This window comes from Nocardia sp. Tas62D01, assembly GCF_055232035.1.
This window is the reverse complement of sequence record NZ_JBUYUZ010000001.1, coordinates 3876309-3933097: the sequence shown is the minus strand read 5'-3', so window position 1 is coordinate 3933097 and position 56789 is coordinate 3876309. Positions and strand designations below refer to the sequence as shown.

At 66.8% G+C, this 56789-nt stretch carries 56 protein-coding genes, 2 pseudogenes and 1 riboswitch (2 of these 59 cut by a window edge); of the genes and pseudogenes, 23 read left to right on the top strand and 35 right to left on the bottom strand.

The window, feature by feature from the left end; all coding sequences use genetic code 11:
• A protein-coding gene (locus ACV7NQ_RS19115; RefSeq protein ID WP_463360898.1) for a hypothetical protein crosses the window boundary here: on the bottom strand, positions 1–290 show its 5' portion. Its footprint begins 388 nt before the window's first position; the window shows 290 of its 678 coding nt (coding positions 1–290); its start codon is at positions 288–290; the stop codon falls past the left edge of the window.
• A 122-nt stretch (positions 291–412) separates the two neighbouring features.
• Entirely contained in the window at positions 413–1036 is a 624-nt protein-coding gene (locus tag ACV7NQ_RS19110; RefSeq protein ID WP_463360897.1) for a carbonic anhydrase, read from the bottom strand.
• Positions 1037–1171: 135 nt separating this feature from the next.
• Between ACV7NQ_RS19110 and ACV7NQ_RS19105 the strand changes: the two genes are divergently transcribed.
• Entirely contained in the window at positions 1172–2080 is a 909-nt protein-coding gene (locus ACV7NQ_RS19105; protein WP_463365740.1) for an HhH-GPD family protein, read from the top strand.
• Positions 2081–2087: 7 nt separating this feature from the next.
• Here ACV7NQ_RS19105 and ACV7NQ_RS19100 read toward each other — a convergent pair whose 3' ends face one another.
• Positions 2088–2834, bottom strand: a complete 747-nt coding sequence (locus ACV7NQ_RS19100) for an alpha/beta fold hydrolase (RefSeq protein WP_463360896.1) — start codon at positions 2832–2834, stop codon at positions 2088–2090.
• 77 nt (positions 2835–2911) lie between these two features.
• Here ACV7NQ_RS19100 and mhuD point away from each other — a divergent pair, with 77 nt between their 5' ends.
• The 5 genes from mhuD (at position 2912) to ACV7NQ_RS19075 (ending at position 5310) form a co-directional block, all read left to right on the top strand.
• A complete protein-coding gene (gene mhuD, locus ACV7NQ_RS19095; RefSeq protein WP_463360895.1) occupies positions 2912–3226 on the top strand; it encodes a mycobilin-forming heme oxygenase MhuD in 315 nt (104 codons plus the stop codon).
• A gap of 10 nt (positions 3227–3236) precedes the next feature.
• Positions 3237–3602 (top strand): DUF2834 domain-containing protein, encoded by a 366-nt coding sequence (locus ACV7NQ_RS19090; protein ID WP_463360894.1) that lies wholly within the window; start codon positions 3237–3239, stop codon positions 3600–3602.
• A 236-nt stretch (positions 3603–3838) separates the two neighbouring features.
• Entirely contained in the window at positions 3839–4033 is a 195-nt protein-coding gene (locus ACV7NQ_RS19085; protein ID WP_463360893.1) for a CbtB domain-containing protein, read from the top strand.
• On the top strand, positions 4024–4779 hold the full coding sequence (locus ACV7NQ_RS19080) for a CbtA family protein (RefSeq protein ID WP_463360892.1): 756 nt from the start codon (positions 4024–4026) through the stop codon (positions 4777–4779). Before ACV7NQ_RS19085 ends, ACV7NQ_RS19080 begins: the two co-directional genes overlap by 10 nt.
• 36 nt (positions 4780–4815) lie before the next feature.
• Complete coding sequence (locus tag ACV7NQ_RS19075; protein ID WP_463360891.1) at positions 4816–5310, top strand: hypothetical protein; 495 nt, start codon at positions 4816–4818, stop codon at positions 5308–5310.
• 78 nt (positions 5311–5388) lie between these two features.
• Here ACV7NQ_RS19075 and ACV7NQ_RS19070 read toward each other — a convergent pair whose 3' ends face one another.
• The 3 genes from ACV7NQ_RS19070 to ACV7NQ_RS19060 all read right to left on the bottom strand — a co-directional run bounded on the left by ACV7NQ_RS19070 (position 5389) and on the right by ACV7NQ_RS19060 (position 8009).
• The gene (locus ACV7NQ_RS19070; RefSeq protein WP_463360890.1) at positions 5389–5829 is read right to left on the bottom strand and encodes an OsmC family peroxiredoxin; all 441 of its coding nucleotides are present in this window, start codon (positions 5827–5829) and stop codon (positions 5389–5391) included.
• A 417-nt stretch (positions 5830–6246) separates the two neighbouring features.
• Complete coding sequence (locus ACV7NQ_RS19065; protein ID WP_463360889.1) at positions 6247–7095, bottom strand: ABC-2 transporter permease; 849 nt, start codon at positions 7093–7095, stop codon at positions 6247–6249.
• 11 nt (positions 7096–7106) lie between these two features.
• Positions 7107–8009, bottom strand: a complete 903-nt coding sequence (locus tag ACV7NQ_RS19060; RefSeq protein ID WP_463360888.1) for an ABC transporter ATP-binding protein — start codon at positions 8007–8009, stop codon at positions 7107–7109.
• A gap of 296 nt (positions 8010–8305) precedes the next feature.
• Here ACV7NQ_RS19060 and ACV7NQ_RS19055 point away from each other — a divergent pair, with 296 nt between their 5' ends.
• Both ACV7NQ_RS19055 and ACV7NQ_RS19050 read left to right on the top strand, forming a co-directional pair.
• Complete coding sequence (locus tag ACV7NQ_RS19055) at positions 8306–9694, top strand: histidine kinase (RefSeq protein WP_463360887.1); 1389 nt, start codon at positions 8306–8308, stop codon at positions 9692–9694.
• Positions 9691–10353, top strand: coding sequence for a response regulator transcription factor (locus tag ACV7NQ_RS19050; protein WP_463360886.1), 663 nt, complete (start codon positions 9691–9693; stop codon positions 10351–10353). Before ACV7NQ_RS19055 ends, ACV7NQ_RS19050 begins: the two co-directional genes overlap by 4 nt.
• Before the next feature lie 415 nt (positions 10354–10768).
• Here ACV7NQ_RS19050 and ACV7NQ_RS19045 read toward each other — a convergent pair whose 3' ends face one another.
• The 19 genes from ACV7NQ_RS19045 to ftsH form a co-directional block, all read right to left on the bottom strand.
• A complete protein-coding gene (locus ACV7NQ_RS19045; protein ID WP_463360885.1) occupies positions 10769–13330 on the bottom strand; it encodes an ATP-dependent Clp protease ATP-binding subunit in 2562 nt (853 codons plus the stop codon).
• Between the two features lie 171 nt (positions 13331–13501).
• On the bottom strand, positions 13502–13852 hold the full coding sequence (locus ACV7NQ_RS19040) for a hypothetical protein (RefSeq protein WP_463360884.1): 351 nt from the start codon (positions 13850–13852) through the stop codon (positions 13502–13504).
• Positions 13853–13945: 93 nt separating this feature from the next.
• Complete coding sequence (locus ACV7NQ_RS19035; RefSeq protein ID WP_463360883.1) at positions 13946–14581, bottom strand: anthrone oxygenase family protein; 636 nt, start codon at positions 14579–14581, stop codon at positions 13946–13948.
• A 154-nt stretch (positions 14582–14735) separates the two neighbouring features.
• A complete protein-coding gene (locus tag ACV7NQ_RS19030; RefSeq protein WP_463360882.1) occupies positions 14736–15296 on the bottom strand; it encodes an FHA domain-containing protein in 561 nt (186 codons plus the stop codon).
• A 231-nt stretch (positions 15297–15527) separates the two neighbouring features.
• Positions 15528–15887 (bottom strand): histone-like nucleoid-structuring protein Lsr2, encoded by a 360-nt coding sequence (locus tag ACV7NQ_RS19025; protein WP_463360881.1) that lies wholly within the window; start codon positions 15885–15887, stop codon positions 15528–15530.
• 116 nt (positions 15888–16003) lie between these two features.
• Positions 16004–17515: a lysine--tRNA ligase gene (lysS, locus tag ACV7NQ_RS19020; RefSeq protein WP_463360880.1), complete on the bottom strand. Its 1512-nt coding sequence runs from the start codon at positions 17513–17515 to the stop codon at positions 16004–16006.
• Positions 17516–17710: 195 nt separating this feature from the next.
• Positions 17711–18133, bottom strand: coding sequence for a rhodanese-like domain-containing protein (locus ACV7NQ_RS19015; protein ID WP_463365739.1), 423 nt, complete (start codon positions 18131–18133; stop codon positions 17711–17713).
• Positions 18134–18141: 8 nt separating this feature from the next.
• Entirely contained in the window at positions 18142–18762 is a 621-nt protein-coding gene (locus ACV7NQ_RS19010) for a cysteine dioxygenase (protein ID WP_463360879.1), read from the bottom strand.
• A 177-nt stretch (positions 18763–18939) separates the two neighbouring features.
• Positions 18940–19737: a type III pantothenate kinase gene (locus ACV7NQ_RS19005; RefSeq protein WP_463365738.1), complete on the bottom strand. Its 798-nt coding sequence runs from the start codon at positions 19735–19737 to the stop codon at positions 18940–18942.
• A 5-nt stretch (positions 19738–19742) separates the two neighbouring features.
• Positions 19743–20162, bottom strand: a complete 420-nt coding sequence (gene panD, locus ACV7NQ_RS19000) for an aspartate 1-decarboxylase (RefSeq protein ID WP_463360878.1) — start codon at positions 20160–20162, stop codon at positions 19743–19745.
• Between the two features lie 14 nt (positions 20163–20176).
• Positions 20177–21130 carry a pantoate--beta-alanine ligase gene (panC, locus tag ACV7NQ_RS18995; protein ID WP_463360877.1) on the bottom strand — a complete coding sequence of 318 codons (954 nt, stop codon included), beginning with the start codon at positions 21128–21130 and terminating at the stop codon, positions 20177–20179.
• Positions 21130–22110 (bottom strand): Rossmann-like and DUF2520 domain-containing protein, encoded by a 981-nt coding sequence (locus ACV7NQ_RS18990; RefSeq protein ID WP_463360876.1) that lies wholly within the window; start codon positions 22108–22110, stop codon positions 21130–21132. The genes panC and ACV7NQ_RS18990 overlap by 1 nt, the downstream gene beginning before the upstream one ends.
• A 177-nt stretch (positions 22111–22287) precedes the next feature.
• The gene (locus ACV7NQ_RS18985; RefSeq protein WP_463360875.1) at positions 22288–23277 is read right to left on the bottom strand and encodes a DUF6779 domain-containing protein; all 990 of its coding nucleotides are present in this window, start codon (positions 23275–23277) and stop codon (positions 22288–22290) included.
• A gap of 127 nt (positions 23278–23404) precedes the next feature.
• Positions 23405–23875 carry a DUF3180 domain-containing protein gene (locus ACV7NQ_RS18980; RefSeq protein WP_463365737.1) on the bottom strand — a complete coding sequence of 157 codons (471 nt, stop codon included), beginning with the start codon at positions 23873–23875 and terminating at the stop codon, positions 23405–23407.
• A 2-nt stretch (positions 23876–23877) separates the two neighbouring features.
• Positions 23878–24429 carry a 2-amino-4-hydroxy-6-hydroxymethyldihydropteridine diphosphokinase gene (gene folK / locus ACV7NQ_RS18975; RefSeq protein ID WP_463360874.1) on the bottom strand — a complete coding sequence of 184 codons (552 nt, stop codon included), beginning with the start codon at positions 24427–24429 and terminating at the stop codon, positions 23878–23880.
• A 40-nt stretch (positions 24430–24469) separates the two neighbouring features.
• The gene (gene folB, locus ACV7NQ_RS18970; protein WP_463360873.1) at positions 24470–24841 is read right to left on the bottom strand and encodes a dihydroneopterin aldolase; all 372 of its coding nucleotides are present in this window, start codon (positions 24839–24841) and stop codon (positions 24470–24472) included.
• On the bottom strand, positions 24838–25665 hold the full coding sequence (gene folP / locus ACV7NQ_RS18965) for a dihydropteroate synthase (RefSeq protein WP_463365736.1): 828 nt from the start codon (positions 25663–25665) through the stop codon (positions 24838–24840). Before folP ends, folB begins: the two co-directional genes overlap by 4 nt.
• 53 nt (positions 25666–25718) lie before the next feature.
• Entirely contained in the window at positions 25719–26324 is a 606-nt protein-coding gene (gene folE / locus ACV7NQ_RS18960) for a GTP cyclohydrolase I FolE (RefSeq protein WP_463365735.1), read from the bottom strand.
• Between the two features lie 210 nt (positions 26325–26534).
• On the bottom strand, positions 26535–28931 hold the full coding sequence (gene ftsH / locus ACV7NQ_RS18955) for an ATP-dependent zinc metalloprotease FtsH (protein ID WP_463360872.1): 2397 nt from the start codon (positions 28929–28931) through the stop codon (positions 26535–26537).
• A 286-nt stretch (positions 28932–29217) separates the two neighbouring features.
• On the opposite strand from ftsH, the gene ACV7NQ_RS18950 reads away from it, so the two are divergent.
• Positions 29218–30165, top strand: coding sequence for a hypothetical protein (locus tag ACV7NQ_RS18950; protein ID WP_463360871.1), 948 nt, complete (start codon positions 29218–29220; stop codon positions 30163–30165).
• Here ACV7NQ_RS18950 and ACV7NQ_RS18945 read toward each other — a convergent pair.
• Positions 30145–30978 (bottom strand): DUF1266 domain-containing protein, encoded by an 834-nt coding sequence (locus ACV7NQ_RS18945; RefSeq protein WP_463360870.1) that lies wholly within the window; start codon positions 30976–30978, stop codon positions 30145–30147. The two genes, ACV7NQ_RS18950 and ACV7NQ_RS18945, sit on opposite strands and share 21 nt — an antisense overlap.
• Positions 30979–31088: 110 nt before the next feature.
• Between ACV7NQ_RS18945 and ACV7NQ_RS18940 the strand changes: the two genes are divergently transcribed.
• On the top strand, positions 31089–31349 hold the full coding sequence (locus ACV7NQ_RS18940) for a DUF2277 domain-containing protein (RefSeq protein WP_463360869.1): 261 nt from the start codon (positions 31089–31091) through the stop codon (positions 31347–31349).
• A 34-nt stretch (positions 31350–31383) separates the two neighbouring features.
• Here ACV7NQ_RS18940 and ACV7NQ_RS18935 read toward each other — a convergent pair whose 3' ends face one another.
• Complete coding sequence (locus ACV7NQ_RS18935; RefSeq protein ID WP_463360868.1) at positions 31384–32676, bottom strand: PucR family transcriptional regulator; 1293 nt, start codon at positions 32674–32676, stop codon at positions 31384–31386.
• A gap of 151 nt (positions 32677–32827) precedes the next feature.
• Between ACV7NQ_RS18935 and ACV7NQ_RS18930 the strand changes: the two genes are divergently transcribed.
• The 3 genes and pseudogenes from ACV7NQ_RS18930 (at position 32828) to ACV7NQ_RS18920 (ending at position 35830) form a co-directional block, all read left to right on the top strand.
• Positions 32828–34456: an aldehyde dehydrogenase family protein gene (locus ACV7NQ_RS18930; protein ID WP_463360867.1), complete on the top strand. Its 1629-nt coding sequence runs from the start codon at positions 32828–32830 to the stop codon at positions 34454–34456.
• Positions 34453–34578, top strand: a pseudogene (locus ACV7NQ_RS18925) (short-chain dehydrogenase); the annotation flags it as partial. The gene ACV7NQ_RS18930 and the pseudogene ACV7NQ_RS18925, both read left to right, overlap by 4 nt.
• A gap of 364 nt (positions 34579–34942) precedes the next feature.
• A complete protein-coding gene (locus ACV7NQ_RS18920; RefSeq protein WP_463360866.1) occupies positions 34943–35830 on the top strand; it encodes a LysR family transcriptional regulator in 888 nt (295 codons plus the stop codon).
• Here the strand turns inward: ACV7NQ_RS18920 and ACV7NQ_RS18915 are convergent.
• Positions 35827–37179, bottom strand: coding sequence for an amidase (locus tag ACV7NQ_RS18915; protein WP_463365734.1), 1353 nt, complete (start codon positions 37177–37179; stop codon positions 35827–35829). The two genes, ACV7NQ_RS18920 and ACV7NQ_RS18915, sit on opposite strands and share 4 nt — an antisense overlap.
• 281 nt (positions 37180–37460) lie before the next feature.
• On the opposite strand from ACV7NQ_RS18915, the gene ACV7NQ_RS18910 reads away from it, so the two are divergent.
• The 4 genes and pseudogenes from ACV7NQ_RS18910 to ACV7NQ_RS18895 form a co-directional block, all read left to right on the top strand.
• Positions 37461–39998 carry a serine/threonine-protein kinase gene (locus tag ACV7NQ_RS18910; protein WP_463360865.1) on the top strand — a complete coding sequence of 846 codons (2538 nt, stop codon included), beginning with the start codon at positions 37461–37463 and terminating at the stop codon, positions 39996–39998.
• Positions 39995–41146 carry a protein kinase domain-containing protein gene (locus tag ACV7NQ_RS18905; RefSeq protein WP_463360864.1) on the top strand — a complete coding sequence of 384 codons (1152 nt, stop codon included), beginning with the start codon at positions 39995–39997 and terminating at the stop codon, positions 41144–41146. The genes ACV7NQ_RS18910 and ACV7NQ_RS18905 overlap by 4 nt, the downstream gene beginning before the upstream one ends.
• A gap of 246 nt (positions 41147–41392) precedes the next feature.
• The gene (locus tag ACV7NQ_RS18900; RefSeq protein WP_463360863.1) at positions 41393–41734 is read left to right on the top strand and encodes a hypothetical protein; all 342 of its coding nucleotides are present in this window, start codon (positions 41393–41395) and stop codon (positions 41732–41734) included.
• A gap of 47 nt (positions 41735–41781) precedes the next feature.
• Positions 41782–41928, top strand: a pseudogene (locus ACV7NQ_RS18895) (cyclase family protein); the annotation flags it as partial.
• An 11-nt stretch (positions 41929–41939) separates the two neighbouring features.
• Here the strand turns inward: ACV7NQ_RS18895 and hpt are convergent.
• The 4 genes from hpt to dacB all read right to left on the bottom strand — a co-directional run bounded on the left by hpt (position 41940) and on the right by dacB (position 46160).
• Entirely contained in the window at positions 41940–42497 is a 558-nt protein-coding gene (gene hpt / locus ACV7NQ_RS18890; protein ID WP_463360862.1) for a hypoxanthine phosphoribosyltransferase, read from the bottom strand.
• 78 nt (positions 42498–42575) lie between these two features.
• Entirely contained in the window at positions 42576–43595 is a 1020-nt protein-coding gene (tilS, locus tag ACV7NQ_RS18885; RefSeq protein ID WP_463360861.1) for a tRNA lysidine(34) synthetase TilS, read from the bottom strand.
• Positions 43595–44740: a zinc-dependent metalloprotease gene (locus ACV7NQ_RS18880; RefSeq protein ID WP_463360860.1), complete on the bottom strand. Its 1146-nt coding sequence runs from the start codon at positions 44738–44740 to the stop codon at positions 43595–43597. Before ACV7NQ_RS18880 ends, tilS begins: the two co-directional genes overlap by 1 nt.
• 13 nt (positions 44741–44753) lie before the next feature.
• Positions 44754–46160: a D-alanyl-D-alanine carboxypeptidase/D-alanyl-D-alanine endopeptidase gene (gene dacB, locus ACV7NQ_RS18875; RefSeq protein ID WP_463365733.1), complete on the bottom strand. Its 1407-nt coding sequence runs from the start codon at positions 46158–46160 to the stop codon at positions 44754–44756.
• A gap of 208 nt (positions 46161–46368) precedes the next feature.
• On the opposite strand from dacB, the gene ACV7NQ_RS18870 reads away from it, so the two are divergent.
• The gene (locus ACV7NQ_RS18870; RefSeq protein ID WP_463360859.1) at positions 46369–46860 is read left to right on the top strand and encodes an inorganic diphosphatase; all 492 of its coding nucleotides are present in this window, start codon (positions 46369–46371) and stop codon (positions 46858–46860) included.
• A gap of 389 nt (positions 46861–47249) precedes the next feature.
• Here the strand turns inward: ACV7NQ_RS18870 and ACV7NQ_RS18865 are convergent, their stop codons facing one another.
• Entirely contained in the window at positions 47250–47663 is a 414-nt protein-coding gene (locus tag ACV7NQ_RS18865) for a DUF302 domain-containing protein (protein WP_463360858.1), read from the bottom strand.
• Positions 47664–47862: 199 nt separating this feature from the next.
• The gene (locus ACV7NQ_RS18860) at positions 47863–48684 is read right to left on the bottom strand and encodes a crotonase/enoyl-CoA hydratase family protein (protein WP_463360857.1); all 822 of its coding nucleotides are present in this window, start codon (positions 48682–48684) and stop codon (positions 47863–47865) included.
• Positions 48685–48881: 197 nt separating this feature from the next.
• Here ACV7NQ_RS18860 and ACV7NQ_RS18855 point away from each other — a divergent pair, with 197 nt between their 5' ends.
• From ACV7NQ_RS18855 to ACV7NQ_RS18845, 3 genes are all read left to right on the top strand, one after another.
• Positions 48882–49196, top strand: coding sequence for a 2-oxo-4-hydroxy-4-carboxy-5-ureidoimidazoline decarboxylase (locus ACV7NQ_RS18855; protein ID WP_463365732.1), 315 nt, complete (start codon positions 48882–48884; stop codon positions 49194–49196).
• Between the two features lie 49 nt (positions 49197–49245).
• A complete protein-coding gene (locus tag ACV7NQ_RS18850) occupies positions 49246–49719 on the top strand; it encodes a YbaK/EbsC family protein (protein ID WP_463360856.1) in 474 nt (157 codons plus the stop codon).
• 107 nt (positions 49720–49826) lie between these two features.
• Entirely contained in the window at positions 49827–50378 is a 552-nt protein-coding gene (locus ACV7NQ_RS18845; RefSeq protein WP_463360855.1) for a flavin reductase family protein, read from the top strand.
• A 283-nt stretch (positions 50379–50661) separates the two neighbouring features.
• On the opposite strand, the gene ACV7NQ_RS18840 is transcribed toward ACV7NQ_RS18845, so the two are convergent.
• Positions 50662–51984 carry an aminotransferase class V-fold PLP-dependent enzyme gene (locus ACV7NQ_RS18840; protein WP_463360854.1) on the bottom strand — a complete coding sequence of 441 codons (1323 nt, stop codon included), beginning with the start codon at positions 51982–51984 and terminating at the stop codon, positions 50662–50664.
• 45 nt (positions 51985–52029) lie between these two features.
• Positions 52030–52143: riboswitch (SAM riboswitch) on the bottom strand.
• A gap of 368 nt (positions 52144–52511) precedes the next feature.
• Here ACV7NQ_RS18840 and ACV7NQ_RS18835 point away from each other — a divergent pair.
• On the top strand, positions 52512–56468 hold the full coding sequence (locus ACV7NQ_RS18835; RefSeq protein WP_463365731.1) for a Pls/PosA family non-ribosomal peptide synthetase: 3957 nt from the start codon (positions 52512–52514) through the stop codon (positions 56466–56468).
• A protein-coding gene (locus ACV7NQ_RS18830) for a M1 family metallopeptidase (protein WP_463365730.1) crosses the window boundary here: on the top strand, positions 56468–56789 show its 5' end (the start). It continues 1028 nt past the right edge of the window; the window shows 322 of its 1350 coding nt (coding positions 1–322); its start codon is at positions 56468–56470; the stop codon falls past the right edge of the window. Before ACV7NQ_RS18835 ends, ACV7NQ_RS18830 begins: the two co-directional genes overlap by 1 nt.

Here is a 56789-nt window from a genome sequence, read left to right as displayed (position 1 = left end):
TGTCCCTGCGCGACCGGGGTGCCGCTGGGGGTGGCCGCCGCGCTACCGGGGGGCTTGGGCGCACTCGATTCCGCACTGATCGACGGCTTGGCCGAGGACGCATCGACAGGCTTGGGCGCCGACGACGACGAACTCGCCGCCGCGGTGGTATCTCCGGGGGAATTGCCACCGCGCGCGATCATCACCACCAACCAGATCACCAGCGCGAGCGCGAGGACCAGGATTCCGATGGCGAGAACGCGGCGACGCCAATAGATCTCCGGAGGCAGCGGTCCATTCGGTTCCAGCACGACTCAACGGTAAGGGCACGATCGAGCGCAGCGACTCAGGACCCCGGCGTGTCGGGCAGGAAAACGCGATTGTGGCGGCCCGATTTTGCCCCGCACGCTGGGGAAACACCCCTCCGATGTGGTCAGGCGAGCTCGCCGATGTTGCCGACGACACGGTGCAACTTCACCTGGCCGTCCGCGAGCTTGTATGTGACACAGGCGATTGCGCACTCGCCCGTCGCGACCCGCTGAGAGATGATCATCGACCGCTGCATCAGCAGCCTGCTGGTCTCCACCACGTGCCTGGCCTCCATCTCGTCGACGGTGGACAGGCCCTCGCGGCGGCCGATCAGGATCGACGGCGTGACTCGCTCGACGACGCTGCGGATGAATCCGCCGGGCACCTCCCCGCCGTCCAGCGCTTCGATGGTGGCCTTCACCGCGCCGCAGCTGTCGTGCCCGAGCACCACGATCAGCGGCACTTTAAGGACCTGCACCCCGTACTCGATCGAGCCGAGCACCGAGCTGTCGACCACGTGGCCCGCGGTGCGCACCACGAACATGTCACCGAGGCCCCGGTCGAAGATCAGTTCGGCGGCGACGCGAGAGTCACCGCAGCCGAACAGGATTGCAGACGGGTGCTGGCCGCTGACAAGTTTGGCTCGGTCGACGGCGCCCTGGCTAGGATGCAGCAGGGTGCCGTTGACGAAGCGTTCGTTGCCCTCGCGAAGAGATTTCCAGGCACTGATTGGATTGGAATCAGGCATACCGACCATTGTGCACAAAATATTGGTTACCAGCGAGTTCGTTTCGTTACAGCGGCAATATCGACTGGCCGAAACACACTAGGAACGGTGACGGCGGTGCAAAAGCGCAGCGCAGCGCACAGGGGCGCGAGCGCGGTGAGCAAGGTCGAAGCGGCGCGGTACAGCATCGATGCTGAGACGTTGCTGGCTTGGTACCAAGAGACCGCACGGGATCTGCCGTGGCGGCGAGCCGACGTGACGGCCTGGCAGATCCTGATGAGCGAAATCATGCTGCAGCAGACGCCGGTGGCGCGGGTCGAGCCGATCTGGCGGGAATGGGTGGCCCGCTGGCCGGTGCCCTCGGCGATGGCCGCCTCGTCACAGGCCGAGGTGCTGCGTGCGTGGGGCAAGCTCGGATATCCGCGTCGCGCGCTGCGGCTGCACGAATGCGCGCGGGTGCTGGCCGAACAACACGGCGACGAGGTGCCCGGCGATGTCGAACTGCTACTCGGCCTGCCCGGAATCGGCGCGTACACGGCGCGCGCGGTTGCCTGCTTCGCCTACGGTCAGCGAGTTCCGGTGGTGGACACCAACGTTCGCCGGGTGGTGGCCCGCGCGGTACACGGCCGTGCCGAGGCGGGCAGCCCGTCCTCGCGCGATCTGCCGGAAACCGAGGCCCTGCTGCCCGAGCAAATCGACCGCGCCGCAACCTTTTCCGCCGCGCTGATGGAACTCGGCGCTACGGTGTGCACTGCCCGCACGCCCGATTGCGCCCGCTGCCCGCTGCCGCAATGCGCGTGGGTCACCGCGGGCAGGCCGGTCTCCGAGGCGGTTCGGCGCACGCAGAAGTACGAGGGCACCGATCGGCAGGCGCGCGGCAGGCTGCTGGACGTGTTGCGCGACGCGACCGGACCTGTCGAGCGGATCCGGCTGGACCTGGCCTGGACACGAGACCCGGGCCAGCGTGACCGTGCCCTGGATTCGCTGCTCGTCGACGGACTGATCGAGCAGACACCGGACGGCCTCTTCGCCCTGGCGGGCGAGGGCGGGCAGGCCGTCGGCTGACGACGGACTACCGGTCGAGCACTTTATGCAGAAACCGCTCGACCTCGGCGCGATAGCGCTGCGGCTGGTCGTCGTGCACCAGGTGACCGGAGTTCGGGATGCGCACATAGTCGGCATCGGGATGGGCGACGGCCATCTGCCACATCTGCCCCTCAGGGGTGATGGTGAATTCGCCCTCGATCAGCAGCACCGGCGCCTCGACCGCACGCCACTGCGTCCAGAAGTCGCGGGTGCCCCACTCCTCGGAGATATCGCGGAACGTGACGACCGAACCGTGCAGCCGGTAACCGTCGAGACCGTGCTCGAAGGAGTTCAGGAAGTAGCGTCCGGCCACCGGTCCGAAGAAGTCCAGCACCGCGTGCTCATCCGGAAAGGATTGTGGCCAGGCTTCGATCATGGCCGCCCAGTGCTCGGCGGTGCGGCCGGTGAAATCCGGGGCGATGTCCTCGACCACCAGCGCGCGCACCCGCTCCGGGAACTGCGCGGCGAAGACCCAGCCGTGCAGGCCACCCATGGAATGCCCGATCACCACCATCGGTTCGGTGATCTCCGTGATCGCCGCGGCCAGATCGTCGATGAATGCCTCGGTAGTCAGTTTCTCTGGCGCCGGGCGACCGTGCCCGGCGGCATCGAAGGTGTAGACGTGCCCGTACCCCCGCAGCCACTCCAGCTGATCACGCCAGGTGCGGGCGCTACCCATCAATCCGTGCAGCAGCAGGATCGGCACCCCTGCCCCGCCTTCGTCATGCAACATCGGATTCGACAATACGTAGGCGTGCGAACACCAAGCTCTCAACCACGCACTCCGCGGCAGCCACTAGCGTGGTTCTTATGGCAGTCGTGAAGATCAACGCAATCGAGGTTCCCGAGGGCGCGGGCCCCGAGCTGGAGAAGCGGTTCGCCCACCGCGCGCACGCGGTCGAGGGCTCGCCAGGGTTCCTCGGCTTCCAGTTGCTCCGCCCGGTCGCCGGGGACAACCGGTACTTCGTTGTCACCCAGTGGGATTCGGAGGAGTCCTTCGCGCAGTGGCGGGACGGACCCGCGCGCGAGGCGCATTCGGGCGAGCGGGCCAAGCCGGTCGCGACCGGGGCCTCGCTGCTGGAATTCGAGGTCGTGCTAGACGTCGCCGCGAAGCCCGCCTCCTGACGATTCCGCGATGGACTACCTGACCCGGGCCGATCGCCTGCTCTGTGCGGCGTACGGCGGCTGTGCGGTGGTCGCGCTCGTGCTCACCTGGTCGAACAACCTCGCGTTCTTCGCCGACGGGAGCATGAGCATCGTCGACTTCGTCAAGGGCGGCTACGTGAACGGTGCTGCGGCCTCGCTCACCAATGATTTGCTGCTGCTCGGCCTCGCGGTGTTCATCCTGATGTTCGTCGAGGCGCGCAGGCTCGGAATCCGGTTCGTCTGGGTCTACGTGATCCTGAGCTTTCTCGTCGCGATGAGCGTCGCGTTCCCGTTGTTCCTGATCGCCCGGCAGATTCGGATCGCCCAGACGCGGCGCGCCCGAACCGACGGGTAAAGGCTCGGCCGTATTGACGGCGGGTGCCAACGGGTGTCACAGTGCGAAGGATAAAACGCGATGGTGACGCGGTAATTCCGGTGTGATTCCGGAGCGGTCGCGCCACTGTGTTCCACGCACCAGGGGTGAGTTCTTCTAGACCCCGAGGGGCTCGTTCGAGTCCCGGTGCCGGAAAGCCAGACACCGGCACCGTCGCACCGACACTCGACGGGACGCGCATCCCTAGGAGGATTCGAATGGCCATCGCGCAGTCACCGAGCCGGGCAACCGATTCACTGGCAACCGTCCTCATCGCAGTAGGCGTCGTTCTTCTCGCATTGCTCACGCTGTACCTGGTCGGCTTCGACCAGGGCGTCATCTCCCGTGGCGGGATGTACCTGCATGAGCTGATGCACGATGGACGCCACCTGCTGGGTGTTCCGTGCCACTGATCGGATCACTGAAGACCCTGCTGCTACGCGGCCTGCTGGCCGGCCTCATCGCCGGTCTGCTGGCCGGTACAGTGGGTTTCTTCGTCGGCGAGCCGAAAGTGGAAGCCGCCATTGCCATCGAAGAGGCCCATTCCGCGCAGGGACATTCGCACGGCGACGCGGAAGAACCGTTGGTGAGCCGGTCCGGGCAGAAAGCGGGCCAGTTCCTCGCGCTCGGTCTCGCCGGTCTCGCGTTCGGCGCCATCTTCGCTTCGGTCGCGCACTTCGCGCGCCGGTACATCAACCTGACCGGACCGAAACTGGCGCTCGCGCTGGCGATCGGCGGCTGGGCCGCGATCGTGGCGGTGCCGTTCTTCAAGTACCCGGCAAATCCGCCCGCGGTAGGTGATCCGGACACCATCAACCAGCGCACCCTGCTGTGGGTCGCGGCGGTGCTGCTCGGCCTCGCGGCCGTCGGCATCGGCGCGTTCGTCTACAAAATGCTTGCCGCACAGCTCGATACCTTCCGATTGATCGCGGGTGTCGCGGCGTTCGTGCTGGTCACAGCGGTCGGTTACATCCTGCTGCCCGGCGTGAACGAGGTGAAGGCGGACTTCCCCGCCACCCTGCTGTGGCAGTTCCGGGCCGCGTCGCTGGCCGAATCGGCCACGCTGTGGGCCTGCTTGGGGCTCGGATTCGCGGCCCTCACCGAATTCGCGATGCGCACTAGCACTCCGGTACGAGACCGGGTCGCTACTGCGGGCTGATCCGGAGTTCGGCACCTCGAAGGCAGTGTCGTTCCTATGACCGGCACTGCCTTTTTCGTGTGGCCAGCACCGCTGCGCACCGACCATCCCCAACGGCCACCCCGCTCCGTATCGGTGGCATTCACCGGCCTCGTTGTCGCGCTGCTGTGCGGTGTCGGCGAGGCGCTCACCTATGTCACGGTGCGGCTCGACAGTCCGAACGCCGACGTCGGTTCCCTCGCGACCGGCCTGGCCGTCCGTGGCGCGATCTATCTGGTGGTCCTCGCGGTCGCCATCCGGATGGCTCACGGCGCCCGCTGGGCCCGCGTCGTCCTCACCTTCGGCATCGGCGTGGTTGGCTTGGCCTCACTGATCATCGAACCGTTGGCGGCCCTGTTGTCCGCCAAGGCAATCGGAGACCTCTTCCACAATCTCACGCCGACCGCTGTCATCACCGGGGCCTTCCGGATCGGACATGTCCTCGCCGTCCTGATCGCGATCCCCGCGATGTACTTCCCCGGCACCCGACGCTACTTTCGCGCGGCGGCATAGGGAGGCACGCAAGATCGCAAAACCACGTGGTTCCTCGCACACAGTCCGCGGACAGGTGTGCGAGGAACCTGGGTATTGCTAGGCGAGCGCTGCGTCGAGGCTGATGTGGTCGACCCCAGTCAGCGCCTTGCTGACCGGGCAGCCCGCCTTCGCGGCGGCGGCGGCCGCGGCGAAACCGTCGGCGTCCAGGCCGGAGACCTTGCCACGGACGGTCAGCTTGATGCCGCTGATCCGGAACCCGCCGTCCGGGTCCGGGCCGAGAGTCACATCGGCGGTGACATCCAGGCTCTCCGGGGTGCCGCCCGCGTTGGCGATCTGTGCCGAGAGAGCCATCGCGAAGCACGAGGAGTGCGCCGCCGCGATCAGCTCCTCCGGGCTGGTCGTGCCATCGGCATCCTCGGCGGCACGCTTGGGGAACGACACGTCGTACTTGCCGACTTCGGAGCTGGCCAGCTCGACCTGCCCGGAACCCTCCTGCAGGGTCCCGGTCCAAGCGGTGCGCGCGGTACGTGTGGGCATCACAGTCCTTTCAAATGATGTTCGAACTAGATCAGCTCGAACCTACCGCTCACTCGCCTCTCGGCGCATTCAGGCCATACAAGTCGGGTGCCGCGGCACTTGCGCTCAGGTCCTGCGTCGAGTGACTTGCTGCGTTTTGGGGTTCCCGGTGAGTTACCCATGTGCTCACGAAATCAGTTGTTGCGTGGGCTGCGCCTGACGCGGATGGGGCTTCGACCGAGCGCACGGACGCGGCCCGCAACCGCGCCAAGGTGCTCGCCGCGGCAGTCGAACTGTTCGCCACCCGCGACCCGTTACGACGGCACTGAGCAAACTGGCTCACTTCGCCATCCGTTCGACCGAGCATTGAGCGCTTTTTCGGAAACCCGGCAACATGCCCCGAACACCGAAACCGCTGACGAACTATTGTCGGCCAATTCAGGCCATATCCCGCCGGCGCACCAGCCACAGCGTGCCGCCGACGAAAATCGCCACATACACCACCAGCACGATCAACGATTCGGTCCGAGACAAGACATCGAGCACCCCTGGCGTCGCCGGACCCTGCACCGTCCGCATCGCCCCGGCCATCGAGCCGGCGGCCGTGCCAGGCAGGTGATCGGTGATCACCTTGATCGGCTCGAAAATGCCTGCCACGCCACGCAACAGATTCTCCACAACCAGCACCCAGACCAGACCGAGTCCGACGGCAAGCGCAGGTCCGCGGGCAATCGCGCCGATCAATACGCCCGCAAGCGTCCACATGCCGAGAATCGCTATCCCGGTGACGATTCCCCGCATCGCCTGACCGAAGCCGGGCAATGCCAGCGACTGCGATTGCGACGCCGCGATAATCGAGGCCACTCCGGTGTCCACCAGGAACGCGACGGACACGAGCGCGACCACCACAAATGCCAGACTCACCACCGCGCCACCGACCGCGGTAACCCGCGACGGACCCTGCGTGAGCACGGTTTTCCAAGTGCCCCAGCCATATCCGCTGCCGATGTTCAGCGCGCCGAGAATGAGCATCAGCGCCCCACCGAACATTGCCATGCCCTGGGTGAAGATTTCCGGTACAGCGCCAGGCAACATCTGGTGCAGCAGCGCATCTTTGGGCAATCCGTTCGACATCCGCGTGGATTCACCCGAGCTGTAGGCGAGGTAGTTGAACAGGTAGGAGAACGTGAGATTCAACAGAATCCAGGTGCCGAGAATGATCCAGAATGCCGGCCACTTACGCAGTCGCAGCATTTCCGCTTTGGTGCTTGCCACCAGGTCTTTCATTGCCTGACCGTTCATTTCGCCGCCTCCAGCTGCGTCATTTCGAAGAACACTTCCTCCAGGGACTTTTCGTCGACCCGCAGTTCCAGCAGATCCGCGCCCGCCTCGACCACCGCGCGGGCGACAGCGGGGGCGGCACCGACGCCGGACTCGATCCTGATGCCGCCCGCCGTCAGCATCGCGGCGTGCTCGCCGACCACCCGGCAGACCGCGGGGAAGGCCGCATCCAGCGGCTCGGCCCGCAGCAATAGCGAAGAGGCGCCGCGTAATTCGGCGACGGTGGACTGCACGAGCAGCTTGCCGCCGGAGATCACGCCGACCCGATCGCAGACCTCCTGTACCTCGCTGAGCATGTGGCTCGACAGCAGCACCGTGTGCCCATCACCGGCGAGAGCGGTGATCAGCTCCCGCATTTCGGCCATGCCCTGTGGGTCGAGCCCATTGGTCGGCTCGTCCAGGATCAGCAGATCGGGACGGCCGAGCAGCGCCGCACCGACGCCGAGCCGCTGCTTCATGCCGAGGGAGTAGGTGCGGAATTTGTCATCGGCCCGGCTGGAGAGACCGACCCGGTCCAGCGCGTCCTCGACGTCGGTCCGGTCGAGACCGCGGTATTTCGCGAGTACCCGCAGGTTGTCGCGGCCGGAGAGATAGGGGTAGAAGCCGGGGCCCTCGATGAGGACGCCGATCCGACGGACCGCCTCGGGATCGCCGGGTGCGTGCCCGAGCACGGTGGCGGTGCCGCCGCTGGGACGGATCAGCCCGACCAGCATTCGCAGCGTGGTCGTCTTGCCCGCCCCGTTCGGGCCGAGAAATCCGTAGATCTCGCCGGGCACGACGTTCATGTTCACGCCGTCGACGGCGGTGTGGGCGCCGTAGCGTTTGGTCAGCCCTGCGGTGACCACGATGGAATCTGTCATGCCTCGAGAATCTGCCTCCGACCAGGTCCGACACATCCGTCGCGCGGCGTCGTTCGACGTACGTAGCGCGGCATACGCGGACCCCGCCCGCGCCGCTGACCTGCGGTAACTGGCGGCTCCGACACGAAAACGCGGGCACACGCACGCCAGATCCGCCGGCAGACAGCTGGACGACGCAGGGGAACTTGCTGGTAGATCCCCCTTTCGTGGTGTCGTGCGACAGCCGCACACGCCGTAATCAGCAAATACGTAGCGCGGCGGACGTCTCGCGGCGTCCGGCCGAATAGGCTGCAAGGGTGAGCGCGCCAGGGGAATCGAAACATGGCTCCGTCGTTCGAGACTGGGGCCTTGCGTTCGTCGTCGCGGTGATCCAGCTCGTCGGAGGGCGCAATGCCAACGTGCGCCAGACCGGCGTGCATTCGCTGGACGTGCTCGGCTACGCGCTGCTGCTGGTCGGCCCCGCGGCGCTGATCCTGCGGCGGTCGCAGCCGCTACCGGTGCTGCTGGTGGCTATCGCCTCCTGCGTGATATACCTGCTGCGCGGCTACGGTTACGGCCCGATCTTCATTTCGCTGGTGATCGCCTTCATCACCGCGGCGGTCGCCGGATCACGCTGGTGGACTTACCCTCTCGTGCCGATCGGCTATATCGCGCTGGTCTGGCCGCTGCCCGCATTGATCGGGCATCCCGCCAATCCGTGGTTGGCGTTCGGGATGATCGCCTGGCTCGGTGTGCTGATCGCGGTGGCCGAGGGCATTCGGCAGCGGAAAGCAGTGCAGGTGGCGCGCAGACAGCGGGCCGAGGCCGCGCGTCGCGACGAGGAGGCGCAGCGGGAACGCCGTGCCAGCGAGCAGCGTCTCGCCATCGCGCGGGAGCTGCACGATGTGCTGGCGCACAGCCTTTCGCTGATCAATGTGCAGTCGTCGGTGGCATTGGAACTGTTCGACAAGAAGCCGGAACAGGCCGGGTCGGCGCTGGCGGCGATCAAAGCCGCGAGCAAGGACGCGCTGGCCGAGGTGCACACCCTCTTGAACGCGATCCGCACCGGCACCGCGACCGGCGCTGTCGACGACGTCCCCGCGCAGACAGCGCCCACGACCAACGGCAGCGGGCGTGGTTCCGCCGTCGGCCGCGGTCCCGGGCGTGATTCGAAGCGGGCCCAACGCAATTCGAGTGGCGCAGACCGCGTCTCGAACGAAGAGCAAGCACCCCCCGTCCGTCCTGCCCCGGCGCCACGGTCGCCCGCGCCTAGCATCGAAGACCTGGACACGCTGCTGCAACGCGCTCGGGCGGCGGGATTGACCGTGGACACCCGGGTCATCGGTGACGCGCACCGGCTGCCGAGCGTCATCGATGTGGCGGCAGCCCGGATCATCCAGGAATCGCTCACCAATGTGGTGCGGCACGCGCCGGGCGCTGCGGCCACGGTCACCGTTCGCTACACCGCGGACTCGGTCGACATCACCGTCGACAACACCCGACCCACCGGGACACAATCGAGGTCAGGAGGACCGAGCGGGGGCAACGGCATCATCGGCATGCGGGAACGCACGCACGCACTCGGCGGCGCACTCACTGCGGGTCCGCGGCCGAGCGGCGGGTTCCGGGTCGCGGCCAGGTTGCCGTCGCGGGTGCCCGCCGACACCGGCAGCCTGGGCGATTCCGCCGGGCAGGAGGGGCGATGAGCATTCGGGTTTTGGTCGCCGACGATCAGGCGCTGGTGCGCGGCGGTTTCGTCGCGCTACTCGAGGCCCAGGACGGGATCGAGGTGGTCGGCGAGGCGGACAACGGCGAACAGGCCGTCCGGATGACCCGCAGCCTCACCCCCGACGTGGTGTTGATGGACATCAGGATGCCGATTCTCGACGGACTCGCCGCCACCCGAATGATCGCCGAGGACCCGAAGCTCGCCGAGGTGCGGGTGGTCGTACTGACCACCTTCGAACTCGATGAATACGTCTTCGAGGCAATGCGGGCGGGCGCGACGGGCTTTCTGGTGAAGCACACCGAACCGGCCGACCTGGTCCGCGCCATCCGCGTCGTCGCGGCGGGCGACGCGCTGCTGTCCCCCGGCGTCACCCGCCGCCTCATCGCCGAATTCTCAGCGCACGCCAAACAGCCACCGCCCGCGGCCTTTTCGGAACTCACCGACCGCGAGCGCGAGGTGATGACCCTGGTCGCCGAGGGCCTCACCAACGCCGAAATCGGCGAACGCCTCTTCATGAGTCCCGCCACTGCCCGCACCCACGTCAGCCGGATCCTTATGAAGCTCGCCGCCCGCGACCGCACCCAATTGGTGGTCATGGCGTACGAAACCGGCCTGGTCCGCCCCGGCTGGCAATAGGGGCGACAGACCACAGCTACGCCTCCGCTGGGTGGTCAGCGATTACACCGAGGCAGTCGACCGCTCCCCGCTGGAGTACTCATGGTCGTCGGTGAATACCACGACGATGACGGTGCCGGACCATTCGCGCTCGTTGCTCCCGGCCTTTCGATCAGCTCCGGCAACACGTCCGCGACCGAGCTGAGGGACTGGCGCACCGCGACTGCAAATGTTGAGCAGTCATCGGTGACCCGCCATTGCGCGGAATTCCGTACGCGTCCAGGCGTAGGTCAGGTAACGACGCGCGGCAGATGTCCGGGTGGGGCGTGCGGCGCAGGCTTTCGGTATGAGCATCTTGCCCTAGGCCATCCAGGCACGAAAAGGCCCTCCCCTACTGATTTCCAGCGGGGAAGGGCCTTTCGAATGCGATCAGGGCTTACTCGCCCGAGGCTGCCGTCTCGGTCGCGCCCTCGCCTGCGGCGGTCAGCACGACCTCCGGCTTCTCCCCGGTGTCAGTCGACTTGGTCAGCTTCGTCTTACCGGTGAATGTGAACTTGGCATCCTCGCCCGAGCCTTCGCCGTCCCAGCCCTCGACGTCGACCACGATGGTCTGACCGGGACCGATCTCGCCGAAGAGGATCTTCTCCGAGAGCTGGTCCTCGATCTCGCGCTGGATGGTCCGGCGCAGCGGCCGGGCGCCGAGCACGGGGTCGAAGCCGCGCTTGGCCAGCAGCGCCTTGCCCTGCGGAGCCAGCTCGATCGCCATGTCCTTGTTCTTCAGCTGCTTGGCGACGCGGCCGATCATCAGGTCCACCATCTGCACGATCTGGTCGGTCGTGAGCTGGTGGAAGACGATCACGTCGTCGATGCGGTTGAGGAATTCGGGGCGGAAGTGCTTCTTCAGCTCGTCGTTGACCTTGAGCTTCATCCGCTCGTAGTTCGAGCCCTCGGCATTGCTCTGGGTGAAGCCCAGACCAACGGCCTTGGAGATGTCTGCGGTACCCAAGTTCGAGGTGAAGATCAGCACGGTGTTCTTGAAGTCGACCGTACGACCCTGGCCGTCGGTGAGACGACCATCCTCGAGGACCTGCAACAGGGTGTTGTAGATCTCCTGGTGCGCCTTTTCGATCTCGTCGAACAAAACCACGGAGAACGGCTTGCGGCGCACCTTTTCGGTGAGCTGGCCGCCCTCTTCGTAGCCGACGTACCCGGGAGGGGCACCGAACAGCCGAGATGCGGTGAAGCGGTCGTGGAACTCGCCCATGTCGATCTGGATGAGCGCGTCATCGTCGCCGAACAGGAAGTTCGCCAGCGCCTTGGACAGCTCGGTCTTACCGACACCGGACGGACCGGCGAAGATGAACGAGCCGGACGGACGCTTCGGATCCTTCAGGCCCGCCCGAGTGCGGCGGATCGCCTTGGAGACGGCCTTGACGGCATCCTCTTGGCCGATGATCCGCTTGTGGATCTCGTCCTCCATGCGGAGCAGACGGGTGGTCTCCTCCTCGGTGAGCTTGAAGACGGGGATGCCGGTCCAGTTGGCGAGCACCTCCGCGATCTGCTCGTCGTCGACCTCGGCAACCACGTCGAGATCACCGGAGCGCCACTGCTTTTCGCGCTCGGCGCGCTTGGCAACCAGCTGCTTTTCCTTGTCGCGCAGTCGCGCCGCCTTCTCGAAGTCCTGCGCGTCGATCGCGCTTTCCTTCTCCCGGCGCGCATCGGCGATCTTGTCGTCGAATTCGCGCAGGTCCGGCGGAGCGGTCATGCGACGGATGCGCATCCTGGCGCCCGCCTCGTCGATCAGGTCGATCGCCTTGTCCGGCAGGAAGCGGTCGTTGATGTAGCGGTCGGCCAGGGTCGCCGCGGCCACCAGCGCACCGTCGGTGATGGACACCCGGTGATGCGCCTCGTAGCGGTCGCGCAGACCCTTGAGGATGTTGATGGTGTGCTCGACCGTCGGCTCGCCCACCTGGACCGGCTGGAACCGGCGCTCCAAGGCGGCGTCCTTCTCGATGTACTTGCGGTACTCGTCGAGGGTGGTCGCACCGATGGTCTGCAGCTCGCCGCGGGCCAGCTTCGGCTTCAGGATCGAGGCCGCATCGATGGCGCCCTCGGCGGCACCCGCACCGACGAGCGTATGCAGCTCGTCGATGAACAGGATGATGTCGCCGCGGGTGTTGATCTCCTTGAGCACCTTCTTCAGGCGCTCCTCGAAATCACCGCGGTAGCGGCTGCCCGCGACCAGGGAGCCCAAGTCGAGGGTGTAGAGCTGCTTGTCCTTGAGCGTCTCCGGGACCTCGCCGTTGACGATGGCCTGTGCCAGGCCCTCGACCACGGCGGTCTTACCGACACCGGGCTCACCGATCAGCACTGGGTTGTTCTTGGTGCGGCGGCTCAGCACCTGCATCACGCGCTCGATTTCCTTCGAGCGGCCGATGACGGGGTCGAGCTTGCCCTCGAGCGCGGCCTGGGTCAGGTTGCGACCGAACTGGTCCAGCACCAGCGAGGTGGACGGAGTGCCCGCCTCACCGCGGGAACCGGACTCGACCGGCTCCTTGCCCTGGTATCCGGACAGCAGCTGGATGACCTGCTGACGCACGCGGTTGAGATCGGCACCCAGCTTGACCAGCACCTGGGCTGCCACGCCCTCACCCTCGCGGATGAGACCGAGCAGGATGTGCTCGGTGCCGATGTAGTTGTGGCCGAGTTGCAGCGCTTCGCGCAGACTCAGCTCCAGCACCTTCTTGGCACGCGGGGTGAACGGGATGTGACCGGAGGGAGCCTGCTGGCCCTGACCGATGATCTCCTCCACCTGGCTGCGCACACCCTCCAGCGAAATGCCAAGGGATTCCAGCGACTTCGCTGCGACACCCTCGCCCTCGTGGATCAACCCAAGCAGGATGTGCTCGGTGCCGATGTAGTTGTGGTTGAGCATCCGGGCCTCTTCTTGGGCCAGGACAACGACACGCCTCGCGCGGTCGGTGAACCTCTCGAACATCGCTCCCTCACTCTCCTGCTCCGACATCTTGGCGTCCGACGCTTCAGTTCGACTGTGCGTCAGCCTGCCATGAAGCCCGGGGGTTGCGGCCCCCGCCTCCACTCTAGTTGGCAGGGACAAAGCCGTCTCCGGTCCACCCTATTGCGGACCAGCGGCAGCACGGTCATTCACTCATAACGAAGGCGCCGCGGGATTCGTTTCCGCTGAGGTTTTGCCCTCAGCGAACAGGGCATCCAGCGCGGTCGCCGGGATCCGCCGATGCGGCCCGATGCCGCGGACTACCCGGTGAACGGCGGAACAACTCGCACCGGGCCGCAAGCGGGTGGCCCGGGTCGAGGGCAGTGAGCACGGAACCAGCGGCCCGTGGACTGCCGCGATCGCCACGTGGTCGGAGTAGTCCGGCCCACAGCCATCCTGGACCACGATACTGGTGACATTCGGTCTCTGGACGAATCCCAAGGTATACGGGACGACGATCTCGTCGTAGACGGTCACGATATTGGTATAGGTGATGCCGGGCACATAGACGCCGTCGCCGCTGAGCCAGGTCAGGAAGGGCGAGCCCTGGAGAAGTTGCGACCGCGCGGGTTACCCGGCGAGGGCGGACGCGGCGAGTCAGGCCAGGCGGTAGACCGGGGCGCCGAACTGACCGGATACCTGCGCCACCGAGAACTGGCCCGGTCCCGCCTGCTGAGCGAGGTAGCCACCATGCGCCGCCCCAGCTGCCGCCCCGGCCGCCGAAGCGGTGCCGCGGCCGTGCTGGATACCGGCGACGAACAGCGCGCCGCACAGCACCAGGAAGGCCAGCGTGTGCAGCACCGCGCGGACGATATTCCAACGGACCCAAGATGATTGGAAGTCGGCGCGGACCTGGGCCAGATCACCGATCGATGCCGGGTCGCCGGCCGCGGCGAGCTGGTTGTTCAGCGGGACATTCAGCCCGGAGGTCACTGCGAAGGCGATCACGTTGAGCGCCAGGGCAACTGCGATCCAGATCAGGACGGTGCGGTGGTCCTTGCCCAGATGTAGCGCCGCCGCGAGGATGGTGAACCCGACGGTGCCGAGGAACCCGATCATGAACCAGGGATTGATGATTACCACGTTGATCTTCTGCATCACGTCGATCATGGCGCGGTCATCGGTGCGGTTCAGTGCCGGCATCACCGAGTTCGCGTAAGCGTAGAAGAGACCGGCGATCAGGCCGGTCGCCAGCGTGGCTGCAACCAGAGCGGCGATTCGAAAGGCGGTCATGATTTTCTCCTGCCGAGGATCTGCCGGAGCCTTCATCGCTCCGTTTCATGACTCTTAGTCAACCGCCCACGGCCGTGACCAGCCATGGTTGAGCCGCTCGCCCGACTACGCGATCGTCTACGTCCGGGGCGCGGTGAACCAGCGGAAATACGGCTCAGAGATCCCGATCAGAGATGATGCCGCTCTGCATTGCCAAACCGGCCAGTCGGACTCTTTTTTGATTCTGCGGCAGACTTTCCACGCCGAACTTGGCGAACAGCGCACGCAGATGAGTCTTGATCGCATCGACGCTCAGAAAAAGTTCCTCGGCGATCTGCTGATTGGAAGCCGGGGTCGCAAAGCCCGCCCCGTGCTTGTACGGACGGCACAGCGCGATCAGCACCGAGCGCTGAGTCTCGGTGAGCGAGCGCAACGTTGGGATCGAACCAGTCGAAGTGCGGGTGGCATCGTCGACCACGCCCCCGAAATCGTGGAAGGACACCAGCGAGGTGCCGACCCGAATGCGATCGCCCGCCATCAGCCTGCGCCTGCCGGCCAAACGCTCGCCGTTGACGAACGTGCCATTGCGGGACAGACCATCGTCGACGATGGTCCACTGCGCCCCGAGATACTCGACGGCCGCATGCAGCCGGGACACCTCGGCGTCCCAGGGCAGCGCCAAATCGGCATGCGGGGAGCGACCTATGGTGACGCGCTGCTGGTCCGGGGTGAGCATGAACTCCTGTTGACGGCCCGAATCATCGATGAACCGCAACAAAGATCCGACAAATCCAGTCACTGTGCCGATCCCCATCTCTCCATACCGTCAGTGACATCATCTGCACGGTTCCATGGTGCCGCGTTCGGGTACGCCGAGCAAGATCGAGCCGACCGGGTGCGGCAACAAACAAGACTGCCGCCCGGGCGTCGCACGATTTGCCCGGGCGGCAGCGGAGAAAAAAGGGAACTAGGCCTTCGCGGCCTTGTTGTACGCGTCGGTGATGTCGGCCGAGATACGACCCCGCGCGGACACCTTGTGGCCATTACGGCGCGCCCACTCGCGAATTGCAGCACTTTGTTCACGATCGATGGAGACCCGGCTCTTGGGGCTACCCGGAGCAGCCGCCACAGCCTTGACCCGGCGCCGACCACTCACGCGCCGAGCACTCGAAACCCACTCTTCCAGCCCGTCGCGTAGCTTCGACGCATTTGCCGACGACAGGTCGATCTCGTACGACACACCGTCGATCGCAAACTCGATGGTCTCGTCCGCGATGGACTCACCATCGACATCGTCGATCAAGCTAACGGTGACCTTCTTTGCCATGAGATGAACGTCCTCTCGAAATCGTGCGACCCGCATACTAGGCCGATTACCCGAGGCAAGAATACTCCGAATTTCGAAAATTCCAAGACGGGGATCTCCGCTATGGAATCCGATGGTCAGCGGGTGACTGGACGCACAATTGGGAACAGTATCGTTTCGCGGATTCCCAATCCCGTCAGTGCCATCAACAACCGATCGATTCCCATACCCGTACCTGTTGTCGGCGGCATGCCGTGCTCCATCGCGGCGAGGAAGTCCTCATCCAACATCATCGCCTCATCATCACCCTGCGCGGCCAGCCGCGCCTGATCGACGAACCGCTCGCGCTGGATCACCGGATCGACCAACTCCGAATAGCCCGTTGCCAACTCGAAGCCGCGCACATAGAGGTCCCACTTCTCGGTAACTCCAGGCTTGCTCCGATGCTGCCTGGTCAGCGGCGATGTCTCTACTGGGAAGTCGCGCACGAATGTCGGCGCGTACAGCTTGTCGCCGTACTGATGTTCCCACAGTTCCTCGACCAGTTTGCCGTGGCCATAGCCCTTGTCCTCGGGAATTTCCAGACCGCCTCGATCGGCAAGTTCACGCAATTCCGCAACCGAAGTTTCCGGGGTGACCGAGACGCCGAGTGCATCAGACAGTGACGGGTACATCTCGACCGTAGACCACTCGCCGCGCAGATCATATTCGGTACCGTCCGCGAGGGTCACCACCTGCGTGCCGAACACCTCCTGCGCGACTTCCTGCACCAATTCTCGAGTCATGCGCGCGGAGTCATCGTAGGTACTGTATGCCTGGTACGTTTCCAGCATCGCAAACTCCGGAGAATGGGTGGAGTCCGACCCCTCGTTGCGGAAGTTCCTGTTGATCTCGAAGACCTGCTCGAGGCCACCGACCACGCAGCGCTTCAGGAACAGTTCCGGCGCAATTCGCAGGTAGAGGTCTATATCGAGCGCATTGGAATGCGTCACGAACGGCCTGGCCGCGGCGCCGCCGTGCAGCGTCTGCAGCATCGGCGTCTCGACCTCGAGGAAACCGCGACGCTCCAGCGCATCGCGCATCGCGCGCACGACGGCGACCCTGGTCCGCGCCATTTCCCTGGCCTCCGGACGCACGATCAGATCGACATAACGCTGCCGAACCCGCGACTCCTCGTTCATCTCCTTGTGCGCAACCGGCAGCGGGCGCAGCGACTTCGCCGACATGGACCAGGAATCGGCCATAACGCTCAATTCCCCGGTCCGCGACGAGATGACCTCGCCGTGCACGAATACGAAGTCACCGAGGTCCACATCGGTCTTCCAGGCCGCAAGCGCGTCGGCTCCGACGCCGTTGAGGCTGATCATCGCCTGCAGCTTGGTGCCGTCGCCCTCCTGCAGCGTCGCGAAACATAGCTTGCCGGTATTACGCATGAAAATGACGCGACCCACGACACCGACCTGCAGGCCGGTCTGGGTGTCGGGCTCCAGCTCCGGATAGGCCGCCCGAATTTCGGCGAGGGTATGTGTCCGCGGCACGACCACGGGATACGCCTCGCCGCCCTGGGCGAGCAGTCGCTCGCGCTTCTCCCGCCGAATCCTTATCTGTTCCGGGACGTCATCGGACGGGGGCGTGTTCGGGGTGCTCACATCCAGCAACACTAGCGGGCACCGGAAATCGTTTTGCGCGCCGCCCAGGCACTACCGCGGAGTAACAGTCCGGTATGGGTTCCGGCGCGCGTCGATGTCCGGTTTTGCGCAGGCTTCGGCCGCCCGATATGCCGGGTGATTACCGAAACCGGCTGCGCCCCCGCCTATTTCGAGATGGAATTAGCTGGTCCGCAATTACAGCGAGGCGAGCGCGTCGATGTCGCGGGCGAAGTGCGGGGCCCGGGTGCCGATGGTAAGCAGGCTCGCCGCCTTCATCGCTTGATAGCCACCGATCACATCGGTCGCCCGATGCAGACCGAGTTGCTGCAGTGCGGCGGCGGCGAGACTGGAGGTATAGCCCTCCGAGCAGATGACGATCCATTCCACATCGTGATCGGTGGCCAGCGCCAGGCGGGCGGAACTGGTCGGATCCAATCGCCATTCCAGGACATTCCGCTCGATCACCAGGGCGCCGGGCAGCGAGCCTTCGAGCCCACGCTGCGCCTGCGGCCGGATGTCTACCAGAATCGCCCCTCTGGCGAGCGCCTTCGGCAATTCGAAGGCATACATACGGTTCAGCTGGGCCCGCGCGTTCTCGAGCATCTGGTCGATGGTCAAACGGGTCATTACATATCACCTTCGGGCTGGTCGGTGAGGACGGTTCGGGTGCGCCGCAGGGTGCCGTGGCCGGTGACCTCGTAATAGGACATGGCGGTGAGCGGCGGGGAATAGGCATGCACGCTGAGTGTCGGATCGAGAGGACCGAGGGATTCGGCGGCGGTCTCATTTATCGGCAGGGGGCCGGCGGGAGCACGCATCACGTCATGCACCCAGCCGATCGGGAACGAGGCCTGATCACCTGCGGTGAGCGTGCGCAGCCGCAGTTCCGTTCCGTTCCAGCGATATTCGGAAAGGGCGCCGCTGAGCACGGTCAATGCGCCGAGAGATCCGGCATGATCGTGCAATTCGGTGGATTTGCCCGGGGTCCAGCTGATCAGCCAGACATCGACCTCGTCGTCGGCCAGCAGCCGAGTCGCCCAACGTTCGTCGGATGGCCACACGCCTTCGGCCGGGAGCAAATGGTCAAAGCGGCCGCTGCGCACATCCTCGGCGCCCTCGTCGGTCAGCCGAAGCAGATCGGCGGGACGCAACCGGGTCGCAAGCGCCCACGCGACGGCACGGTCGAGCGGCGGGGTTGCCGAAAAGGCATCCCGGGCAGAGGAGAATGAAAGAGCAGAAGAACGCATGAGCGAATCTCCAGAAGATGTGTCGACGGTCGAGGGACTTGGTCAGCCTCGAACGATCGAGGCCAGATCAGCCTCGACAACACTCCTGGGTGGTCACGCGGTTATGCACGGGAGCGAGTGTAGCAGACCCCCTTATCTTCACAGCGGTGGAAAGCCCGGTGACGGCGGAGCTGTCCATCAAACAGTTCCCTTGCGGCGCTGATTGCGTTCGTAGACCAGGCGCAGGCCGGTCAGTGTCAGATGCGGCTGGTGGTGGTCGATCGTTTCCGACTCGGGGACGATCAGCGGTGCACTCGCTCCGGTCGCGACGATCGCGACATCGTCACCGGCGAAGGCGTCGAATTCGTCGCGGATGCGATCGATCAGACCGTCCACCAGGCCGGCGAAACCGAAAATCGCGCCGGATTGAATGGCCTCCACGGAGTTCTTGCCGACCACCGAGCGCGGGCGCGCCAACTCGACCCGACGCAGCGCGGCCCGCTCGATCAGTGCCTCACTGGAAATCTCCACGCCCGGCGCGAGTACGCCGCCGAGGAATTCGCCCTTCGTCGACACCAGGTCCACGGTGGTCGCGGTGCCGAAATCGACCACGATCGCGGCGGTGCCGTACAGATGATGCGCGGCAAGGGTGTTCACGATGCGGTCGGCGCCGATTTCCTTGGGATTGTCGACGAGCAGCGGAATTCCGGTCCGCACACCAGGTTCCACCACGACGTGCGGCACATTGTCCCAATAGCGGGCGAGCATCGCGCGAATCTCGCGCAGCACCGGCGGCACCGTGGACAGCGCGGTCACCCCGACGATTTCCTCGACCTGCGGGCCGACCAGCCCGCGCACCTGCATGGCGAACTCGTCGGCGGTCAGCAGCGGATTGGAATGCATCCGCCAGTGCCGCACCAGCTTTGCGTGTGTCCCGCTACCCGAGAACAGGCCCAGCTCGATGCTGGTGTTGCGGACATCGATGGCCAGCAACATGGCTGTCAAACGACAGTCAGCGAGCGGGGGGTGACCAGGCCGGAGCCCTCCGGCGCATGGGCCGGGTCCGAGCCGAGGTCGGTCGGGCGATTGTGGTCATCGACGAACACGACCCTGGGGGCGTATTCGCGGATCTCGCACTCGTTCATCATCCCGTAGGCGATCAGGATGACCAGGTCGCCCGGGTGAACGAGATGGGCTGCGGCGCCGTTGATTCCGATCACGCCGGAGCCGCGTTCGCCCGCGATGACGTAGGTCTCGAGGCGGGCGCCGTTGTCGATATCGACGATGCAGACCTGCTCGCCCTCGAGCAGATCCGCAGCGTCGAGCAGATCCTGGTCGACGGTGACCGAACCGACGTAATGCAGGTCGGCGTGGGTCACCGTGGCGCGGTGGATCTTCGACTTCATCATAGTGCGCAACATCGTCGTCGCCTTTCCTAAATGTTGGCCTGAGCAGGCTGGGAATCGCCCGCGGCTCGGCGCGAATCGGGAAGCATGGGGTTGCCGCCGTCGATCGGGGCCCCGAGCGCAACGGAGGTGTTGTCGATCAGGCGGGTGGCGCCGACCTTGGCCGCGACGAGCAATCGAGCGTTTCCATTGGCCGGGGCGGGGCCGAGGGTCGAGGACCGCAGTGCGAGGTAATCGACGTCGATACCCGGGACGGCATCCAGGACCCCGCGGGCGGCGGCGAGCACGGCGTCCGCGCCGAGGCCGCCCGCATGCTTGCCAACGGCCAGCGCCGCCGACAGGGCCAGGGCCGATTCGCGCTGTGCCGCATCGAGATACCGGTTCCTGGAGGACAGCGCGAGGCCGTCCGGCTCGCGAACCGTCTGCAGCGGAACAATTTTCACGTCGAAGTTGAGGTCACGCACCAGCTCGCGAATCAGCGTCAGCTGCTGGTAATCCTTCTCGCCGAAGAATGCCTCGGTCGGGCGCGCGATCTGCAGCAGCTTGGCCACCACGGTCAGCACGCCCGCGAAATGGGTCGGGCGGCTCGCGCCTTCCAGCTCGGCGCCGAGTGGGCCGGGGTGCACGGTGGTCCGCATGCCGTCCGGGTACATATCGGACGCGCTCGGCGCGAATACCAATTCCACGCCCTCGTGGCGGAGCAGCTCGGCATCGGCATCCAGGGTGCGCGGGTATTTGTCGAGATCCTCGCCCGCACCGAACTGCAAGGGGTTCACGAAGATCGACACGATCACCACCTGGTTGGTCCGCTTGGCGCGGCGCACGATCTCCAGATGTCCCTCGTGCAGCGCGCCCATGGTCGGCACCAGACCGACGGTGCGCCCGACCCCGCGCAGGGCCTTCGACACGGCTTGTATCACCGCGGGATCGTGGTGCACGGTCAGCTCGCCGGGCCGGAAGGTGCCACGGAGTTTCGGATCCATCAGCGTCGTCCTTCCAACAGTTCGATCAGGGCGGGACTGGACTTGGCGCGCTCGGCAGTGCGCAACGACAGCGCACGATAGCCCGCGGCCAGCCTGGTATCGACGGATTCCAGCGCGGCCAGGTGCGCGGCAACCGCGTCCGCATCACCGCGCGCCACCGGACCGGTCAGCGCGGATTGGCCGCGGCGCAACGCATTGTCGAGAGCGGCCGAGGCCAGCGGGGCGAGCAGTCGCTCGGCCAGCCCGTTGGGCTGATCGTCGACGACCTGCTGGCCGAGCAGTCCCGGACCCGCCAGCGCAGTGCGAAGCGCATCTAGGGCGTCGATGATCACCGTGACGAGGTGATTGCTGCCGTGGGCCAGCGCGGCGTGATAGAGTTGGCGGTTGTGCTCCTGCACCCGCACCGGCTCGCCACCCATTTCGATAACCAGCGCCTGCGCGATGGCGAAACCGACCTCGTCGGCGGCGGTGATCCCGAAGCAGGCATTACCGATCCTGGCCAGGTCCTCATCGTGTCCGGTGAAGGTCATCGCGGGGTGAATCGCCAGCGGCAGCGCGCCGATATCGGCCAGCGGCGCGAGCACGCCGACACCATTGGCGCCGGAGGTGTGCGCCACGATGGTGCCGGGCCGGACCACACCGGCCGACGTCATACCGCGCACCAGCCCGGCCAATTCGGCGTCCGGCACCGCGAGCAGCAGCAACTCGCTGCGGGCCGCCACCTCTTCGACGGGCAGGATCTCGGAATCGGGCAGCCTGGTACGCGCCCGCTGCACGGAGGCATCGGAAATCGCGGCGACACCGAACACCACATGTCCGGCGCGCTCGAGTGCGGCGCCGAGTGCCGAGCCAACGCGTCCCGCCGAGACGATTCCGACCGTCAGGCGTGCGGGCGCCGGGTCGACGCCTGCAGGCTGGTTGCCGGAACTCACAGGCTGGTTGCCGGAACTCACAGGTTGGTTGCCAGAACTCGAGGTCAACGTTGTCCTCTCGAAGTGCGTTGGGCAGACATCCGTCCGCCGAGCGCTGATCCGTTCCAGTCCCGCCATGCGGGTACCGGACGTTACGTCACGAGGATATCGGCCGCGCGGAGGCCGATGCCATGGGACACCGTGGTGATGTGCACCGCAGTGGCGAATCGGCAGCAGGAATGCGGATCAGCGCCCGCCTCGACCGTTCTCCTCGGATTGTAGGTTCGCCATGATCTCGGCTACCGAAAGGCGGCGTGCGGAATCGCCCGTGTCCGCGTCGGGGTCGACGCGGCGGCGCCTGCGAGAGCTGGGCGTGCCGATGGTCGGCGCCGACGTGGTCGGCCAGGGCTGCGGGGTCGGGCGGCCCTGCGGCTGCACCGGGGCGGGGGGCTCTTGGGCGGCGACGGGCTCTTCGGTGGCGACGGGCTCTTCGGTGGCGGGGGGCTCTTCGGTGGCGGGAAGCACTTCGGTGGCGACGGGCTCTTCGGTGGCGGGAAGCACTTCGGTGAAAGCATCCGCCCAACCGGTCGGCGCCTGCAGCGGCTCGGTATGGCGATCGTAGGCGGTGTCGTCGTCGTTCTCCATCGGCACCACGGCGGTCTCGGCGGTTACCGGATCGTCGAAAGGGCTGGCGAACAGCGGCGGCTGCGGATGATCGGCGACGAACACCGGGGTGACGCTGCTGCGTGGTTGCTGAGCCGCGACCGAGGCCCGGACGCCAGCATCCGCTGAGCTATCTTTCGCCGAATCGGCCACCGCACTGGTCAGCTCATGAATCCGGGTCGCATCGGCCCGAAGTGCGGGCCGTTCCATCGGCAGATCGCCGTCGAAGAGGCGCTGCAGACTCTGCCGGAGCACGGTGAGTTCGGCACGCAGCGCGGCCAGTTCGGAGGCGTCGGCGCCCACTTCTTCACGCACCCGCGCCTCGACGCCGAGCTCGTATTCCCGCCGGGCGGTGATCTCGCGCTCCAACTGGAGTTCGTACACCGTCTGCAGGTCGCGCACCTTGGCCTTGTCGATGGTGGCCTCTTTGCGATACCTCGTCGCCGCCAGCGCACCGACAACGGCCGCCCACAGGGCGGCCACCAAGCCGATTCGAACAAATTGCAGACTGTCGCTGAAAACCAGGAAAAAGCTGGCAACCAGACCGAGCAGAATCAAGACGCCGATGAACAATTTTCCCGCATCTTCCCGTAGCCGACGGGAAGTGCTGCTACGGGAGGGTGAAACCATGGACGCCAGGGTAGCTTGCATGGCGAGCCGCGCCCAGAATCTGGTGTGGTGATTCCGTCAATAATATTTGCTAAGTGGTTGCGGGATCGTCTGATGGGTCGTCGGGCGCCCGACAGCAATACTCGAGCCATAGTGCCGCAGCAACCAGTGCTACGCCCGCCAGCATTCCGACGATGGCGCTCGGACTATCCCCGGCGGCCGCGCGCAAATCGCCCCGCTGCGGAAATACCCAGCACAGGAAACCAAGCCAGACGCCGGCCGCGAGCGAACCGACCTGCACGGACGCCTTGGCCAGCGCGACCGCCTTTGCTGCGGTGATCGGATGCAGCTGATGCGTGCCGTCACCGATTTCGTGTTCGTTGATCCGAGACCGGATCACGAACGCCAGCGCCACCTCGATCGCGGCCACCGGATACAGCGACGCACCCGCGTAAACCGAGATCGGCGGGAAGATGCCGTACGCCATCCGGGTGGCGACCCACGCGATGACCGCGGCGACGACGACGTTCGCCACCAGATCCAGGATTCGAGTCGGCTTCAGCTTCACAGCACTGATCCCTCCGCGTGTGGGCCCGATCTGAGCAAGGAGAACTCGGTCGGCCGCACGCCCGCGCGCTCGGCTTCGTCGAGTCCGTCGAGCAGTACCCGCACCGGTCGCAGTGCGCCATCGACCTCGAGCACCGCGTCCGGCTCGACGTCCAGCCATGGGATCAGGACGAAGGCCCGATTGTGTGCCTGCGGGTGCGGCAGCGTCAGCGTCGGATCGTCGCTGCGGTACGGCGTTGCGCCTGCGGAGTCGGCGCACGAGATCACGTCGACGTCGAGAGTCCTTGCACCCCAACGCACCTCGCGCACGCGATCGGCATCCCGTTCCAACTCCTGGCCCCGGTGCAACCAGTGGAAGCAGCCGAAATCCGGATTATCCACCAGCACAACGGCATTCAGATAGTCATCCTGCTCGACCCCGCCCCACGGCGCGGTCGAATACACCGGCGACACCGCGACAACCTGCGACCCCAGGCCGTCGACCACGCTGCGCAGATGGCCGAGCCGATCGCCCAGGTTCGAGCCGATCGACAGCACGGCGCGGCTCAAAACCGCGCTCCTCTCGCGCAGCACGCCCCGCTACGGTCGCTCACGCCACCTTCTCCCGCTGCCGCGCGGAGACCACGCGAACGTCCGCGAAGGTGTACGGGATCGGCGCGGATGGTTTGTGCACCACCACCTCGACCGACTGGATGCGCGGGTCGGTCATCACGTCGTCGGCGATCTCGGACACCACTGTCTCGATGAGATTGCGCGGCGGGCCCTGGATGATCCGCACCGCGCGCTCGGCGAGCCGGCCGTAATCGATGGTGGCCGCGAGATCGTCGGAGGCCGCGGCGACGGAGAAATCCACCGACACCGTGAGGTCGACGACGAACTCCTGCCCGTCGCGGCGCTCGTGCTCGAAGACGCCGTGATGGCCGAAGGCGCGCAGGCCACGTAGCTCGATTCGGTCGCTCATCGGTCCGCTCCTCGCGAGTTCTGCCTGGTAGCGCGCTGCCAGGCGTCAGTGACAGCAATAGCATCCAGCGAGGCGCGGACATCGTGCACCCGGACACCCCAGGCGCCGTGTTGCGCGGCCAGCGCCGAGATGGTGGCGGTCGCGGTTTCCCGGCCGTCCGGCGGGCGCGGGCCTGCGGCATCGGCGAGCAGGGCGCCGAGGAAACGTTTGCGGGACGCACCGATGAGAATCGGCAGGCCGTTGCCGACAAGCTCGGGTAGCGCGCCGAGCAACTCCCAATTGTGTTCGGCGTTCTTGGCGAAGCCGAGGCCGGGATCCAGGATCAGCCGCGACGAATCGACACCTGCGGCGATGGCCATATCCACCTGTGCGGACAATTCCGCGAGCACCTCGGCGACCACATCGTCATAATGGTCGGCCGGGCCGGTGTGCCGGTAGTCGGCACCGGCCCGCCAGTGCATGAGGATCCACGGGGCATCCGCTGCCGCAACGACTTTCACCATATCGTGGTCGGCGCGACCGCCTGAGACGTCGTTCACCACGGACACCCCGGCCGCGAGCGCGGCCTCGGCCACGCTCGCCCGCATGGTGTCGACACTGGTCGGCACTCCCGCGGCAACAAGACCGCGGATCACCGGCACCACCCGCGCCGCCTCGGCCTCCGGATCGATACGCACCGCACCGGGCCGGGTCGATTCGCCGCCGACATCGATGATGTCGGCACCGGTCTCGAACAGCTCGACGCCGTGCGCGATGGCAAGTTCGGGATCCAGATAGCGGCCACCGTCGGAGAAGGAATCACTGGTGACGTTCACGACGCCCATCACCACGCAGGAGCGGCCGCTCGCGAACCGGAGACCGGACACCGCGAACTCGCTCACTTCCGCAGAATGAGATCGAGGGCCTCGGCACGCGAGGCGGCATTGGTTTGCAACAGGCCGCGCACCGCTGAGGTCGTGGTGCTGGCGCCGGGCTTGCGGATACCGCGCATCGCCATGCACAGGTGCTCGGCCTCGACCACCACGATGGCGCCGCGCGGATCCAGCTTGCGCATGACGGCATCGGCGACCTGACTGGTCAGCCGTTCCTGCACCTGCGGGCGCTTGGAGTACAGATCGACCAGCCTGGCCAGCTTCGACAGCCCGGTCACCCGACCGTGCGTGCCGGGGATGTAGCCGACGTGCGCGACACCGTGGAACGACACCAGGTGATGTTCGCAGGTGGAGTACATCGGGATATCGCGCACCAGCACGAGCTCCTGATGGCCCTCGTCGAACGTGGTGTTCAGCACCGAATCCGGCTCGACATAGAGGCCGGCGAACATCTCGCGGTAGGCGCGCGCGACGCGGGCCGGGGTGTCGATCAGCCCCGGACGATCGGGATTTTCACCGACCGCGATCAGCAGTTCTCGGATCGCGGCCTCGGCACGAGGCTGATCGAACAGGCTTCCGGTCTCCAGCGCGACGAGATCCGGCGTGGCCACCGCCGATCCGGAACCGTTCCGCTCACCACTGCCCGACCGGCCGTTGTCGGACCCGCTGCTGTCGGACCCGCTAGTGTCGGACCCGCTGCTGTCGGACTCGGCTAGTGCGTGGCCGCCGACGTGATTCTTGGCCGACAATCGAGGACACCTCCAAATCTCGGGCGCCGGCAATTACTCGGCACCCCGATGGCCGAGCCTAATCGTCAATGGTCAGTGCCGACCGTTCGGTCCATCCCAATCGTGGTTCTCGCCCTCGTTGTTCGGGTTGCCCCGCCCCGGCTCGTCGTAGCCGCCCTGGTCGTTACCGCGGCCCGCACCGGGCTGTCCGCCCGACGGCTGACCCCACGGCTGCTGATAGCCGTGCCGCGACTGCGGTTCACCCTGTCCCTGCCTGCCGCCGTAACCCGGCTGCCCGGACTGCTGCTGCGGCTCGTCGCGCGGCGGCCAGCCCGGGGCCGACCAACCGGCCGGGGCGCCGTAATCCGGCCGCGAGCCGTGTGTCCCGCCACCCTGCCGCGGGTACGCGGCGTCGGGGGCCTGCGGCAGCGGGTAACCGCCCGCAGGCGGCGCGGGGTAGCCGTACTGCGGGTTCTGGTAACCGGCGTCGGGGTAGCCGTTGGCCGCTGCCGCCGCGGGCAGTGGCGGCAGCACCGACTCCTCCGGAGGCCACGGCTCGCCACGCTCGGCGGCCAGCTCGCCCGGCGTCTTCACCGGCGGCTTGTCCGAGGGCAGCCGGTCACCGAAATCGTTGAACGCGGTGATCCGCGGCCGCTTGTCCACCGCGGCGAGGATCTGCTCGAGATCCTTGCGGTGCAGCGTCTCTCGTTCCAGCAGCGCGGTGGCCAGGTCGTCGAGCACGTCGCGGTACTCGTTGAGGATCGCCCATGCCTCGGTGTGCGCGGCCTCGATCAGGTTGCGCACCTCCTCGTCGATGGCGCCCGCGACCTCGTGCGAGTAATCCGAGCTCATACCCATCGAGCGACCCAGGAACGGGTCGCCCTGCTCCTGGCCGTAGCGCACCGCGCCGAGGCGCGCGCTCATGCCGTATTCGGTGACCATCGCGCGCGCGATCTTGGTGGCCTGGTCGATATCGGAGGAGGCGCCGGTGGTCGGCTCGTGGAACACCAGTTCCTCGGCCGCACGGCCACCCATCGCCATGACCAGACGCGCGATCATCTCCGAGCGGGTCATCAGACCCTTGTCGTCCTCGGGCACCGTCATGGCGTGGCCGCCGGTGCGACCGCGGGCCAGGATGGTGACCTTGTAGACCGGCTCGATATCCGGCATCGCCCACGCGGCCAGGGTGTGCCCGCCCTCGTGGTAAGCGGTGATCTTCTTCTCGTGCTCGCTGATGATGCGGCTCTTGCGACGCGGGCCGCCGACCACGCGGTCCACCGATTCCTCGAGCTGCTCGCTGGTGATCACCGCGCCGTTTTCACGCGCAGTGAGCAGGGCGGCCTCGTTGATCACGTTGGCCAAGTCGGCGCCGGACATACCGACGGTGCGCTTGGCCAGACCGTCCAGGTCGGCGTCGGGCGAGATCGGCTTGCCCTGCGAGTGCACCCGCAGGATCGCGCGACGACCCGCCAGATCGGGGTTGCCGACCGGGATCTGCCGGTCGAACCGGCCCGGGCGCAGCAGCGCGGGATCGAGGATGTCGGGACGGTTGGTCGCCGCGATCAGGATCACACCGGTGCGATCACCGAAACCGTCCATCTCGACCAGCAGCTGGTTGAGGGTCTGCTCACGCTCGTCGTGACCGCCGCCGAGGCCGGCGCCGCGCTGGCGTCCGACCGCGTCGATCTCGTCGACGAAGACGATGCACGGGCTGTTCTGCTTGGCCTGCTCGAACAGGTCACGCACCCGGGAGGCGCCGACACCGACGAACATCTCGACGAAGTCCGAACCGGAGATGGTGAAGAATGGCACGCCGGCCTCGCCCGCGACGGCGCGGGCCAGCAGCGTCTTACCGGTGCCGGGCGGACCGTAGAGCAGCACGCCCTTCGGGATCTTCGCGCCGAGGGCCTGGTAGCGAACCGGGTTCTGCAGGAAGTCTTTGATTTCGTAGAGCTCTTCAACGGCCTCGTCGGCGCCGGCCACGTCCCCGAACGTGGTCTTGGGCATGTCCTTGGACAGCTGCTTGGCCTTCGATTTACCGAAGCCCATCATGCCGCCGCGACCACCGCCCTGCATTCGGGACATCACGAAGATGAACAGTCCGAGCAGGATCACCATCGGCAGCACGAACAGGAGTATCTGAGTAAACCAGCTGTCCTGTTTGACCACGGTATTGAAGGGCGCGCCGGATTTCTGCACGGCGTCGAAGACCTGCGCGGACGACTCACTGCCGCCCGGGTACTTGGCGATGATCTTCTTGGAGCCGCTGGTTGCGTCGTTGCCGTTGTTCAGCTCGATACGCAGCTGCTGCTCGCGGTCGTCGATCTGGACGTTCTTGACGTTGCTCTTGTCGTTCAGCTGAGTCAACGCCACCGAGGTGTCGACGCTCTTCCAGCCGCGCGTGTCGTTGCCGAAGTAGCTGAACGCATAGATTACGAGCAAAATACTCGAGACTATGGCCAGGGTGCGAAACACTGTCTTGCGGTTCATAGAGCGTAGGCCGGGCGGCCAGTCCTTTCCGGTGTGTCTCCGGTGCATGCCTAGCGACGCGTCCGGGTCCGGTTGGTTCGGATGCGGACATGCCACGTTACCGCGTACGGTCTACTCGATACATCGCGCAGTTCGGCAGTTGGTTCGGCAGTTGATGCAGTTCGACAGGTAAACGGCCGGGGAACGACGGTGGTTCCCGATGTCTCCGGTCTGGTTACTCCAAGTGGTCACAATCATGGCATGTTCGGCCTATCGTGAGCGACGACACAACAAAAGCGCAGGGGGTATGGACATAGTCGAGCTACGGACACCCACAGCGATATTGCGGCACGGACGCGGACGATTGGTGGTGCTGCGGCCGGGCACCGACGGTGAGCGGGTCCTGGATGTGCCGGTCACAGACCTGCTGAAGGTCCGGCTGAACCGGCGCGCCGACGACGCCGTCGTGATCGAGATCTACCTGCGATACCCGACACCGGTGCTCACGGGCGTGCCGGCAGACCGCACCCCGCTACCGGTATTGATAGCCGAACACGATGTCCCCGCGGCGACCGAGATGGTCGACCGGATCAATGGTCAGATCCTGGCCTCCCAGCGCATCGATGTGGCCGCCCCCGATCTGAAGCCGCCCGCCCCGACCTGGGGCAGGACCGGGCCGACCCGGGCGGACGTGGATCGCGCGGTGCGCCGGATGGCACCCAAGGGGGAGGCGAAGTCGGCGATAGCCGCCTTGCATCGCTATGTCACGGCTGATGAATACGTGCTGGAGACCGCGATCACGGTGGCCCACCCGCCCGCGGGCAATGGACCCGGGCTGCTGGCCGCGACGACCGGACGGCTCCTATTCATCTCCATCGGCGCGGGCTCGCGGTATGCGCATGAACTACCGATCCCCGCTGTCCTCTGGGCCCGCACCACCGAGGGCGCCGCAGTGGCGCCGGGTGAGATCGGCGCGGTCCGCGGCGAGACCGGCATCGACGTGCACGACGGCAATGTCACGCTGCATTTCGCCGGGAGCGATCGCGCCGACACCGAGCGGGTCACCTGTGCGGTGAATTTCGCGGTCCGGCGCGATTCCGCCGACGGTGCGGCGGGACCGGCCGACCCGGGCGTCGCCCAGCTGTATTCCGAATGGGAACTTCTGGTCGAGCGGCATTCGCTCGGCATGGTGGACGACGCCCAGTTCCAGCGCTACGGGCGCGGAATCCTGCGGTCACTCCCCGACGGGAACTGATTGCAGGCCGATCCGCCGCCACGGGCTCGTCGGTCGGGTCCACAGGCGCAGCAGTTCCATGCGCCGATCCACGCCGCCGTTCTTGAGTTCGGCCAGGTCCTCACAGGCCTGCCAGTAGGTCCAGCCCGTCAGGTAGGCGTCGCCGAATTGGCGCCAGTTCTGGTATTTGCGCTGTGCGAGCGGCAGCGCGCGGGCCAGATAGTCCCAGGCGACGTCGACGTCGAGATAGCCTGCGGTGAAAGCCATTCGGGCCACCGCGATCACCCTGGCCAGATCCCAGGCATGGATATCGCTCGGCAGCGGGCGGGCCAGATGATCGGTGAATCCGATCTTGATCGCCTGTGACCAGATGTCGTAGTCGCGGACCAGCGCCTCGGGGTTGTCCATGCCGCGGAACGAGCCGACCTGACGAAGGAAGGCGCGGTGCCGATCGGCACGCTCGCCGAACCGGTCCCGCTCGCTGGCATTGATCGAGGCCATCACCAACGGATGCACCATCGCGTACAGCGGCGAGTGCATACCGTCGAGCAGTTGTTCCATCGATGCCCGAGCCTCGGTGCCGTCGGTGATGCCCCAGGCGCCGGTCAGGGTATCGATGGCGAGTTCACGGCGGTCGCCGAGCGGGTGGTTACGTTCGGGGCCGAGCAACAGTGCGTCGTGGAACGCGTCCCATCGGGCCGAATAGAAGGCGCCGAGCGCCAACGACCGCAGTTCGTCGTCGGTCACCGCGGCCCCGGACCAGTGGTCTTCCTCCCGCTTGTCCAGCTCTTCGTAGGGGAAAGTGGTCAGGGTGGGTACACCGCGGGCGGACATGCTTTCGATTCTTCCCCATCGATCTGGTCAGGGCTCGTGTAATCGCCGACCGAGTCCGCACAAATGTTCTCGGCCTGCCGCATAGCGGGACAGAGGGCTAATGTGCACCCATGAGTAGCAACATCACCCTCCTCCGCGGCCTGGAGCCTGCGCCTACCGAGCAGGAAATCTATGCCGCCGCACTACAGTACGTGCGCACGGTCGGTGGCGTGTCCGGCCTGAGCAGTACCACGAAAGTCGCTGTCGACAAGGCCGTAGCGGCCATTGCGGCGGCGACCACGCAGTTGCTTGCGGATCTGCCCGACGGCCGAGTCGCGCCGACCACCGAGCCACCGCTGCGCCGCAACGGTGCGGGCGAATCCGCAGAGTAAACGGTCTCAGCGTTCTACGTTCGACGCACCCGGCTCATGGCAATGCATCGACGCCGTAGGTGGCGACGCAGGTCAGGGCGAGGGCCAGCGGCAGGCTGCGCTCTTCGATGGGATGACCCAGCAGTTCCTCGATGCGCTGGATCCGGTAGCGGACCGTGTTCTTGTGCACCCCAAGCAGTTTCGCCGCGGCCTCCGGGCTGCGATGGCTCTTCAGATAGGCGTGCAACGTCTCGCGCAAGCGTGCGGCATTGGTGTCTCGCCCTGCCAGCGCGCGCAACTCTCTGCCGATCAGACCGCGCATCGCGGCGTCGTCGGCGCCAGCCAGATGTGCGATCTCCACCTCGCGATAACCGGTGACCCGATCAGCTCCTACAGCTCCGCGCTCGGCGACCTGCCTGGCCGCGACCGCCTCGCGATGACTCTGCCGAAATCCGGCGACCTGCGCCGCGGGCACCCCGAAGGCGACCCGCACCGGCGGTTCGATCTGCCCGAGCGCGATCCGCTCGAGCCTGCCCGGCACAGCCAACTCGGTACTGTGCGTCTCATCGTCCAAGCCCGCCCAGGCCCACATGCCGCTGGCTCCGGACGGCACGGTGAGCACCCGGCTGCTGCCGAGCGCCGTGGCCAGCCGCGCCGCGACCCCGTCCAGCAGGCCACTCATGTCGCTGTCGCCGCCCGCGGGCTCGTCGGTCCACAGCACGAACGCCAGATGCTGTTGGGCGAGCCGATAGCCGAGCCGGACGGAGGCCTGGTCGATATCGAGTTCGTCCCCGGTGAGTAGGGCACGCACCGTCTCGGTACGCCGATTGAGTGCGGCGCGCAGAACCCGTTCGCGCTCATCCATGTAGGTGTCCGTCAGCAACTCCACCGAGGTGCTGACCCATTTCGTGGAGCGTTCGAAGAGCAGCAGCAGCACAGCCCGCTCGATCTCGTAGGGCGCTTTGCGTGCGTCGACCGCCTCGGTCATGTACTCCAGCACCGCTTCCTGGCCCACGTGGTAGGTGCGCAGCAGCAGTCGCAGATCGAATCCGCGTCGCGCGAGCGTCCGCGCGAAGGCATGCACCTCCTCGGGCAACGTGAATTCGAAGACATCGTGGGTGATGCCGGTCAGCCCGTTCCTGACGTGCGCGCGAGTGCTGGCCGCGAGGTCGTGCTGGATATCGCGGTCGGCCAGCTCCGGAATGCGCGCGAGGATCGCGGCGTCCAAGCGCTCGACGACCTGTTCCAGGGTCTCGGTCCGCATCGTCTCGGAGACGTACTCGGCCAGCCAGTCCCGGACCACCTCGCCGTTCGGTCCGATCGCACCGGGTGAGACGAGGGCCATCATTCCTCCGAATTGTGCTCATGAAACAAAAGTGGCCGCATTAGTTGACAAATCGGTCTAAGACAGTCGCTCGGAATTGTGTCACGATCATAGGACAGTGAACTGATTCACAGTATTTGGGCGTTCACAGCACAACGTCAGTGGGAGAACAGCAGTGACCAACACCGAACCCGCGCCAGGCGCGGCCAAGAAGACTCCAGCACGCAAGGCGGCCCCGAAGGCCCCGGCACCCAAGGCGACAGCCGAGACCGCTGCCGTAATCGAGGTGCGCAATCCCGGCACCGGGGAGCTCGTCGGTACCGTGCCCAACGAGACGGCCGACGCGGTCGCGGCCAAGGTGCGCGAGCTTCGGCTCTACCAGCCGGAGTGGGAGGCCATCGGTCCGGACGGCCGCAAGGAATGGCTGCTCGAGCTGCAGGACTGGTTGGTCGACAACACCGAACACCTCGCCGACGTGCTGCAGTCCGAAACGAGTAAGCCGCGCGTCGACGCCCTCATCGATCCCGCGTTCTCGGTCGATCTGACCGGTTACTACGCGCGTCGCGCGGCGAAGTTCCTCGCCGACGAGCACCCGTCACCACACAGCCCGCTGGCTCGGGTCAAGAAGCTCACCACGGTGTTCAAGCCGTATCCGGTGGTCGGCATCATCACGCCGTGGAACTTCCCGTTGGCCATGCCGGTAATCGACGTGATTCCCGCGCTCGCCGCGGGCGCCGCCGTCATACTCAAGCCCTCCGAGGTGACCCCGCTGTCCGCACTCGAACTGGCCCGCGGCTGGGCCGAGATCGGCGCGCCGCCGGTGTTCGCCGTGGTCACCGGTGCGGGCGCGACCGGCGCCGCAGTGGTCGAGAACGCCGACTACATCCAGTTCACCGGCTCGACGGCCACCGGCCGCAAGATCGCCGCGGCCTGCGTCGAGCGGTTGATCCCCTACAGCCTGGAGCTGGGCGGTAAGGATCCGGCCATCGTGCTCGCCGACGCCGACATCGACCGCGCCGCGCACGGCATCGCGTTCGGCGGCATGTTCAACGCCGGTCAGGTCTGTATCTCGGTGGAACGCGTGTACGTGGAAGCGCCGGTCTACGACCAGTTCGTCACCAAGCTGACCGCGGCGGTCAAGGAGCTGCGCCAGGGTATCGACGGCCGCGAGTCCAAGCACGATGTCGGCGCGCTGGCCAATGAGAGCCAGGTGCGGATTGTGCAGCGGCACGTCGACGAGGCCGTCGCGGCCGGAGCCAAGGTGCTTACCGGCGGCAAGCGCACCGGTGTCGGCACCTTCTTCGAGCCGACCGTGCTGGTGGACGTCGACCACACGATGTCGTGCATCAACGAGGAGACCTTCGGCCCGACCCTGCCCGTGGTGAAGGTCGCCGACGAGGCCGAGGCGGTTCGGCTGGCCAATGATTCGATCTATGGGCTGTCGGCTTCGGTGTGGACCGGCGATAAGGACCGCGGCGAACGTGTTGCGCGCCAACTGAATGCGGGCGCGGTGAATATCAACGACGTCTTCGCCAACCTGTTCAACTTCGCGCTGCCGATGGGCGGCTGGGGTCAGTCCGGCGTCGGCGCCCGCTGGGGCGGCGCGAGCGGCGTCCGTAAGTACTGCCGCCAGAAGGCGATCACCAAGCCGATACTGCCGACCCAGCAGAAGGAGCTGATCTGGTTTCCGTACCAGATGCCCAAGCTGCTGGTCGCGATCGGCGCGATGCGCGCGGCGGGCGCCCGTGGCCTGCGTCGCGTCGACATCCAGGCGCTGCGCAAGCTCAGGGGAGACAACAAGTGAGCGACTCGGCGAAGATCCGCAGCAAGGTCGTCGTCATTACCGGCGGCGCGCACGGCATCGGGCTGGCTACCTACAACGCCGTGGCGCCATCGCATATCGCGGGCGCGACGCTCGGGTTCGGTCGGCCGATGGCGTCCACCCGACAGCGCAAAACCTGTTTGTGACCAATATCACTATCTGCCGCGATAATGGCCCCCGCTAGCCCCGAGGCCGATTTCTCGCCGGTGGCTGGTCGACGCCGAATACGCGACCGCACGCCGGCGCCACGGCATGCCAGCCTCCATCGTCGCTGGTCATATGCCCATTAAGGACCGGTCTAGCAACGCGGCTGGTGACTGCGGGATGTTCGCCGGCTCGATAGTGCGAATGACCATGACAGGCAATATGCTGTCTCTAACAAACCCACCGACTGTTTCGGTGCCAGTATCCGAACTTTTCGGCCTGATAAGGCTGGAAATTCAGGACCGATTCTGATAGCAAGAGGCTATGGACCCGCATTTGCGCGACCTGCGTTATTTCGTCGCTGTCGCTGAGGAACTGCATTTCACCAACGCCGCGCAGCGGCTGCACATCGCTCAACCCACCCTGTCGCGTCAGATTCGTCAGCTGGAACGCCAGCTCGACGTGGTCCTGTTCGACCGCAACCAGCGCAGCGTCGCGCTGACCGTCGCGGGCAAGGAATTGCTCGAAGGCGCCCGCAAGATCCTGGAGTTGTGGGAGGTCACCAACGTTTCGCTGCAGGAGGCGGGTGAGGTGCTGCGCGTCGGCATCCAATCCGCGCTCGGCCGCGGTCTGCTCAGCGATCTGGAAAGTTCGAGCGGGCATCGACTCGCGCTGCACGCGGCGTCCTGGACCGACCCGTCCAGCGGGCTGGCCGGGCGCCAGGCCGACCTGGCCCTGGTCTGGCTGCCGTTACCCGATCCGAACCGCTACCGCTGGCAGGTGCTGCGCACCGAGCCACGCTGGGTGCTGCTACCGGAGAACCATCCGCTGGCCGATCAGGAGAGCATCGATTTCGCCGATCTGCTCGACGAGCCGTTCATCGCGCTACCCACCGAAGCGGGTGCGGTGCGCGACTTCTGGCTCGGCAACGATGCCCGCAACGGACGTCACCCGAAGATCGGCGCGGAGGCGGCGACTCCGGAGGACAAGCTGGAGGCCGTGAGCCTCGGTCTCGGCGTTTGCCTGCTCGCCGAGAATAATGTGCCGATGTACCGCTGGCCAGGTCTGACCGCGCGTCCAGTGACCGGACTCGCGCCGTGCGCGCTGGCGGTCGCGTGGCGGACCGACGATAATCGCCCGACCATTCTCGAGTTCGCCGGTCGCGCTGCCGATGGCGGCTTCTCCGCGCAGACGTCGGCCGTCACCGGCTAACTCTGCGGCGCGGTGCGCTCCCACGGGTGCAGCGCTTCCAATTGCGCGGACAGGCGCAACAGGGTCGATTCACTGCCGGGTGGCCCCGCGAGCTGCGCGGCCACCGGCGTGCCCGACTTCGGGTGCATCCCCATCGGCACCGAGACGGCGGGCCAGCCGACCATGTTCCACAGCGGCGTGAACGGTGAAAACCGGGAGCTGGTAACGACATTGGCCAGCCAGCCTCTGGTGTGCCAGGCCCTGGCCTTGGGTGGCGGGGCGGCGAGGGTCGGTGTGATCACCACGTCGTAGTGCTCGAAGAATTCCAGCAGTCGCGCCTCTACCCGATCGATCTGGCCGGGGCAGATCAGGCGCAGGCGCTGCACCAGCCTGCCGAGCGCGAGGTGGCGGCGGGTGCGCGGTTGTAGTCGTTCCGGGTGGGCGAGCGTCGCGGCGTCGCGGGTACCGACGGCTAGCCAGCGCAGGAAGACCGAAATGATCGACTCGCCATAGGGCAGGGTCGTTGGCTCCACGAGGTGTCCGGCCGCGGTGGCGACCGATCCAGCGGTGCGGGCTGCCGCGGTCCAATGTCGATCGACGCGGAAGAAACGGGATGGTGGCGCCACGGCCATCCCGATGCGTAGTCGGCCAGGTGGATCGATCTCGGCTAGGTCCGGTCGGGCCGCCATCACCGAGAGGGTCAGCGCCGCGTCACCGACGGTGGTTGCGAGAACACCGTTTTCGACCATGCCCGCCCATGAGTCGATGCCGATCTCGGCCGGAACGGTATGGCGACCCGGCTTGATCCCGAACACCCCGCAGCAGGCCGCCGGGATGCGCACCGAACCGAGCCCGTCGTTGCCGTGCGCCACCGGCACCAACCCGGCCGCGACCGCTGCCGCCGAACCACCGGACGAGCCGCCGGTGCTGCGGGCGGTGTTCCACGGGTTGCGGGTGATGCGGCCCTCACCGTCGGTCATCGCCCACAGGCCGAGTTCGGGCACCGCCGTCAGCCCGACGATTACCGCGCCCGCTGCGCGCAGCCTGCGCACCACCGGGTGGTCGGCGGTCGCCGGGCGGGTGTCGGTGGCGGCCGAACCGGACAGGTTCGTCTCGCCTTCGACCGCGAGATTGTGTTTGATCGCGATGGGCACACCGGCCAGCGGAAGCACGTCCAGATCGGCGCGTTGCTCGAGGGCCAGCGCCTCGGCCTTCGCCTTGGCGGAGCGAACCACGGTGAATGCGTTCAACTTCCGAGTGTCGGCGGCGATACGCTCCAGGGTCGCGTCGAGGATTTCGGTCGGTGTCATCGAGCCGTCCCGTACGCCGGCCGCGATGGTGGCGGCGTGGCCACGTAACGCGGCGCCCATGGGCACCTCCTGGGCGGCTACTGTTGGCGGGGCGGTCGTGTTCGTCGCGGCCGGTTCCGTCACCGCGGAACCGTCTGCCACCGCTATGGCCTCATTCTGCATGTGCTGGTTTGCCCCCGTCGCATCGTTGTCGAAATCGGGTGATCCGCTGTTGAGGCGCAAGTTATCATTCCGGGTGACTGCTCGGGGACAATGGCGTCGGGTGTGGCGGAATTTCTCCGTACATCCATCGACCGACCAGTGCGGATTCTTCGGTATCCGCCGAGCCACTAGGTCCGAGAATGAATGCGAATTCCGATAGAAGTTCCGAATCCACTTCGGGTTCCGCGACCGATGCGGGTCGGGGCGGCCGCCTGCTTCGAGCCGAATCGAACGCGGCGAAAGCCTTTGCCACCGCATGGAAATCCGCGGCGCGAGAATCCACCGGGAGCCCGCCGCAGATTGCCGACTACCTGCCCGACGCGCAGACCCTGCGGCAAGAGGCGCTGCTCGAATTGATTCGCGTCGATCTGCGGCACCGGTGGGTGCACCGAACCGAGACCGCGACACCGCGCAAGCGCTTGGCCGAATACTGTGCCGAGTTTCCCGAGCTCGAACCGGACAGCATTCCAGCCGGTCTGGTGTACGAGGAATTCGTCATCCGCAGGCACAGCGGCGACCGGGTGGATCCGCGGGAATGTCTGCGTGAATATCCACAGCAGGCGCCGGAACTGCGTGCGCTGCTCAACGCCGACGAGATAGACCAGAGCACGCGGCGGGCGGCGCTGGAGGATCCGACGCTGACCGCAACGGCCGAAACAGTGGCCAGGACCGTGGCCGCAGCAGAACTGAATCAAACCACCCAGTCCCTTCGTAATACACAGGTGACCCGCTCGTCCGTCGATCTCACCGGGACGGCGACCGCGATCCCGACCACCGTCGGGTCCGGTCCCGGGAACTTCGACGCGCTCGATCGGATCGAAATCGGCCAGCGAATCGATGATTTCGATCTGCTGACCGGTCTCGGCAGCGGTGCGTTCGCCCGGGTGTTCCTGGCTCGGCAGCGGTCCTTGCAGCGGCTGGTCGCGGTGAAGATCTCCGCCGACCATGGCACCGAGCCGCAGACCCTGGCCCAACTCGACCACGACTACATCGTGCGCGTCTTCGATCAGCGCCTGCTCGGCGCCGATCGGGAGCCCAACGGCGCCATCCGACGGCTGCGGTTGCTCTACATGCAGTTCCTACCCGGTGGCACGTTGCTCGGGGTGCTGCGCTGGGTGCGCGCGACACCGCCTGCCGAACGCAGCGGGCAGCTGCTGCTGGACGCGGTCGACGCGGCCATGGAGGAAAAAGGCGAGCTCCGGCCTACCGATTCCAGCGTGCGCGCCGAAATCGCCACGCTCAGTTGGCCGGAAACCGTGGCATGGTTGGGTCGCAGGCTGGCCGAGGCGCTGGAATACGCCTCAACCAACGGTGTACTGCACCGCGACGTGAAACCGGCCAATGTGCTGCTCACCGCCGAGGCGGTGCCGAAGCTGGCCGACTTCAACATCAGCTTCAGCCGGAATGTGCAGGACACCAGTCCGGTCGCCTATTTCGGCGGATCGCTGGCCTATATGTCACCGGAGCAGCTGGAAGCGTGTCATCCCGGCCGCGATCGCAGCGCCGCCGATCTGGACACCCGCGCCGATATCTATTCGCTCGGCGTGGTGATGTGGGAATTGCTCACCGGCGCAAAGCCTTTCGACGATTCCACCGCGGGTGCCGATGAGGCCGGCGACGACACCACGCTGGAGGCCATGCTGGAGCGGCGCAGTTCCGGCGTGGATGCCGCCGCGCTGGACCGGGTGCCGCCCGACTGCCCGGCCGCCCTGCGCCGGGTGCTGCTGAGCTGCCTGGAACTCGACCGCACCCGGCGCTGGTCCGGCGGTGCGGTGCTGGCCAAGCAGCTGGACTTGTGCATGGACGCGCGAGCCAGGGACCTGGTCGACCCACCGCCAGGCAGTTGGCGGCTGCGGCTGCGGTCATGGCGATTGCTGATCGTCGCGCTGGCCGTCGGCGTGCCGAATGTGCTTGCGTCGCTCTACAACATCCAGCACAACCAGCATCTGATCATCAGCAGAATGGCCGAGGACGCCCAACACACCTTCATCATCATCACCGGTGTGGTGAACGCGGTGTTCTTCCCGCTCGGCGCGGCGCTACTGGTGTACATGTCCCGGTATGTGCTGTCGGTGCCGCACGGGCTGCGCCGCGGCAGACGATATGACCCGGACACGCTGCGGCGAGCCAGAGCCGACTCGCTGCTGCTCGGCGACCGAGTGGTGATCGTCGCGTTCTCGCTGTGGGTGATCGCCGGAATTACCTTCCCGATCGCACTGCAATGGGCGACCGGGGATGTCTCGCTGAGCGCGGTCGTGCATTTTCTGGCGTCGCTGGTGGTATGTGGCGCGATCGCCGTGGCATATCCGTTCTTCCTGGTGACTTTTTACATGGTTCGCTGTATTTATCCGGTGTTCTTGCGGCACGGGGAAATCAGCCCCGACGACGCGGTGTGGCTGCGCGGATTGGATCGCCGCTGCAATGGGTATCTGGCCGTCGCCGCGTCGGTGCCGCTGCTCGCCGTGGCCGGGGTGACGTTCCTGCCGCCCGGTGATATTCCGTCGGTGATTTTCGCGGTCCGCGTGCTGTGCGCGGGCGGCATTGTCGCGTTCATCGGCTCCTACCTCCTTTTCCGGGCGCTAGAGGCAGACCTGAGCGCACTGGAGCGGGTGGTCGCGCCCAGCGATTCGACGGGACGGGAACGAGGCGCGCCCGCCGCGCCGGAGAAGCGATCGTGATCGATCCCGGAGTCGATGCCATCGCCGGGTTCGCTGCCGAATGGCAGCGTTGTCTTCGAGGTGATCGGTTCGCGCCGCCGCGGTTGGCGGACTATGTGCCCGATGGTGCGCAGGTGCGTTTGACGGTGCTCACTGATCTGGTGCGCATCGACCTGCGGCAGCGTTGGAGCCGGGCCGGACTCGGCAAGCGGATTGTCGAGTATCGCAAGGAATTTCCCGAGATCGAGCACAGTCGGGAATTGGCCGATCTGGTGTTCGAGGAGTTCTTGGCGCGGCGCAGGCACGGTCCGCTCGACGCGGATGCCTTTCTCGCCGAATACCCGGAACTGGCCGCCCGGGTGCGCGCGCTCCTAGTCGATACCGGCAATGTCGATACCGGCAATGCCGCTACCGGCAACGCCGACGCCGGAGTCGACGACGACCAGGCCGTGGTCGACAGTGCCCAAGCCGCCGCGCTGGTCGCCGAACTGGCGCCGGGACAGCGGATCGACGACTTCGACCTGCGCACCGATCTGGGGACCGGCGCCCTCGGCCGGGTCTTCCTGGCCAGGCAGCGATCCATGCAACGCCTTGTCGCCGTGCGGTTTTCCGCAGGCGCCAGCGACGTACCGCGCACCATGGCCCAGCTGGACCATCCGCACATCGTGCGCGTCTTCGACCAGCGGGTGCCCGCCGATTCGGCGGCGCTGCGGCTGGTCTATATGCAATATATGCCCGGCGGCACCGCGCTCGGTGTGCTCGCCGAGCGCCGTCGGAGTCCGGAGACGGCCGGGGGCACCCGGCTGTTGCGGGCCGTCGACGCGGCCATGGAGGCGAAAGGCGAAATCCGGCAGACGGATTCGAGTGTCCGGGCCGATATCGCCGCGCTCAGCTGGCCGGAGACCGTGGCCTGGGTGGGCAGAAGACTGGCCGACGCACTCGACTACGCCCATCGGCACGGCGTGGTGCACCGGGCGATCAAACCGGATAACGTGCTGTTCACCGCCGAGGGCATCCCGAAATTGGCAGACTTCGCGCTGCAACCGGCCGGCGGCGCGAATCCGGTGACACACCATGATGCGCTGACCTACCGCTCCTCCGAGGAACTGGCGGCGGCGCTCGATCCCGCCGCCGCCGACCCTGATATTCGCAGCGATATCTTCTCCTGATCTTCGTCCCATACGGATTGAGCAAGGGCGTCCGCTACAGCTCGGACACCTTGCACCGAACTCGCACGGACGCAATACTGCTCGGCGACCGCGCGGTACTCGTCATCTTCTCGATGTGGATGCTGTCGGGATCTCCTTTCCGATCGCCCTGCACGGCACCGCCGACGTATCCACGGCCGACTACGTGCATTTTGTGGTCCTGCATGCCGTGGGTGGCGCGATTGCCCTGACGTACCCGTTTTCCTGGTGAACTTCTACATCGTCCGTTGTATCTATCCGATGTTGTTGAGCCACGGCGAAATCAGCGAGCAGGACGCCAGGCATCTACACCGGCTGCGCCGCCGGTGTGGCTTCTATCTGAGCGTCGCGGCGTCGATTCCGTTGCTCGCGGTGGCGGGCGCCACGCTGCTGTCTCCCACCGATCTCACCGAGATCATCGTCAATGTGCGGATCCTGTGCATCGGCAGCATCATCGCGTTTGTCGGGACGTACATCCTGTTTCGCGCGCTGGAGAACGATTTGCGCGCGTTGGAACGCGTGACCGCGCCGCATCTGCACAATAATGCGGAGGCACAGTCCGCACGCTGAACAATGGAGAGGGCGAACACACCGGAACCCACTGGGGCGCACCGATATTGCTCTATAGGGAGCACCGGATCAGCCTGGAATGCCTTGCCAATCTCACCGCAGTGCCCGCAACCGAAGCCTGGGTGCTCGTCGGCGGGCCGATCTATCGAAGCGGGTCGGGTTCCCCCGCAACAATATTCGCGATCGTTCCCTGATGGGGTCGGGACTACTTACCGCCGTAGACCTTCGGGTCGAGGGTGCCGATGTAGGGCAGGTCGCGGTAGCGCTCGGCGTAGTCCAGGCCGTAACCGACGACGAATTCGTTCGGGATGTCGAAGCCGACGTGCGCGACGTCCACATGGGTGCGTAGCGCGTCCGGCTTGCGTAGCAGCGTGACCACCTCGAGCGAGGCAGGGTTGCGGGTGGACAGGTTGCGCTTGAGCCAGGACAGCGTGAGACCGGAGTCGATGATGTCCTCGACGATCAGCACATTGCGGCCCGCGATGTCCTTGTCCAGGTCCTTCATGATGCGCACGACGCCGGAAGACGAGGTGGACGACCCGTAGGAGGAGACCGCCATGAATTCCATCTGCGTCGGAATCGGCAGCGCCTTGGCCAGATCGGTCATGAAGAAGATCGCGCCCTTGAGCACGCCGACCAGCAGCAGGTCGCCCTCGGGAGCATCGGCGGGATAGCGCTTGGCGATCAGCTCGGCCAGTTCCCGGGTCTTGGCCGCGATTTGTTCCTCGGTGATCAGCACCGACGCGATGTCATCCCCGTACACGTCAGTTGTGTCCTTCCGTGGTGTCGATCCCGACAGGCCGATTCATAATGTGTCATCAGGTCCGTTGATTATGTGTCATCAACGCAGACGCAGAGTCAGCCTGCCATGTTCGCGCGCCGCGACCAACCTGCTGTCCGGCCGTCCACCGCCGACGGCGACGCCGCCTTGTCCGCGCCAGCCGGTCACCAATTCGTCGACTGCGCGTAAATGCTTGTCAGTCAGCGCTTTCGCTCCGCCTGCCAGCAGCCAGGCCCGGATCGCGCGTCGTCGCACCGCCGCGAGGGCAGTGGCGAGCGTCTCGATCGACAGGCTGCCCCCATCACTCGACAGAGTCGCATCCACCGCGCCCGCGCTGCCCGCACCCACCCTGGCCGCGCGCAACAGTTCGTCGGCGAGTGCGTCGAGCACCACACCGTCGTCACGCAACTGCTCGGCCGTGCGGGCAAGAGCCTGCGCGACTCCGCCGCCGAGCACCTCCTCGAGCAGCGGCAGCACCTCGGCGCGCAGCCGCACCCTGGTGAATTCCGGCGCGGAATTGTGCGGATCCTCGTGCGGCGTCGAACCCAGATCCGCGCACAGCTGCCTGGTGGCCGCCCGCCGCACCCCGAGCAGCGGCCTGCCCCACGGATCGGCGAAGGCCGCCATCCCCTGAATCGAACGCCCGCCCGACCCGCGCGCGAGACCGAGCAAGACGGTCTCGGCCTGGTCGTCGAGGGTGTGCCCGAGCAATACCGGCAATCCGTTGCGCGCCGCATCCAGCGCCGCATAACGAGCCTGCCGCGCCGCGGCCTCCATGCCCCCTTCGCTGCCGACCTCGACCGCGAGCACCCGCGCCGACCGGCAACCGAGTTTCAGCGCCGCCACAGCCGCATCGGCGGCGACCGCATCGGAACGCGGCTGTAATCGGTGATCCACAATGAGCGCGTCGACACCACCCGTCTCCACCACGGCGGCGGCCGTAAGCGCCAGCGAGTCCGCGCCGCCGGACAGCGCGACCGCCACTCCCCTCGACTCGGCCTGCGGCGCGTAGTCGGCCAGCCAGCCCCGCACGGCCAGCCGCACCTCGAGCACGGCCTCGGTCTCGGGCAGCTGAGGCACTAGCCGAGCACTCGGGTGATCCAGCGCTGCGGGTCGTCGATCTCGTCGGGCCGCGGCAGGGTGTCCGCATCCGTCCACACGGTATTGAACTGCACCATACCGACCCGGTCGACCACGTGGTCCACGAACGCCTTGCCGCGCACGTACTGCGCCACCTTCGCGTCGACCCCGAGCAGGGCGCGCAGCAGGCGCTGCAGCGGATTGGTCGGGCGCTTGCGACGGTTGTCGAAGGCGACGCGAATCTGTTCGACCGACGGGACGACGGCCGGGCCGACCGCATCCATCACGTGGTCGGCATGGCCCTCCAACAGCGTGCCGAGCATCAACAGCCGGTCGAGTGCCTCGCGTTGCGGAGGCGCCTGGGTGGCGCGCAGCAGTCCGACCACGCCACGCGCGCTCGGATCGTGGACGGTGCCGCCGCGGCGGCGGTCGCGGACCTCCTCGACGAGCCGCGACAACATGTCCGCCAGCGGTTCGTCGCCGACCGCGCCGAGCACGTCGACATTGGTGCGCATATAGTCCGCGAGCCACGGCGCGGAGGAGAACTGCACCCGGTGGGTCACCTCGTGCAGGCAGACCCAGAAGCGAAAGTCGGTGGGCGAGACGCCAAGTGCGCGTTCCACCGCCATGATGTTGGGCGCCACCAGCAGCAGCGTCCCGTCGGGACCGGTGAACGGGTCGTACTGACCCAGGATCGCGGTGGACAGGAAGGCCAGCATCGCGCCCGCCTGCACGCCCGCCGGTTTGCCCGCGAGCAGGCCGCGTTCAGCGGTGTCCAGTCCCGTGCCGGTCAACGAAGCCATGGAGTCGGCGGCGGCATCGATCCAGCCGGGTCGGTCGACGATTCTAGCGGCGGGTACCGGCTCGTCGTCGAGCAACCCGCTCACCTCGCGGACCGGTCCTTCGGCCCGCACCGACGCGTCGGCCAGTTCCACGACGACCTGCTCGGCCGAAAACCGGGAAGTCCGCGGGCCGGACGGCACCAGTGCGGCACCCGTGCGTGCCGCCAGCCGCCAGTCGACGGCGCCGGACAGCCCGGACCGACGCCGCTCTTTCGAACTTCCGTCCGGAGCAGCGCCGCCCGTATCCGAAGCTGCGGCATCGCTCGAACGAGCATCACCTGGTTTGTCAGCGCCTTCGAACATGGTCATCCACCCGTCACGAGCATCCACAATTACGCAGCGTGCCCGCGATGGCGTCCAATGCGGGCCTGCTGGCCTCCGGTGGCCGATCGTTCGACATCAACGCGAAGGTCAGCACCCGCCCATCGCGGTCGAGCACATACCCCACCAACGAGCTGGCGACCGAGAGAGTTCCGGTCTTGGCCCGCACCCAGCCCGCGCCCGCCCGATCCCGGTGGACGTAGCGACTGGTCAACGAGCCGGTCGCACCGGCGACCGGCAGGTCATCCAGCAGCGGCGCCAACGTGACCGCGAGCCGGTCGGTTTCGGGCTTGGCCATGGTGTTGCTCGGCTGCACGACGCTGGAACCGCTCGGCGTCGCCGCGGTGGCGAGGATCTTGTTCAGCAGTCGCGGGGGCACCCGATCGTCCGTCGAGAGTCCGCTGTTGTCATGCATGGACATCCCGGTCAGGTCGAATCCGGCCTTGCTCAGCGTGGTGGTCACCGCGGCGACGGCTCCGGTGAACGACGGTTCGGTTCCGGTCGCGGCCGCGATCTCGCGGCCGATCGCCTCGGCGAGCACGTTGTCGGAGTAGACCATCATGTCGCGCAGCCGGTCACGCAGCGGAGCTGACTGCACGCTGGCGATCTCCTGCGCGCCAGGCGCGGCCGTGCCGATGCGCACCCGGCCGGGGTCGAGGCCGAGTTCGGTGGCGAGTCGTCGTCCGGCGTCCAGCGCCGGTGTCGCGGTGCGCGGCGAGTATTCGACTAGCGGATCGAGCCGGCCGCCGTCGATCATCACCGGTTCGATCGGGGCAATCGAACCGCCGCCGATGTCGACCGGGTCCCAGCCCGGCGCCATGGTCGGCCCGGCAAAAGCGGAGATGTCCACCACGATGGTGTCCACCGCGCGACCGCTGGCCCGGATCTGCGTCACCAGATCCGAAAGACGCGGTCCGTTCGGGTAGTAACCCTTGCCGTCGGGTTGCGCGGTCAGCGTCGGGTCGCCGCCGCCGACTAGCACCAGCTCGTTCGGCGCCGCGCCCGCCACCACGCGGGTGCTCACCCGATGGTCCAGCGGCAGCTCGAGCAGCGCCGTGGCCGTGGTCAGGATCTTCGCGGTGGAGGACGGAATCATCGGCTGGTTCGCGTCGCCGTTCCACAGCACGGTCGAGCTGTCCGCGTCGGTGACCTCGCCGGCGAACGAGCCGAGATCCAGATTACCGACGACAGGTCCGAGCGCTGCGGCGATACCGGAGAGGCTCGGCGCGGGGGCGTTCGACGGCGCGGGCGCGACCTGCGGGAACGGGTGGGAGGCCGCGGGCGGCGGCGCGATCGTCAGCCCGCCGTGCCGGAATTCCGGCGTCCACGGTTTGACCGCGAGCAGCGCTCCGCCGCCGGCCCCGAGCAGCAGGCCCAGCGTGATCGCGAACCCGATCCACATATTGCGGCGCCGCCGCGCGGCCAGGCCACCGATGTTTTTGTTGCTCCGACCAACCACGTCCCGCCGTCTCTCCTCAACGCGGCCGCCTGCCGCACCCATGTGCTCGCGGACCACACTATCCTCGTTGCGCAACCATTCCCCAGAACACCTGATGAGTCGGCAGTTCGTGCCTGCTCGACTCATCGAAGCAGCAGAAGAAGGAGATGCAGTGGAGTTCGACGTCACCATCGAGATCCCCAAGGGTTCGCGCAACAAGTACGAGGTCGATCACGAGACCGGTCGGGTTCGGCTCGACCGGTTCCTCTACACGTCCATGGTCTATCCGGCCGACTATGGCTACATCGAGAACACCCTCGGTGAGGACGGTGACCCGCTGGACGCGCTGGTCCTGCTGCCCGACTCGGTGTTCCCCGGTGTGCTCATCGAGGTACGTCCGGTCGCGATGTACAAGATGACCGACGAGGCCGGCGGCGACGACAAGGTGCTCTGCGTGCCCGCGGGCGATCCGCGCTGGGACCATATCCAGGACCTGGCCGACGTGCCGGAGTTCGAGCTGGCCGCGATCAAGCACTTCTTCGAGCGCTACAAGGATCTCGAGCCAGGCAAGTTCGTCAAGGGCTCGGAGTGGGTCGGTCGCGCCGAGGCCGAGGCCGAGGTGGAGGCATCCATCAAGCGGCTGCAGGACAACGGCGGCCACTGAGTTCACGGTGCCCGATGCCGAAACAGCCTCCGGCGCAACGACAAAAGCGGGAAGTCCGGTGCGTACGAACTTCCCGCTTCGTCATTTCGGTGTTGCCACCACCTCAGTACGTCCTCCGGTGGATTCACCGTCGCGCCGCCCGCGAGCGGCCTTGGGCCGCAAGGCATTCTGCAGTGCAAGGGTGAGTGGCTGCATCAGGTTGCCGAGGCCGAAACCGGTGCAGGCCCCATACTCCCGCACCCGCCCCCGCGGCTCCGAACGCGCGAACCTGCCCGCTATCCGTGACATCAACGAATCCAACTCGGCCACAACACGATCCAACACCACGAACCTATAGTGCGGTATGATTACCGGCCCGCACAGGGCTCCCGGGACCGGCTCCACGACAGTTACGCTGCCGGGGCTCCAGTGGCCACGTGGCCGGCAATGTTCGCTACGCCGGCTGCGATCGCATCCAACGTCGGGCGGCTCTGGGGACCGAGGCCGTGCCGTTCTCCGATCCATTCTGCATCGTTGTAGGTCAGCCACACCTGTCCGTGCTCGTCCTGCCAGGCCAACGCCTTGACCGGTAGATCGATCCCCGCGGTCTGCCGATCCTGCATCAGTGGGGTGCCGCCTCGCGGATTACCGAAGATCAGCAACTCGGTCGGCCGCAGCTCGAAGCCAACTTCGGCCGCATTCGCGGCGTGATCGATACGCGCGAACACCACAAGGCCCGCCGCCTCGACCGCCTCGGAGAACCGGTCGACCGTCTCGCTGACAGTTCCACAGCACGCGACCGTCACCAGACCGCTGTCACTCACATTCGCTCCACAACACTCGACTCTCGTGCGGCGAGGCCACACCGATGGCACTCCGCCACCGCACCCCGACCCTAACCACGGACACCGACAACCATATGCCGACAGATCCCCAACACTGAGTGCCGTTGCAGTACTAACAGATTCGTCAGCCGAAGTTATAGAACCTGTTCCGCAATCGCGTCGGCCGGTGACCGACGGCTTACGCGCCTTTGAACTGGGGCGCCCGCTTTTCGAAGACCGCCTGGATGGCCTCGGTCAGGTCCTCCGACGGCAGGAAGGCCGCGTTCCAGGTGGCGACGTAGCGCAGGCCCTCTTCCACCTTGCCCGCCTTCGGCTGGTCGAGCACGTCTTTTACACCCTGCACCACCAGCGGCGGGTTCGCGGCGATCTCGCGCGCCAATGCGTGCGCGGCGTCGAGTACCGCTTCCTGATCCGGGTACACATCGTTGACCAGGCCGATCTTCTCGGCGCGCGCGGCGTCGATGTCCTTGCCGGTGAAGGCCAGCTCGCGCAGGTGGCCCTCGCCGATGATTCCGGGCAGCCGGTGCAGCGAGCCGATATCGGCGACGATCGCGACCTTGGCCTCACGCAGGCTGAACTTGGCGTCGGCACTAGCCAGCCGGATATCGGCGGCGGCGATCAGATCCAGGCCACCGCCGACACACCAACCGGAGACGGCGGCGACGACCGGCTTGCGGCAGTCCGCCACCGCGGTCACCGAGGCCTGCAGCCTGCGGATGTCCTTGAGGAAGGAGGTCCGCGCCGCGGCCAGCGAACGCTCGGCGATGAGCGGGCCGAACAACCCTGCCATCACGGGCAGATCCAGCCCATAGGAGAAGTGCTTGCCCGAGCCGGTGAGCACGATCGCACGCACCTGCTCGTCGGCGTCCAGTTCAGTGAAGATCCGCGGCAGCTCGTCCCAGAAGTCGGGGCCCATCGCATTGCCCTTGCCGGGACCGATCAGGGTCACCTGCGCGACATGGTCCTTGGTTTGGACGGTGAAAGCCTGCCAATCAGTCATTCGACCAGCGTATCCAGGGCGGCACGGCCCGCTACTCCGGATCCCGGAAACCCGGCACGCGACCGGGACGAAGCAGTCCGCACGGCATGTTAAGGCTTTGCAAAATCGGTGCGTCCCACTGGTTCACGCCGCGCACCAGCGCCCATGATTGGACCAATCAGCAAACCCGCTCATCGAGCTCGGAGGTCATCGTGCTGATGCATCAAGGAATCGGCCTGGACCGCTTCAATACGATCAGTCGCGGTCGTGCCGTTCACGCTCTGTTCGAATGCTGCTGCAACGTCACCTGGGCGGCCAAGATCGCCGACGCCCGCCCGTTCCCCGATCGGGACGCGCTGCTGGCCAAGGCCGATGTCGAGCTGCTCGCGATATCCCAAACCGATCTGGATCGCGCCTTCGATGCGGTTGTGCACGAACAGTTCTCGCGGCGCAGCGTCACCGAGTTGGCCCGCATCACCCGCGCGCGAATCGACAGCATGTTGGGGCCCACCGACGGCTACCCCGCCTACTGACCGATTCGCTCGCCCGGCGTACCGCCCACAATCGCTCTACCCTTGTGTCATGCGCGGGTCCCTTCCACCAGTCGCATGCCGAGTCGCGGACACCCTGATCGCGCGCGGACATCACGGCGTCATCGTCACCCAGTCCAACCCAACCCCCACCGCCGCCGATGCCGCACGGGCACTCGGCGTCGATGTTGGCGCCATCACGAAAGCGCTGGTGTTCCTGCTGGACGAGGATCCGGTGCTGCTGCTGGTCTCCGGTGCGCACCAGGTCGACCTGCGACACACCGGCGAACGGCTCGAAGGCAAGCTCACCCACGCCCCCGCCGAGATGGTGCGGGAAGTCACCGGGCAGTCGATCGGTGGTGTCGCCCCAGTCGGGCACCCCACCAATCTGCCGACCTGGGTTGACACCGCACTGTCCGGGCATCGTGAACTGTGGGCCGCGGGCGGACACCCGAACACGGTGTTCCGCACGTCTTTTCGCGAACTGGTCCGCATTACCGCCGGACTTCCGATCGACGTGGATTGAATCGCGGCCCGCCCGCCGACTGGGTTCCGGAGCAGCGCAAAATCACCGGACGAACATCAATCGAACGCGCCCGCCCACGGGCCGCAATCCGGGCGTAGTTTCGTCATGTGACCGAAGCACACCGGCCCGCCACCGATTTCCAGATCCCCAACGATTTGAGCGGCATCACCGCCGAGCAGTACCGCGCCTCCATGCGCCACTACCCCGCGGGTGTCACGGTGGTCACGCTCTGCTCTCCGAAGGGTCCGATCGGGTTCACCGCGACCTCGTTCGCGTCGCTGTCGTTGGAGCCACCGCTGGTCTCGTTCAATATCGCGCACACCTCGTCGAGCATCGCGGCCCTGCTCGAGGCCAATTCCATAGTCATCCACTTCCTCGGCGAACACCAGCACCACCTGGCCCAGCGCTTCGCGCGCACCGCCGAGGAACGCTTCGCCGACCGCTCCCTGTGGACCACCCTGGACACCGGCGAGCCCGTGCTGCACGGCACCCCCATCTGGGTCCGGGCCACCATCCAACAACTGATCCCCATCGGCGACCACACCCTCGTCGTCGGCCTGGTCACCCGGGTCCACGACAACACCGACGAGAAGCCCGCCGCCGCGCCGCTGCTCTATTACAACGGCCGCTACCACCGCCCGACTTCGCTCGGCGACTGAAGCACCGTCGATCGAGTCGCGCCCGGACGGTCGACATTCGGTGGTCAGCTGGTCGGTCTGGGTTCGGACTTGCCCGCTCGAGTCGGTCGCTCATCGGGGGCTCGTCCCAGCGGCTCCGGTTCCTGCATTTTCCAATCATCGACCCGTCCACAAGTCGAGCTGTGCGGTCGCGCGAGTCGATCACGCAGCGCCGCAATCGAATGTCGACCGAAACACCGAACACCCCCGCCGCCGACCCGATCAGCGGCGGGCCGTCTGTAGCGCCGAGCTCGACCCGAGACGGTCAGCCGATCAGGCAGGGTGCCGCGCCGGCCCCGGAATCGGTGGTGGAGAAGGGACGGGTCTCGGGGGTGGGATTCCAGAGGCCGTCGGTGGTGGCGTAGTCCCAGGTGGGGCCGGACTCGACGAGGGTGGCGACGGCGTTGACGAGGCGGTCCACATCGGCGGAACTGGTGCCGAGACCGATGCTGGCGCGCAGGGCGCCGTCGAGGTCGAGGCGGGCGAGCAGCGGGTGGGCGCAGAAGCGGCCGTCGCGGATGCCGATGCCGTGTTCGGCGGAGAGGTACGCGGCGACGTGGCCGGGGACGAAACCGTCGAGGGTGAAGGCAACGATGCCGACGGTGTCGGGGCTGTCGCTCCAGATGCGCAGCAGGTTCACACCGGGGATGGCGGACAGCCCGGCGCGGAGGCGGTCGGCGAGCAGGCGCTCGTGGGTGATGAGGGTCTCCGGATCGATCGCACAGAGCGCGTCACAGGCGGCGGCAAGGGCGGCGGCTCCGAGGACGTTCGGCGAGCCCGCCTCGTGGCGCTGCGGGGCGGGGGCCCAATCGGCGCGGGTGGTGGACACCTCGCGGACCGCGCCGCCACCGGCAAGGTACGGCTCGGCTGCGTCGAGCCAATCCCGACGGCCGACCAGCACGCCGGCACCGAACGGCGCGTACAGCTTGTGACCGGAGCACGCGAGGTAGTCGATCCCGGTGTCGCGCAGGCTGATTCGGCGATGCGGCGCCAGCTGAGCGGCATCCACCAAGATTCGAGCGCCGCATTGGTGGGCGATGGTGGCCAGCCGCTCCAGCGGCAGCACCTCGCCGGTGACATTGGAGGCGCCGGTGATCGCCAGCAGCGCAGCAGGCTTGCTGCACAGCTCGGCGATGAGCAATCGGATGGTTTCGTCGACAGTGTCGGCGGCCCGAACCACGCGGCGCCCGTGCCTGGTCCACGGCAGGAAATTCGCGTGATGCTCGATATCCAGCACCACGGTGTCGCCGGGGACGCAGGCCGCGAGCAGGTTCAGCGAATCGGTGGTGTTGCGGGTGAACACCACCACCTGGTCGTCGGCGGCGTCGAGGAACCGCGTCACCGATCCGCGGGCGGTCTCGTAGCAGTCGGTGGAGATCCGCGAGGCGTAGCCTGCACCGCGGTGCACGCTCGCGTAGAACGGCAGCAGCTGCTGCACTCTGTCGGTGACCTGCGCCAATGCCGGAGCACTCGCGGCGTAGTCGAAGTTCGCGTAGGTGGTCGTTCCGCCCTGGACCAGCGGCACCCGCAGGTCGTCGCCGGAGACTCGGGCGAGGGCGGCACAGATCTTATCCGCAACAGCAGTCATCACGAAATCCCGTCAGCTATGGGACCCATAACCAGGGGCTATTCGAGTCCGCGCTTGCCGCGCCCGGTCGGGCGGCGGCCAGGTCGTCACCTGGAGCACCCCACCGCGGAGGAGGGTTGCCGACCAGCTAGCCAGGGCTTGATGCTGGTACTCATGACCTGATCCGAGATTGACAGACGCACCGTGCAGCTGTCAATCAGCTTCGAAAACCCGACCCAGCGAGCGCGGCGCCGCCGGGCACTATTCTCGCACGTCAAACCCAGTTGCGGAATGTCTCGAGCTGCTCCCGCCTCGATGCGGAGGAACGACAGAGCCTGCATCGGCTGGCGCTCAAAGCCTCGGTTACGACATCCCATCGCGATAACGACAGCTGAACAGACCGACCGACCGGTTCAGTAGACCGCAAAGGGCCGGTACCGCGGGTACCGTGGACTGTTGGTCACCATGGCGTTTGCCCATTGGTAACCCTCTTGTGAAACAACACTCGTGAAGCGTTAGGCAGGTCTATGAGAGGTGGGCAGGACGTGATGCTGCAGCCGCAGGTCGACGCCGTGGCGGGCGAGGGCCCGACGGCAGGGAAATCAGCCCCCGACCCACTGCTGGGCACCGCACTCGCCCCGCAGGCCAGGACCCTCGTCGACATCTTGGCCAGCACCGCCCACACCCACCCCGACGCCGCCGCCATCGATGACGGGCGCGTCGTGCTCAGCTACACAGAATTGCTGGCCGAGATCGAGGCCGGAGTCACCCGGCTCACCGCGGCGGGCGTGCGCCCGGGCAACCGGGTCGGCGTGCGGATGCCATCCGGCACCCATGAGCTGTACGTCACCATCCTCGCCATCCTGCACGCGGGAGCGGCCTACGTACCTGTCGACGCGGACGACCCGCAGGAGCGAGCCCGGCTGGTCTTCGGCGAAGCCCGGGTCACCGTGATCGTGACGGCCGCGGGCGTCGAGCCGACCGCGGCGGGCGCGGAACCAACCGCGGTGGGTTCCGAGCCGAACCGCGACGCGCCCACCCCCGCCGACGACGCCTGGATTATCTTCACCTCCGGTTCCACCGGGACACCGAAAGGTGTTGCGGTCACCCATCGCAACGCCGCCGCGTTCGTCGACGCCGAGGCGCGACTTTTCCTCCAGGACGCCCCGATCGGCCCGGACGACCGGGTGCTCGCCGGGCTCTCGGTTGCCTTCGATGCCTCCTGCGAGGAAATGTGGCTGGCCTGGCGCAATGGGGCCTGCCTGGTGCCCGCGCCGCGCGCCCTGGTGCGCACCGGAGCGGACCTCGGCCCCTGGCTGGTGCGCCGGGAGATCAGCATCGTCTCCACGGTGCCCACCCTGGCCGCGAGCTGGCCGGCCGAGGCGCTCGACCCGGTCCGCCTGTTGATCTTCGGCGGCGAAGCGGTGCCGCCGGAACTCGCCGAACGCCTTGCCGGGAACGAGGATTCCGACCGTGAGGTATGGAACACCTACGGCCCCACCGAAGCCACCGTCGTCGCCTGCGCGGCGCTGCTCGACGGCAGCTTCCCGGTCCGGATCGGTCTCCCGCTGGACGGCTGGGATCTCACCGTCGTCGACCCCGCCGGAAATCCGGTGGGCGAGGGCGAATCCGGCGAACTCGTGGTCGGCGGCGTCGGCCTCGCCCGCTATCTCGATCCGGCGATGGATGCCGAAAAGTACGCTCCCCTACCATCACTCGACTGGGAGCGCGCCTATCGCAGCGGCGACCTGGTGCGCAACGACCGCGCGGGCCTGGTCTTCCTCGGCCGCGCCGACGACCAGATCAAGCTCGGCGGACGCCGCATCGAGCTCGGCGAGATCGACAACGCACTACAGCATCTGCCCGGTGTCACCGGAGCCGCTGCGGCGATTCGAACCACCAAGGCGGGCAACAAGATCCTGGTCGGCTACCTGACCGGCACCACCCCCGACTTCGACATCACGGCAGCCAGATCTCTACTCGCGGAACAACTTCCGGAGCCGCTGGTGCCCCGGCTCGCCATCGTGTCCGAACTGCCCACCCGCACCTCGGGCAAGGTCGACCGGGACGCGCTGCCATGGCCGCTGCCGAACGCCACCGAAACCCCGAGCCACAACCTCACCGAAACCGAGCGCTGGGTTGCCGGACTGTGGGATTCGATCCTCGGCGCCGAAGTCACCGGCCCCGACATCGACTTCTTCGACCTCGGCGGCAGCTCGCTGGCGGCCGCACAACTGGTCACCGCGCTGCGCGAGCGCTACCCACGCGTCACTGTCGCCGACCTCTACGACCATCCCCGCCTCGGCGCACTCGCCGAACTGCTGGACGAGACCGCTCCGACGGCCGCCACCGAAATACGCACCGTTCGTCCGACCCCGCTCAGCGCCCAGTGGATCCAGGTGCTTGCCACCATCCCGCTGTCCACCCTCACCGGAATGCAGTGGCTCACCTGGCTGGCGATCGTCGGGAATATCGCGGGCTGGTCCGGCTCGCTGCCGTGGCTGCCACACCTGTCCTGGTGGTGGACCCTGGCCGCGTTCCTGCTCTTCATCTCCCCACCGGGCCGAATGGTCATCTGCGCGACCGGCGCTCGGGTACTGCTGCGCGGTGTCGCCCCCGGCAGCTATCCACGCGGCGGATCGGTGCACCTGCGCTTGTGGGCGGCGGTCCGGCTGTCGGAGGCCAGCGGAGCCGAAAGCCTTTCCGGCGCACCATGGATGGTGCCCTTCGCACGAGCGCTCGGCGCGAAGATCGGCAATGGCATCGACCTGCACACCCTCCCTCCGGTGACCGGAATGCTCGAACTCGGTGACGGCTGCAGTGTGGAACCCGAGGTCGACCTGTCCGGCTATTGGATCGACGGCGATGTGGTGCACGTCGGACCGATCGTCATCGGCCCCGGCGCGGTAATCGGCGCGCGCTCGATCCTGTTGCCCGGCAGCAAAATCGGCAAGAACGCGGAGATCGCACCCGGCTCGGCGGTATCGGGCAAGGTCAAGGCCGAGCAGGAATGGGCGGGCTCGCCCGCGACGAAAGTCGGTAAGGCCCAACACCGCTGGCCCGACCACACCCCCGCGAGAGCCGCGCACTGGGTCGCGATCTTCGGCGTGACCTCGATGGCGCTGGCCGCCATGCCCATTCTCGGCCTGGCCGCAGGCGGCGCGTTCATCGCCTGGTTCATTCGCGACGCCCGCACCCTCGCAGGCGCGCTCGGCCGGGGCTTCGCGATCCTGCCCGTCGCCACCCTGCTCAGTCTGATCGTCCACGCGGTCGCGACCGTGGTCGCGGTCCGGCTGCTCGGCATCGGCCTAACCGAAGGCCACCACCCGGTGCGCAGCCGCGTCGGCTGGCAGGTCTGGGCCACCGAGCGACTGCTAGATTCGGCACGCACCTTCCTGTTCCCGCTCTACGCCAGCCTGCTCACCCCGCTGTGGCTGCGCCTGCTCGGCGCGAAGATCGGCAAGAGCGTCGAGGCGTCCACGGTGCTGCTGCTGCCGAAATTCACCACAATCGCCGACGGCGCGTTCCTCGCCGACGACACCATGATCGCCAGCTACGAACTCGGCGGCGGCTGGCTGCGCATCGGCGATGCGAAGATCGGCAAACGCGCGTTCCTCGGCAACTCCGGAATGACCGCGCCAGGACGGCGAGTGCCGAAAAACGGTCTGGTCGCTGTGCTGTCCGCGGCGCCGTCGAAGTCCAAGGCAGGCTCGTCCTGGCTGGGCAGCCCGCCGGTCCGATTGCGTCGTGCCTCAGGGTCCGGCGATACCGAGCGCACCTTCGATCCGCCGCTACGGCTGAAGGTGGCCCGCGGCATCGTCGAAACCTGCAGGCTCATACCGGTACTGGTGAGCTTCGCCATCGGTCTCGGCGTTCTGTTCACGCTGGCCTGGACCGCGCAATCAATCGGCTACCTGGCCGCCGCGCTGCTCAGCGGGCTGGTGCTGCTGGCCGCGGGCGCGGGCGCCGGTGCGAGCGCGGTCACCGCGAAGTGGTTGTTGGTCGGCCGAATTCGCGCCGAGCAGCATCCGCTGTGGAGTTCGTTCGTGTGGCGCAACGAGGTTGCCGACACCTTCGTCGAGACCGTTGCCGCACCATGGTTCGCGCGCGCCGCGACGGGTACTCCGGTGCTGAATCTCTGGCTTCGTGGGCTCGGCGCGCAGATCGGGCGCGGGGTATGGTGCGAGTCCTACTGGCTACCGGAGGCAGACCTGGTGACTCTCGGCGACGGCGCGACCGTGGAACGTGGCTGCGTGGTGCAGACCCACCTCTTCCACGATCGGATCATGGCCATGGACACCGTCACCCTCGGCGCGGGCGCCACCCTCGGGCCGCACTGCGTCGCACTGCCCGCGGCGAGCATCGGCGACGGCGCGACCATCGGCCCCGCTTCACTGGTCATGCGTGGTGACACTGTGCCGCCGTCCACCCGCTGGTGGGGGAATCCGATCGCGCCGTGGTCCAGTCCGGCGCCGACGCCGAGCGGGGCCGGAGCGGCCAGCTGATGCCGGGCAAGTTCTACGAAGAGCCCGTCGATGAGTACCTGCCGCAGAACGGAAATCACGGCTACCGGGTATCGCGGTACGAGCTCGACCTCGTCTACAAGGTGGCCAGCAACCGGCTGGCAGGCCGCGCCGAGATCACCGCGGTGACCACTGCCATCCGGCCGCGGTTCGCGCTGGATCTGTCCCAATCGCTCACCGTGTCCAAGGTGTTCGTCAACGGTGCCAAGGCCGCGAAATACAGCCACCAGCACGGCAAGCTGGTCATCACCCCGCAGCAGGGAATCCCCGCGGGCGGGGTGCTCTCGCTGGTGATCCAGTACG

Bases quoted from the DNA above. Each gene is read 5' to 3' on its own strand.
- ACV7NQ_RS19065 (WP_463360889.1), bottom strand. From the start codon at position 7,095: ATGAAAGACCTGGTGGCAAGCACCAAAGCGGAAATGCTGCGACTGCGT.
- ACV7NQ_RS19075 (WP_463360891.1), top strand. From the start codon at position 4,816: ATGACCGGCACTGCCTTTTTCGTGTGGCCAGCACCGCTGCGCACCGAC.
- folB (WP_463360873.1), bottom strand. From the start codon at position 24,841: ATGAGCGACCGAATCGAGCTACGTGGCCTGCGCGCCTTCGGCCATCAC.
- panD (WP_463360878.1), bottom strand. From the start codon at position 20,162: ATGTTGCGCACTATGATGAAGTCGAAGATCCACCGCGCCACGGTGACC.
- ACV7NQ_RS18920 (WP_463360866.1), top strand. From the start codon at position 34,943: ATGGACCCGCATTTGCGCGACCTGCGTTATTTCGTCGCTGTCGCTGAG.
- ACV7NQ_RS18880 (WP_463360860.1), bottom strand. From the start codon at position 44,740: ATGTTCGAAGGCGCTGACAAACCAGGTGATGCTCGTTCGAGCGATGCC.
- ACV7NQ_RS19100 (WP_463360896.1), bottom strand. From the start codon at position 2,834: ATGTTGCATGACGAAGGCGGGGCAGGGGTGCCGATCCTGCTGCTGCAC.
- ACV7NQ_RS18835 (WP_463365731.1), top strand. From the start codon at position 52,512: ATGCTGCAGCCGCAGGTCGACGCCGTGGCGGGCGAGGGCCCGACGGCA.
- ACV7NQ_RS18855 (WP_463365732.1), top strand. From the start codon at position 48,882: ATGCATCAAGGAATCGGCCTGGACCGCTTCAATACGATCAGTCGCGGT.
- ACV7NQ_RS18915 (WP_463365734.1), bottom strand. From the start codon at position 37,179: ATGGGCGCCGCGTTACGTGGCCACGCCGCCACCATCGCGGCCGGCGTA.
- ACV7NQ_RS19110 (WP_463360897.1), bottom strand. From the start codon at position 1,036: ATGCCTGATTCCAATCCAATCAGTGCCTGGAAATCTCTTCGCGAGGGC.
- ACV7NQ_RS18945 (WP_463360870.1), bottom strand. From the start codon at position 30,978: ATGTCCGCCCGCGGTGTACCCACCCTGACCACTTTCCCCTACGAAGAG.
- ACV7NQ_RS18910 (WP_463360865.1), top strand. From the start codon at position 37,461: ATGAATGCGAATTCCGATAGAAGTTCCGAATCCACTTCGGGTTCCGCG.
- ACV7NQ_RS19010 (WP_463360879.1), bottom strand. From the start codon at position 18,762: ATGCGTTCTTCTGCTCTTTCATTCTCCTCTGCCCGGGATGCCTTTTCG.
- ACV7NQ_RS18935 (WP_463360868.1), bottom strand. From the start codon at position 32,676: ATGATGGCCCTCGTCTCACCCGGTGCGATCGGACCGAACGGCGAGGTG.
- dacB (WP_463365733.1), bottom strand. From the start codon at position 46,160: ATGTGGATCGGGTTCGCGATCACGCTGGGCCTGCTGCTCGGGGCCGGC.
- panC (WP_463360877.1), bottom strand. From the start codon at position 21,130: ATGGATCCGAAACTCCGTGGCACCTTCCGGCCCGGCGAGCTGACCGTG.
- ACV7NQ_RS19070 (WP_463360890.1), bottom strand. From the start codon at position 5,829: ATGCCCACACGTACCGCGCGCACCGCTTGGACCGGGACCCTGCAGGAG.
- ftsH (WP_463360872.1), bottom strand. From the start codon at position 28,931: ATGAACCGCAAGACAGTGTTTCGCACCCTGGCCATAGTCTCGAGTATT.
- ACV7NQ_RS19025 (WP_463360881.1), bottom strand. From the start codon at position 15,887: ATGGCAAAGAAGGTCACCGTTAGCTTGATCGACGATGTCGATGGTGAG.
- ACV7NQ_RS18850 (WP_463360856.1), top strand. From the start codon at position 49,246: ATGCGCGGGTCCCTTCCACCAGTCGCATGCCGAGTCGCGGACACCCTG.
- ACV7NQ_RS18940 (WP_463360869.1), top strand. From the start codon at position 31,089: ATGAGTAGCAACATCACCCTCCTCCGCGGCCTGGAGCCTGCGCCTACC.
- ACV7NQ_RS19030 (WP_463360882.1), bottom strand. From the start codon at position 15,296: ATGCTCACCCCGGACCAGCAGCGCGTCACCATAGGTCGCTCCCCGCAT.
- ACV7NQ_RS18860 (WP_463360857.1), bottom strand. From the start codon at position 48,684: ATGACTGATTGGCAGGCTTTCACCGTCCAAACCAAGGACCATGTCGCG.
- ACV7NQ_RS19005 (WP_463365738.1), bottom strand. From the start codon at position 19,737: ATGTTGCTGGCCATCGATGTCCGCAACACCAGCATCGAGCTGGGCCTG.
- mhuD (WP_463360895.1), top strand. From the start codon at position 2,912: ATGGCAGTCGTGAAGATCAACGCAATCGAGGTTCCCGAGGGCGCGGGC.
- ACV7NQ_RS18950 (WP_463360871.1), top strand. From the start codon at position 29,218: ATGGACATAGTCGAGCTACGGACACCCACAGCGATATTGCGGCACGGA.
- ACV7NQ_RS19060 (WP_463360888.1), bottom strand. From the start codon at position 8,009: ATGACAGATTCCATCGTGGTCACCGCAGGGCTGACCAAACGCTACGGC.
- ACV7NQ_RS19085 (WP_463360893.1), top strand. From the start codon at position 3,839: ATGGCCATCGCGCAGTCACCGAGCCGGGCAACCGATTCACTGGCAACC.
- ACV7NQ_RS19050 (WP_463360886.1), top strand. From the start codon at position 9,691: ATGAGCATTCGGGTTTTGGTCGCCGACGATCAGGCGCTGGTGCGCGGC.
- ACV7NQ_RS19035 (WP_463360883.1), bottom strand. From the start codon at position 14,581: ATGACCGCCTTTCGAATCGCCGCTCTGGTTGCAGCCACGCTGGCGACC.
- folP (WP_463365736.1), bottom strand. From the start codon at position 25,665: ATGGGCGTCGTGAACGTCACCAGTGATTCCTTCTCCGACGGTGGCCGC.
- ACV7NQ_RS19090 (WP_463360894.1), top strand. From the start codon at position 3,237: ATGGACTACCTGACCCGGGCCGATCGCCTGCTCTGTGCGGCGTACGGC.
- ACV7NQ_RS18840 (WP_463360854.1), bottom strand. From the start codon at position 51,984: ATGACTGCTGTTGCGGATAAGATCTGTGCCGCCCTCGCCCGAGTCTCC.
- ACV7NQ_RS19045 (WP_463360885.1), bottom strand. From the start codon at position 13,330: ATGTTCGAGAGGTTCACCGACCGCGCGAGGCGTGTCGTTGTCCTGGCC.